Annotated in this window: 45 protein-coding genes and 1 tRNA gene (2 of these 46 cut by a window edge); 31 read left to right on the top strand and 15 right to left on the bottom strand. The window is 61.9% G+C overall.

Annotated elements, in window-relative coordinates; all coding sequences use genetic code 11:
* The 11 genes from bamB to LMG28727_RS14940 form a co-directional block, all read left to right on the top strand.
* Positions 1–766 carry the 3' portion of an outer membrane protein assembly factor BamB gene (gene bamB, locus LMG28727_RS14990; protein ID WP_201643117.1) on the top strand. The gene continues 380 nt to the left of window position 1, outside the view, so the window shows 766 of its 1,146 coding nt (coding positions 381–1,146); the start codon falls outside the window, past its left edge; its stop codon occupies positions 764–766.
* A 456-nt stretch (positions 767–1,222) separates the two neighbouring features.
* Positions 1,223–2,560, top strand: coding sequence for a ribosome biogenesis GTPase Der (gene der / locus LMG28727_RS14985; RefSeq protein WP_201643116.1), 1,338 nt, complete (start codon positions 1,223–1,225; stop codon positions 2,558–2,560).
* Between the two features lie 143 nt (positions 2,561–2,703).
* A complete protein-coding gene (hfq, locus tag LMG28727_RS14980) occupies positions 2,704–2,940 on the top strand; it encodes an RNA chaperone Hfq (RefSeq protein ID WP_006051315.1) in 237 nt (78 codons plus the stop codon).
* Positions 2,941–2,997: 57 nt separating this feature from the next.
* Entirely contained in the window at positions 2,998–4,182 is a 1,185-nt protein-coding gene (gene hflX, locus LMG28727_RS14975; protein ID WP_201643115.1) for a GTPase HflX, read from the top strand.
* A gap of 49 nt (positions 4,183–4,231) precedes the next feature.
* Complete coding sequence (gene hflK, locus LMG28727_RS14970; RefSeq protein WP_201643114.1) at positions 4,232–5,617, top strand: FtsH protease activity modulator HflK; 1,386 nt, start codon at positions 4,232–4,234, stop codon at positions 5,615–5,617.
* Positions 5,618–5,629: 12 nt separating this feature from the next.
* The gene (hflC, locus tag LMG28727_RS14965; protein ID WP_201643113.1) at positions 5,630–6,532 is read left to right on the top strand and encodes a protease modulator HflC; all 903 of its coding nucleotides are present in this window, start codon (positions 5,630–5,632) and stop codon (positions 6,530–6,532) included.
* A gap of 44 nt (positions 6,533–6,576) precedes the next feature.
* Complete coding sequence (locus tag LMG28727_RS14960; protein WP_074764336.1) at positions 6,577–6,768, top strand: DUF2065 domain-containing protein; 192 nt, start codon at positions 6,577–6,579, stop codon at positions 6,766–6,768.
* Positions 6,769–6,984: 216 nt separating this feature from the next.
* A complete protein-coding gene (locus LMG28727_RS14955; protein ID WP_201643112.1) occupies positions 6,985–8,136 on the top strand; it encodes an ATP phosphoribosyltransferase regulatory subunit in 1,152 nt (383 codons plus the stop codon).
* 224 nt (positions 8,137–8,360) lie between these two features.
* Positions 8,361–9,707 (top strand): adenylosuccinate synthase, encoded by a 1,347-nt coding sequence (locus tag LMG28727_RS14950; RefSeq protein WP_201643111.1) that lies wholly within the window; start codon positions 8,361–8,363, stop codon positions 9,705–9,707.
* Positions 9,708–9,710: 3 nt separating this feature from the next.
* A complete protein-coding gene (locus tag LMG28727_RS14945) occupies positions 9,711–10,301 on the top strand; it encodes a phosphoribosyltransferase (RefSeq protein ID WP_201643110.1) in 591 nt (196 codons plus the stop codon).
* 296 nt (positions 10,302–10,597) lie between these two features.
* A complete protein-coding gene (locus LMG28727_RS14940; protein WP_201643109.1) occupies positions 10,598–12,484 on the top strand; it encodes a potassium transporter Kup in 1,887 nt (628 codons plus the stop codon).
* A gap of 141 nt (positions 12,485–12,625) precedes the next feature.
* On the opposite strand, the gene LMG28727_RS14935 is transcribed toward LMG28727_RS14940, so the two are convergent.
* Positions 12,626–14,980 carry a Tex family protein gene (locus LMG28727_RS14935; RefSeq protein WP_201643108.1) on the bottom strand — a complete coding sequence of 785 codons (2,355 nt, stop codon included), beginning with the start codon at positions 14,978–14,980 and terminating at the stop codon, positions 12,626–12,628.
* 409 nt (positions 14,981–15,389) lie between these two features.
* Between LMG28727_RS14935 and LMG28727_RS14930 the strand changes: the two genes are divergently transcribed.
* The 3 genes from LMG28727_RS14930 to LMG28727_RS14920 all read left to right on the top strand — a co-directional run bounded on the left by LMG28727_RS14930 (position 15,390) and on the right by LMG28727_RS14920 (position 18,985).
* Positions 15,390–16,313: a hypothetical protein gene (locus tag LMG28727_RS14930; protein ID WP_236591906.1), complete on the top strand. Its 924-nt coding sequence runs from the start codon at positions 15,390–15,392 to the stop codon at positions 16,311–16,313.
* 127 nt (positions 16,314–16,440) lie between these two features.
* Entirely contained in the window at positions 16,441–16,659 is a 219-nt protein-coding gene (locus LMG28727_RS14925; protein WP_074764318.1) for a DUF465 domain-containing protein, read from the top strand.
* Between the two features lie 64 nt (positions 16,660–16,723).
* Positions 16,724–18,985, top strand: coding sequence for an ATP-dependent DNA helicase (locus tag LMG28727_RS14920; RefSeq protein ID WP_201643107.1), 2,262 nt, complete (start codon positions 16,724–16,726; stop codon positions 18,983–18,985).
* Positions 18,986–19,178: 193 nt separating this feature from the next.
* On the opposite strand, the gene LMG28727_RS34185 is transcribed toward LMG28727_RS14920, so the two are convergent.
* Together LMG28727_RS34185 and LMG28727_RS14910 are read right to left on the bottom strand one after the other, a co-directional pair.
* Positions 19,179–19,457, bottom strand: a complete 279-nt coding sequence (locus LMG28727_RS34185; RefSeq protein WP_236591904.1) for a hypothetical protein — start codon at positions 19,455–19,457, stop codon at positions 19,179–19,181.
* A gap of 244 nt (positions 19,458–19,701) precedes the next feature.
* On the bottom strand, positions 19,702–20,943 hold the full coding sequence (locus tag LMG28727_RS14910) for a cupin domain-containing protein (protein ID WP_201643105.1): 1,242 nt from the start codon (positions 20,941–20,943) through the stop codon (positions 19,702–19,704).
* Between the two features lie 32 nt (positions 20,944–20,975).
* On the opposite strand from LMG28727_RS14910, the gene LMG28727_RS14905 reads away from it, so the two are divergent.
* The gene (locus tag LMG28727_RS14905; RefSeq protein ID WP_201643104.1) at positions 20,976–21,515 is read left to right on the top strand and encodes an FKBP-type peptidyl-prolyl cis-trans isomerase; all 540 of its coding nucleotides are present in this window, start codon (positions 20,976–20,978) and stop codon (positions 21,513–21,515) included.
* On the opposite strand, the gene LMG28727_RS14900 is transcribed toward LMG28727_RS14905, so the two are convergent.
* The 4 genes from LMG28727_RS14900 to LMG28727_RS14885 form a co-directional block, all read right to left on the bottom strand.
* Positions 21,495–22,850: a hypothetical protein gene (locus tag LMG28727_RS14900; protein ID WP_201643103.1), complete on the bottom strand. Its 1,356-nt coding sequence runs from the start codon at positions 22,848–22,850 to the stop codon at positions 21,495–21,497. The two genes, LMG28727_RS14905 and LMG28727_RS14900, sit on opposite strands and share 21 nt — an antisense overlap.
* Positions 22,837–25,518 carry a DNA mismatch repair protein MutS gene (gene mutS, locus LMG28727_RS14895; RefSeq protein WP_201643102.1) on the bottom strand — a complete coding sequence of 894 codons (2,682 nt, stop codon included), beginning with the start codon at positions 25,516–25,518 and terminating at the stop codon, positions 22,837–22,839. The genes LMG28727_RS14900 and mutS overlap by 14 nt, the downstream gene beginning before the upstream one ends.
* Positions 25,519–25,677: 159 nt before the next feature.
* Positions 25,678–26,976: a lysophospholipid transporter LplT gene (lplT, locus tag LMG28727_RS14890; RefSeq protein WP_201643101.1), complete on the bottom strand. Its 1,299-nt coding sequence runs from the start codon at positions 26,974–26,976 to the stop codon at positions 25,678–25,680.
* 262 nt (positions 26,977–27,238) lie between these two features.
* Complete coding sequence (locus tag LMG28727_RS14885) at positions 27,239–28,042, bottom strand: inositol monophosphatase family protein (RefSeq protein WP_201643100.1); 804 nt, start codon at positions 28,040–28,042, stop codon at positions 27,239–27,241.
* A 464-nt stretch (positions 28,043–28,506) separates the two neighbouring features.
* Here LMG28727_RS14885 and LMG28727_RS14880 point away from each other — a divergent pair, with 464 nt between their 5' ends.
* Together LMG28727_RS14880 and cysE are read left to right on the top strand one after the other, a co-directional pair.
* Positions 28,507–29,346, top strand: a complete 840-nt coding sequence (locus tag LMG28727_RS14880; RefSeq protein WP_201643099.1) for an RNA methyltransferase — start codon at positions 28,507–28,509, stop codon at positions 29,344–29,346.
* Positions 29,347–29,537: 191 nt separating this feature from the next.
* A complete protein-coding gene (gene cysE, locus LMG28727_RS14875) occupies positions 29,538–30,371 on the top strand; it encodes a serine O-acetyltransferase (protein ID WP_201643098.1) in 834 nt (277 codons plus the stop codon).
* Positions 30,372–30,429: 58 nt separating this feature from the next.
* On the opposite strand, the gene LMG28727_RS14870 is transcribed toward cysE, so the two are convergent.
* The 4 genes from LMG28727_RS14870 to LMG28727_RS14855 all read right to left on the bottom strand — a co-directional run bounded on the left by LMG28727_RS14870 (position 30,430) and on the right by LMG28727_RS14855 (position 33,494).
* Positions 30,430–31,227 carry a UDP-2,3-diacylglucosamine diphosphatase gene (locus LMG28727_RS14870; protein WP_201643097.1) on the bottom strand — a complete coding sequence of 266 codons (798 nt, stop codon included), beginning with the start codon at positions 31,225–31,227 and terminating at the stop codon, positions 30,430–30,432.
* Positions 31,228–31,274: 47 nt separating this feature from the next.
* Positions 31,275–31,769 (bottom strand): peptidylprolyl isomerase, encoded by a 495-nt coding sequence (locus LMG28727_RS14865; protein WP_074764298.1) that lies wholly within the window; start codon positions 31,767–31,769, stop codon positions 31,275–31,277.
* A gap of 198 nt (positions 31,770–31,967) precedes the next feature.
* Positions 31,968–32,549, bottom strand: a complete 582-nt coding sequence (locus LMG28727_RS14860) for a peptidylprolyl isomerase (protein ID WP_201643096.1) — start codon at positions 32,547–32,549, stop codon at positions 31,968–31,970.
* 123 nt (positions 32,550–32,672) lie between these two features.
* Complete coding sequence (locus LMG28727_RS14855) at positions 32,673–33,494, bottom strand: tetratricopeptide repeat protein (RefSeq protein ID WP_201643095.1); 822 nt, start codon at positions 33,492–33,494, stop codon at positions 32,673–32,675.
* A gap of 236 nt (positions 33,495–33,730) precedes the next feature.
* Here LMG28727_RS14855 and cysS point away from each other — a divergent pair, with 236 nt between their 5' ends.
* The 7 genes from cysS (at position 33,731) to LMG28727_RS34550 (ending at position 41,174) form a co-directional block, all read left to right on the top strand.
* On the top strand, positions 33,731–35,128 hold the full coding sequence (cysS, locus tag LMG28727_RS14850) for a cysteine--tRNA ligase (protein WP_201643094.1): 1,398 nt from the start codon (positions 33,731–33,733) through the stop codon (positions 35,126–35,128).
* A gap of 47 nt (positions 35,129–35,175) precedes the next feature.
* Positions 35,176–36,225 carry an endonuclease III domain-containing protein gene (locus LMG28727_RS14845; protein WP_201643093.1) on the top strand — a complete coding sequence of 350 codons (1,050 nt, stop codon included), beginning with the start codon at positions 35,176–35,178 and terminating at the stop codon, positions 36,223–36,225.
* A 126-nt stretch (positions 36,226–36,351) separates the two neighbouring features.
* Positions 36,352–37,323 carry an acetyl-CoA carboxylase carboxyltransferase subunit alpha gene (locus LMG28727_RS14840; protein WP_201643092.1) on the top strand — a complete coding sequence of 324 codons (972 nt, stop codon included), beginning with the start codon at positions 36,352–36,354 and terminating at the stop codon, positions 37,321–37,323.
* 47 nt (positions 37,324–37,370) lie between these two features.
* Positions 37,371–38,849 (top strand): tRNA lysidine(34) synthetase TilS, encoded by a 1,479-nt coding sequence (gene tilS, locus LMG28727_RS14835; protein WP_201643091.1) that lies wholly within the window; start codon positions 37,371–37,373, stop codon positions 38,847–38,849.
* Positions 38,850–39,237: 388 nt separating this feature from the next.
* The gene (locus tag LMG28727_RS14830) at positions 39,238–40,488 is read left to right on the top strand and encodes an aspartate kinase (protein WP_201643090.1); all 1,251 of its coding nucleotides are present in this window, start codon (positions 39,238–39,240) and stop codon (positions 40,486–40,488) included.
* Between the two features lie 180 nt (positions 40,489–40,668).
* Positions 40,669–40,762: transfer RNA gene (locus LMG28727_RS14825), tRNA-Ser, on the top strand.
* Positions 40,763–41,048: 286 nt separating this feature from the next.
* A complete protein-coding gene (locus LMG28727_RS34550) occupies positions 41,049–41,174 on the top strand; it encodes a hypothetical protein (RefSeq protein WP_268960487.1) in 126 nt (41 codons plus the stop codon).
* A gap of 373 nt (positions 41,175–41,547) precedes the next feature.
* Here LMG28727_RS34550 and LMG28727_RS14820 read toward each other — a convergent pair whose 3' ends face one another.
* The 3 genes from LMG28727_RS14820 to LMG28727_RS14810 all read right to left on the bottom strand — a co-directional run bounded on the left by LMG28727_RS14820 (position 41,548) and on the right by LMG28727_RS14810 (position 46,625).
* Positions 41,548–42,732: a porin gene (locus LMG28727_RS14820; RefSeq protein ID WP_201643089.1), complete on the bottom strand. Its 1,185-nt coding sequence runs from the start codon at positions 42,730–42,732 to the stop codon at positions 41,548–41,550.
* Positions 42,733–42,895: 163 nt separating this feature from the next.
* Positions 42,896–45,316 carry a glycoside hydrolase family 31 protein gene (locus LMG28727_RS14815; RefSeq protein WP_201643088.1) on the bottom strand — a complete coding sequence of 807 codons (2,421 nt, stop codon included), beginning with the start codon at positions 45,314–45,316 and terminating at the stop codon, positions 42,896–42,898.
* A gap of 19 nt (positions 45,317–45,335) precedes the next feature.
* Positions 45,336–46,625 (bottom strand): MFS transporter, encoded by a 1,290-nt coding sequence (locus LMG28727_RS14810; protein ID WP_201643087.1) that lies wholly within the window; start codon positions 46,623–46,625, stop codon positions 45,336–45,338.
* A 735-nt stretch (positions 46,626–47,360) separates the two neighbouring features.
* Here LMG28727_RS14810 and LMG28727_RS14805 point away from each other — a divergent pair.
* The 6 genes from LMG28727_RS14805 to LMG28727_RS14780 all read left to right on the top strand — a co-directional run bounded on the left by LMG28727_RS14805 (position 47,361) and on the right by LMG28727_RS14780 (position 54,872).
* On the top strand, positions 47,361–47,708 hold the full coding sequence (locus LMG28727_RS14805) for a hypothetical protein (protein ID WP_201643086.1): 348 nt from the start codon (positions 47,361–47,363) through the stop codon (positions 47,706–47,708).
* A gap of 716 nt (positions 47,709–48,424) precedes the next feature.
* Entirely contained in the window at positions 48,425–50,248 is a 1,824-nt protein-coding gene (locus LMG28727_RS14800) for an extracellular solute-binding protein (RefSeq protein WP_407945850.1), read from the top strand.
* 40 nt (positions 50,249–50,288) lie between these two features.
* Positions 50,289–51,326: a microcin C ABC transporter permease YejB gene (locus tag LMG28727_RS14795; protein WP_201643084.1), complete on the top strand. Its 1,038-nt coding sequence runs from the start codon at positions 50,289–50,291 to the stop codon at positions 51,324–51,326.
* Entirely contained in the window at positions 51,326–52,432 is a 1,107-nt protein-coding gene (locus LMG28727_RS14790) for an ABC transporter permease (protein WP_201643083.1), read from the top strand. The genes LMG28727_RS14795 and LMG28727_RS14790 overlap by 1 nt, the downstream gene beginning before the upstream one ends.
* Positions 52,429–54,069 (top strand): ABC transporter ATP-binding protein, encoded by a 1,641-nt coding sequence (locus tag LMG28727_RS14785; RefSeq protein ID WP_201643082.1) that lies wholly within the window; start codon positions 52,429–52,431, stop codon positions 54,067–54,069. The genes LMG28727_RS14790 and LMG28727_RS14785 overlap by 4 nt, the downstream gene beginning before the upstream one ends.
* Before the next feature lie 137 nt (positions 54,070–54,206).
* The gene (locus LMG28727_RS14780) at positions 54,207–54,872 is read left to right on the top strand and encodes a C40 family peptidase (RefSeq protein ID WP_201643081.1); all 666 of its coding nucleotides are present in this window, start codon (positions 54,207–54,209) and stop codon (positions 54,870–54,872) included.
* Positions 54,873–55,048: 176 nt separating this feature from the next.
* Here LMG28727_RS14780 and LMG28727_RS14775 read toward each other — a convergent pair whose 3' ends face one another.
* Positions 55,049–55,996, bottom strand: a complete 948-nt coding sequence (locus LMG28727_RS14775) for a patatin-like phospholipase family protein (RefSeq protein ID WP_201643080.1) — start codon at positions 55,994–55,996, stop codon at positions 55,049–55,051.
* Positions 55,997–56,478: 482 nt separating this feature from the next.
* Between LMG28727_RS14775 and gltX the strand changes: the two genes are divergently transcribed.
* On the top strand, positions 56,479–57,671 hold the 5' portion of the coding sequence (gene gltX / locus LMG28727_RS14770; protein WP_201643079.1) for a glutamate--tRNA ligase. 217 nt of this gene lie beyond the right edge of the window; the window shows 1,193 of its 1,410 coding nt (coding positions 1–1,193); it begins with the start codon at positions 56,479–56,481; its stop codon lies beyond the right edge, outside the window.

Genomic DNA, 57,671 nt, shown 5'->3' with positions numbered 1-57,671 from the left:
GCAACTGTGGACCGCAAAGGCGCCGGGCGAGATCATTTCGCCGCCGCTGGTCGGTAATGGTCTGGTTGTCGTGCGTACGGTCGACGGTCAGATCGTTGCGTTCAATGCGCTAACGGGCGAACAGCGGTGGAACTATCGCAACCGCGCGGTGCCGCTCAATCTGCGCGTGTCGTCGGGCATGACGTTCGCAGGCGACGCAGCCGTGCTGGCTGGTTTCCCGGGTGGCGCGTTTGCCGCGATCAACCTGCAAACGGGCGACAACTACTGGCAAACGCCGGTGTCGTATCCGAAGGGCGTCACGGAAGTGGAGCGCATCAACGACGTAACGGGGCCGCCTACGCTGATCGGCTCGCAAACTTGCGCGGTGACATTCCAAGGTCAGATTGGCTGTTTCGACGCGAATTCGGGCCGTGCATTGTGGGAAAAAGCGTTCTCGAGCGCGAGTGGTCTCGCGCAGGACGACCATCTCGTGGTGGCGGCTGATGACTGGTCGGTTGTTTCGGCATTCGACGCCAACAACGGTACGCAATTGTGGAAGAGCGACAAGCTGAAGAATCGCGAACTCGGCGTTCCGTTCCTGCTGGGACGTGCCGCTGTGCTGGGCGACTATCAGGGCTTCGTGCACTTCCTGTCGACCGATGACGGCGCGCTCGTGGCGCGCATGAAGACCGACGGCAGCGCGATTTCGTCGGCTCCGGTGCTGGCCGGCGACACACTCGTCGTGCAAACGCGCGACGGTGGTTTGTACGGTTTCCGCCCGCGTTAATCACGCAGGTCAATCGCTGTCAGGCGCGCAGGCCGGCTTTGCCGGCCGCGCGCATTTTTGCTGGTTTTGGTTTTGAGTTGAGTTTTTGTCGAGTTTTCGTAGTCAAGCAGAGCAAAGTGTAAAAAATTTCCGCCGGACTGGCTGGTCCGGCAAGTCGGATCAGGAACGGCCCACGTGGCCACCGGTGGCTGCTTGCGGCGCCACCGTCGACGGCACGCAGAGAATCTGCAATCGAACTGGCGTGCGATCCGTCGAGCAAGAAAGACTGAATCTGGCGGCCCATTGGCGCCGCCCATACAGCCAAACCCCCGTCCGCCTGGTTGCGCATAATGACAGCGCATCCGGGGCCGGCCGAATTCGTGATAATTTTCGTCAAACGCTGCCGTGTAGCGGCCGCATGGCGTCGCTACGCGGTCGGTCGATTTCGATCCCGCGTTTCACCGTGAACAACATCTGATGAAACCCGTTATTGCCCTCGTTGGGCGCCCCAATGTGGGGAAATCCACACTCTTCAACCGTCTCACGCGCTCGCGTGATGCGCTGGTTGCCGACTTGCCCGGTCTGACGCGCGATCGCCATTACGGCGAAGGGCGCGCCGGCGACAGGCCATACCTGGTCGTCGATACCGGCGGTTTCGAGCCAGTCGCCAAAGACGGCATCCTGCATGAGATGGCGCGTCAAACCCGCCAGGCGGTCGAGGAATCGGACATCGTCGTGTTCATCGTCGACGGTCGTAACGGTCTCGCGCCGCAGGACAAGTCGATCGCCGATTACCTGCGCAAGGTCGGCCGGCCGATCTTCCTCGTCGTCAACAAGGCGGAGGGCATGAAGTACTCGAACGTCGCCGCCGACTTCTACGAACTCGGTCTCGGCGACCCGCGCGCCATTTCGGCGGCGCACGGCGACGGCGTCACGGAAATGATCAACGAGGCGCTCGGCGTCGCATATGCCGGTCAACCGGAAGAAAGCGACGAAGAGAAAGAAACGCGCGGTGTGAAGATCGCGATTGTCGGTCGTCCGAACGTTGGTAAGTCGACGCTGATTAACGCGCTGGTCGGCGAAGAGCGCGTGATCGCGTTCGACATGCCGGGCACCACGCGCGATTCGATCTACGTCGACTTCGAACGTCAAGGCAAGCCGTACACGCTGATCGATACGGCGGGTCTGCGTCGTCGCGGCAAGGTGTTCGAAGCGATCGAGAAATTCTCGGTGGTGAAGACGCTGCAATCGATCTCCGACGCGAACGTCGTGATCCTGCTCCTCGACGCACGCCAGGACATCTCGGAACAGGACGCGCACATTGCCGGCTTCGTGGTGGAGCAGGGCCGCGCACTGGTGGTTGGCGTGAACAAATGGGACGGTCTCGATCCGCATGTGCGCGACCGCACCAAAGCCGACCTCGAGCGCAAACTAAAATTTCTCGACTTCGCCAAGTTCCATTTCATTTCCGCACAGGAAAAAACCGGAATTGGTCCGCTGATGCGTTCGGTCGACGACGCGTACGCCGCGGCAATGGCCAAGCTGCCGACGCCGAAGCTGACGCGCGCGCTGATCGATGCAGTCGAGTTCCAGCAGCCGCGCCGACGTGGTCCCGTGCGCCCGAAACTGCGTTATGCGCACCAGGGCGGACAGAATCCGCCGGTCATCGTGATTCACGGCAATGCGCTTGATGCGATCACCGAAACGTATAAACGCTACCTCGAAAATCGCTTCCGGGAAACTTTCAAGCTGGCAGGGACTCCATTGCGCATAGAGTTCAGATCGTCGACGAACCCTTACGCGGATAAAGGCTGAAACCCGCGTGTGTGCTGGGTTTGGCCGCCTGGCCAGTGCCCTCGCGCAAAAACGAAAATCGGCTATAGTGTAGCGGTTGACGGCGGATCTCTTTTTCCTTCGTCGTCAATTCAGTCAACCTGCAAAAAAATACGGAGTTTGCTATGAGCAACAAAGGGCAATTGTTACAAGACCCGTTTTTGAACGCACTGCGTAAAGAGCATGTGCCGGTGTCGATCTACCTGGTCAACGGCATCAAGCTTCAAGGGAACATCGAATCGTTCGACCAGTACGTCGTGTTGCTCCGGAATACGGTCACCCAGATGGTCTACAAGCACGCAATCTCGACAGTCGTGCCAGCCCGTCCGGTGAATTTCCACCCGGATTCTGAACAGTCCTAAACCCTGTCGCGGCCGGCGTAGCGTCGCCCGTTGGCGATTACTCCCGGCCGCCTTATCTTGATACCCTCCAATTTGATTAATGCAGCGCTTGTCGGCATCGACTTCGGTAAGATCGATTTCGAAGCCAGCCTGGAAGAACTGAGCCTGCTCGCGCAAAGCGCGGGCGCAAATCCATTAGTTACCCTCACCGGACGCCGGTCCAGTCCCGACGCGAAGATGTTCGTCGGCAGCGGCAAGGCCGAAGAGCTGCGTCTCGCGTGTGAGGCGAACGACATCGAACTCGTCATTTTCAATCACGCTCTGGCACCTGCGCAGCAGCGCAATCTGGAGCAGGCGCTTAATCGCCGCGTGATCGATCGCACCAGTCTTATCCTCGATATTTTTGCGCAACGCGCCCGCAGCCATGAAGGCAAGCTGCAGGTGGAGCTCGCGCAGTTGCAATATCTGTCGACCCGGCTGATTCGTGCGTGGACTCACCTTGAGCGTCAGAAAGGCGGTATCGGTCTGCGTGGTCCGGGTGAAACGCAGCTTGAAACCGACCGCCGTTTGATCGGCGAGCGCATCAAGGCGCTCAAGACGCGACTTGAAAAGCTGCGTCGTCAACACGGCACCCAGCGTCGCGCGCGCAGCCGTAATCAGACGATGTCGGTGTCGCTGGTCGGCTATACCAACGCGGGTAAATCCACGCTGTTCAACGCGCTGACCAAAGCTCAGGCGTACGCAGCCGACCAACTGTTCGCTACCCTGGACACCACGTCACGCCGCGTTTATCTCGGTGACGAAGCGGGGCAGGTGGTGGTGTCCGATACCGTCGGTTTCATCCGCGAATTGCCTCACCAGCTGGTCGCGGCATTCCGCGCCACGCTCGAAGAAACGATTCACGCCGACCTGCTGTTGCATGTGGTCGATGCGTCGAGCGCCGTGCGTCTCGATCAGATCGATCAGGTGAACGAGGTGTTGCATGCGATCGGTGCGGACACGATCCGGCAGGTGCTGGTGTTCAACAAGATCGACGCGGTGCCTGAGTTGGCGGCCCGTGGGGACGCGGTTGAGCGTGATGAATATGGTAATATTTCGCGCGTCTTTTTGAGCGCGCGCACCGGGCAAGGGCTGGATACATTGCGCGCTGCCATCGCTGAAATCGCTACTGCCGAACCGCTTGCCAACGTGCTGATCGAGCCGCTGGAAGAAGACCGGACGGCACCGCGCGACGACCGCAAGGTCCCAGAACTCGGGCACTGACCCGTTCCAATTGCACTGACCCGCTGTCTACTCTGGTGAACGAACACAGGTGAACGATTACAACGAGCGGAGTATCTGGCTGCGCATGCGCGCCATGCTGTCACTAAACGATCCGCGCTGGGGCCGGGGCGATGGCAATGGTGACCGGCAACGGCCGAACGATCCCAAGCGCCCACCCAAAGACGGTGAAGGTCCGCCCGATCTCGACGAGATGTGGCGTGATTTCAATCGTCGTCTGAGCCGGATTTTCGGTCGCAAGGGCGGTGGTACGGGCGGCGGCAGGCCGGATAACGGGCGTGGCGCACGCATCGGCGTAGGCATCGTGATTGGCGTGCTGATCGCGATCTATCTCGGCAGCGGCGTGTTCGTCGTGCAGGATGGCCAGGCCGCAGTCGTGATGCAGTTCGGCAAGTATCGCTACACCGCGGGCGAGGGTGTGCACTGGCGCTTGCCGTATCCGTTCGAAGCGCATGAAGTCGTCAATATCAACCAGATCCGGCAGGTGGAGATCGGCCGCAATAACGTCGTGCGTCTCGCGAATGTGAAAGACGCGTCGATGCTTACGCACAATGCCGACATCGTCGACGTACGTTTCGCAGTGCAATACCAGGTGCGCAAGCCGACGGACTATCTGTTCCGCAGTGTCGATCCCGATCAAAGCGTGGTGCAGGCTGCCCAGGCGGCAGTGCGCAGCATCGTCGGCACGCGCAGTACCAGTGAAATTCTCGGTCAGGATCGCGAAGCAATCCGTCAGCAGTTGATGGAAGCGATCCAGCAGACGCTCGACGCAGACCAGAGCGGCCTCGCCGTGACCGGTGTGACCATGCAGAGTGTGCAGGTGCCCGATCAGGTGCAAGCCGCGTTCGACGACGCCGCCAAAGTCCAGCAGGAAAACGAACGCGCAAAGCACGACGCGCAGGCCTATGTTGCGGATCTGTTGCCGCAAGCCCAAGCCGACGTGGCGCGCCAGATCGCAGAGGCGAAAACGTACAGTGACAAGACCGTGGCTCAGGCGCAAGGCGACGCTGAGCGTTTCAATCAGGTCTACGAGCAGTACTCGAAAGCGCCCGCTGTGGTCCGCACGCGCATGTACATGGAAACCATGGAGCACATCTACTCGACCGCGACCAAGGTGTTCGTCGACAACAAGAACGGCAATAACGTGATGTACCTGCCGCTCGACAAACTGGTCGAACAGAATCGTCAGCGGCTTGCGGAAGCAGGCGTGGGCGCGTCAGGCGCTGTCGCTGCTGCTGCACCGCAAGCGGCGAGTGGGGCAGCGGCTCCGGCGGCTTCCGATAACGCTGCTGCGGCTGCACCGGGTGTGGCGGCTTCCGCGCCTGCCGTGGCGGCCAGTCAGCCAGCCGCAAGCGGCGATTCGCTGCGTTCACGCGACGCCTTCCGCAATCGCATGCGCGAAGACGACGTTCAATAAGGGGCGCACAACATGAACAAGATCATTGCGCTCGTCGTGGCTATCGTCATCGTGCTGTTTGCGGCGTCGTCGACGGTATTTGTCGTCGATCAGCGGCACATGGCGGTGTTGTCGTCACGTGGCGACTCGCCTTCCACGTTGCTCGGGCCCGGGTTGCACGTCAAACTGCCGCCGCCGCTGCAAACCGTCACGCTGGTCGATAACCGCATCCAGTCGCTCGACGCGCCGGACGAAGACCACTACGTCACGTCGGACAAAACCGAGTTGCTGGTCAACCCGGTGGTCCGATTCCGTGTTACCGATCCGCTGAAGCTGCTCGCTGAAACCAAGGGTGATATTCAAAGCTTGCCTGACCGGCTGGCGCTGCTGTCACGCACGGCTTTGGGCGACGCGTTCGGCAAGTTCACGCTGTCCGACGCACTGGCCAGGCAGCAAGCCGTCGCGGACGAAGCGCGCAACGCGATGGACAAGGCGGCAGCGTCGTTGGGCGTGTCGGTTGTCGGCATGCAATTGACGCGCGTCGACTTCCCGGCGGCGATGACCGATTCGGTCTTCAAGCGGATGATTGCCGAGCGCAACCAGGTTGCCGCTGACGAACGCGCAAAGGGCGCGGCCGAGGCCGACCAGATCAAGGCCGATGCAACCGCGAAGCAGCAGCAGATCCTCGCGGACGGCTATCGTCAGGCGCAGAGCATTCGCGGCGACGGCGATGCAAAGGCAGCGGCCATCGCGGCCGACGCGTTCGGCAAAGACCCGCAGTTCTACCAGTTTTATCAAAGCATGCAGGCGTACCGGAACACCTTCAAGCCAGGCGACGTGGTTGTCGTCGACTCGAATAACGAGTTCTTCCGCTTCATGCGTAGTCCGACCGGTGGCTCTGCCCCGGACGCTCCCGCGGTCCCGCGCAAACACTGATAACCGGAAACGCCGCGGCATTCGCATCGCGGCCTCTTCATCGCATGGATATAGCCGGCTCGTTACTGCTCGCGATCGCATTGATGCTGATTATCGAGGGGATGTTCCCCTTCGTTTTTCCGGCGGCCTGGCGCGACACGTTCCGTAAAATAGCGGAACGTCCCGCGCATCAGATCCGCATTGGCGGATTGATCGTGATGGCACTTGGGCTGATTCTGCTGTTTATCGTGACCTGACGAGGCCGGCTGGCATGCCACGGTGCTCGCGGGCGGCTCTGTCCGCCGGTCGGAACGTCGAGCGTATTGAATACGCTTGCCGCGACGTTCGCATGAGATGCGAAGCGCGTCTGAACGAACGTCTGCAATAGCCGCCAGAATCGAGCCGCCACCCGCCATTAGAAATTCACTCGCCGGCGCCCCAGCCGCCGCGCTCAACGTCGTAGGACTGTATCGATGTCGACCTGGTTACTTCCCGAAAATATCGCCGACGTGCTGCCGTCGGAAGCCCGCAAGATCGAAGAATTGCGGCGCCGTTTGCTGGACCGTTTCCGCTCGTATGGCTACGAGATGGTGATGCCGCCGCTGCTCGAATACCTCGAGTCGCTGCTGAGCGGTGGTGGTCACGATCTGAATCTGCGCACCTTCAAGCTCGTCGATCAGATGTCTGGCCGCACGCTCGGTCTGCGCGCCGACATGACGCCGCAGGTCGCGCGTATCGATGCGCATTTGCTGAACCGTCAGGGCGTGACGCGTCTTTGCTATGCCGGCAACGTCGCGCACACGCGTCCGCGCGGCTTGCACGCCACGCGCGAGCAGATCCAGATTGGCGCGGAAATCTATGGTCACGCGGGCCTCGAAGCGGACCTGGAAATCCAGCAACTGATGCTCGACGCGCTGCGTCTGGCCGGTCTCGCGAAGGTGCGTCTCGACCTGTGCCACGCGGGCGTGCTCGCGGCCTTGATCGAAGCCGAACCGGCAGCAGCCGACCTCGGTCAGTCGCTGTATGACGCGCTGGCGGGCAAGGACGTGCCGCGTCTCGCGGAGCTTACTGCCGGACTCACCCCGGTCATCCGCGACGCGTTGCGCGCGCTGCCTTCGCTCTATGGCGACGCATCGGTGCTCGAAGATGCCCGCGCCCGCCTGCCGAACACGCCGGCCATCGCCCGTGCACTCGACGACCTCGCGTTCCTCGCGAGCCAGGTCGACGGCGCCGAAGTGATGATCGACCTCGCCGACCTGCGCGGCTATGCTTACCACAGCGGCGTGATGTTCTCGGCGTATGTCGACGGCGTGCCGAATGCGGTGGCGCGCGGCGGCCGTTATGACCACGTTGGTCAGGCTTACGGCAGGGCTCGTGCAGCAACCGGTTTTTCGCTGGATCTGCGTGAAGTGGCGCGTATTTCGCCGATCGAAGCGCGCAGCAGCGCGATTCTCGCGCCGTGGCAGCACGACGACGCGTTGCGTGTCAGCGTGGCCGCCTTGCGCGATGCCGGTGAAGTGGTGATCCAGGCATTGCCTGGCCACGAGCACAGCCTCGATGAATTCGCATTCGACCGCGTGTTGGTCGAGCGCAACGGTGCATGGGTCGTCGAACCGCGCTCCTGAGCGCGTTCCGGTCGACCCGCGAGGGACTTTCCCTGGCACCTGTCACAGGGCGACGAAGGTGTCATCAATGTGTCGCCGAAGTCTCGCAGGACCCGGCGCGGCCAACTGCCGCGCCATCCTTTTCATACCCACCATAACGTGCATACCGTTGAGCGGAAACGGAAAAATTCGGAAGGTTCCGCGAACATAGGTAGAATACGTTTTTAACCAGCTTACGAAACAACATGTCTGCCAGCGCAGTGAATGTGAACCCCGGACGTAACGTCGTCGTCGTGGGAACCCAATGGGGTGATGAAGGCAAGGGCAAGATCGTCGACTGGCTGACGGACCACGCCCAAGGCGTCGTTCGCTTCCAGGGCGGTCACAATGCCGGTCACACGCTTATCATCGGTGGCAAGAAAACCATCTTGCGTCTGATTCCGTCGGGCATCATGCATCCGGGCGTCGCGTGCTATATCGGCAATGGTGTCGTGTTGTCGCCGGAAGCGCTGTTCAAGGAAATCGGCGAGCTCGAAGCCGCCGGTGTCGATGTTCAGAACCGCCTCTTCATTTCCGAAGCCACCACGCTGATCCTGCCGTACCACATTGCCATCGACCAGGGCCGCGAAGCGCGCCGTGGCGCGGGCAAAATCGGTACGACCGGCCGTGGCATCGGCCCGGCCTACGAAGACAAGGTCGCACGCCGCGGTCTGCGCGTGCAGGACCTGTTCGAGCCGGAATCTTTCGCTGCACGTCTGCGCGAAAACCTCGATTACCACAACTTCGTGCTCACGCAATACCTGGGCGTCGCCGCGGTTGACTTCCAGCAAACGCTGGACACGATGCTCAGCTACGCCGACCGTCTGAAGCCGATGGTCACCGACGTGTCGCGCCGTCTGTACGACGCGAACGCGGCGGGCAGCAACCTGCTGTTCGAAGGCGCGCAAGGCACGCTGCTCGACATCGACCACGGCACGTATCCGTACGTCACGTCGAGCAACTGCGTGGCGGGTGCGGCAACGGCGGGCGCGGGCGTGGGTCCGCAAAAGCTGAACTACATTCTCGGCATCACGAAGGCGTACTGCACGCGCGTCGGTTCGGGCCCGTTCCCGAGCGAACTGTACGACGCCGACAACGCTGCGCGTCAGGAACCGATCGGCCTGGAACTGGCCACCGTCGGTAAGGAATTTGGCTCGGTCACCGGCCGTCCGCGTCGCACGGGCTGGCTCGACGTCGCTGCACTGCGTCGCTCGATCCAGATCAACGGTGTGTCGGGTCTGTGCATGACCAAGCTCGACGTGCTCGATGGTCTCGAAGAAGTGAAGCTGTGTGTCGGCTACACGGTCGACGGTCAGAGCATCGATCTGCTGCCGCGCGGTTCGTCGGAAGTCGCGCGTTGCGTGCCGGTGTACGAAACCTTCCCGGGCTGGAAGGAAAGCACCGTCGGCATCAAGGAATGGGACAAGCTGCCGGCCAATGCGCGTGCGTATCTGTCGCGTGTGCAGGAAGTTGCGGGCATTCCGATCGACATGGTGTCGACCGGTCCGGATCGTGACGAGACCATTCTTCTTCGTCATCCGTTCAAGGTTTAAGCCATGGTTCAAGGTGTACCCATGATCGCGATGAAAGATCCGCGTAATGATGAGAAAAACCTGTGGGTCGGTTGGGACGAGTATCACCGTCTGATCGAACTGCTGGCGTTGGGCGTGCATGAATCGGGCTGGAAGTTCGACCAGATTCTGTGTCTTGCGCGCGGTGGCCTGCGTGTCGGCGATCAGCTCTCGCGTATTTACGACCTGCCGTTGGCGATTCTCGCCACGAGTTCGTACCGCGAAGCGGCCGGTACGGAGCAGGGCGAACTCGACATCGCGCAATACATCACGATGACGCGCGGCGAGTTGCACGGCAACGTGCTGCTGGTCGACGACCTGGTCGATTCGGGCGTCACGTTGGCGCGCGTTCAGCAGCATCTGAAAGACCGCTATCCGGCCATCACGGCGGTGCGTTCGGCGGTGCTCTGGTACAAGGGCTGCTCGAAGGTGAAGCCCGACTACCACGTGCAGTATCTGCCGACCAATCCGTGGATTCACCAGCCGTTCGAGGAGTGGGACACGGTTCGTCCGCATAACCTCGGCGCGTGGATCAAGCGTGGTATCGCGCAGGCGCAGGAGTCGTCGGGAGAGTGATGCTGATGTCGACGCTTTACACATCGCGTCGTATTCATCGCAGTGCCCGTGAAACGGAGCCCGAATGGGCTCCGTTTTTTTATGCGCGCCGCTTGTGTGCTGGTTGTCAAGATGCTTCGCAATTGCGCCAACACCGGTGAGAGCGATCCAGGCCAGCCAGCAGACGCGCCCAAATCGCAGTGCTACACTGCGCGGACTATCCACGTGGCTTATCCACAACAAGCCGGGCGGCGTCAGACGGGCAGTTTAGAATGGCGGTCGTTTTTTCCGCTCAGGGAACAGATCTCCTCGCGTCTATGACAGATAACAATCACGTGCACAAACAGCCACTGCCTTCCCTCGCGATTGCCGCGATCGGAGTGGTCTTCGGCGATATCGGCACGAGCCCGTTGTATTCGCTGAAAGAGGCTTTCAGCCCGTCTCATGGCATTCCGCTAACTGATCAATCCATTCTCGGCGTGATCTCGCTGCTGTTCTGGGCGATCGTGATCGTGGTCGGCGTCAAGTACGTGCTGTTCGTGATGCGCGCGGACAACAATGGCGAGGGCGGCGTGCTCGCACTGATGGCATTGGCGCTGCGTTCGCTGGAACCCAAGTCGAAGTTTGCCGGCCTGCTGGTGATGCTCGGCATCTTCGGCGCCTGCATGTTTTATGGTGACGCGGTGATCACACCCGCCATCTCCGTGATCTCGGCGGTTGAAGGGCTGGAGATCGCCGCGCCGAATCTGTCGCACCTGGTACTGCCGCTGACGATCGTCATCCTGATCCTGCTGTTCTGGATTCAGCGGCACGGCACGGCGATGGTCGGCCGCCTGTTCGGTCCGATCATGGTGCTGTGGTTCGTGGTGCTCGCGGTGCTCGGCTTGTGGCACATCGTGCAGTCGCCGATCGTGATCCGCGCACTAAACCCGTATTACGCGTACACCTTCATGGCCGCACACGTGCTGCAGGCTTACGTGGTGCTCGGCTCGGTCGTGCTGGTGCTGACCGGCGCCGAAGCGCTGTACGCCGACATGGGCCACTTTGGCGCCAAGCCGATCCGGATGGCGTGGTACATCCTTGTGATGCCGTCGCTGGTGCTGAACTATTTCGGGCAGGGCGCGCTGCTGATGCACGACCCGAAGGCCATCGAAAATCCTTTCTTCCTGCTTGCCCCTGACTGGGCATTGCTGCCGCTAGTCGTGCTGTCGACGGTAGCGACGGTGATCGCGTCGCAAGCGGTGATTTCCGGCGCGTATTCGCTAACGAGCCAGGCCATCCAGCTCGGCTATGTGCCGCGTATGAAAATCCTGCACACGTCGGAACTGGCGATCGGGCAGATCTATGTGCCGGTAGTGAACTGGATGCTGCTGTTCATCATTCTGTGCATCGTGATCGCGTTCAAGAGCTCCGACAATCTCGCCGCCGCGTACGGTATCGCGGTAACGGCCACGATGGTGATTACCACGATTCTCGCGTGCGTCGTGATGGTGAACGTATGGAACTGGAACAAGCTGGCAGTGGCGTTGATCATCGGCGTGTTCATGACAGTCGATCTGGGCTTTTTCGGCGCCAATCTGCTCAAGGTCGAGGAGGGCGGCTGGCTGCCGCTCGGTATCGGCGCGCTACTGTTTTTCCTGTTGATGACCTGGTTCAAGGGCCGCATGATCGTCAAGGAGCGCACGGCTGCCGACGGTATTCCGCTGATGCCGTTCCTGCAGGGACTGCTCGCGCATCCGCCGCATCGTGTGTCGGGTACGGCGATCTATCTGACGGGTAGCGATTCGCTGGTGCCGGTGAGCCTGCTGCACAACCTGAAGCACAACAAGGTGCTGCATGAGCGCACCATCTTCCTGACCTTCGTGACGCGCGATATTCCCTACGTGAACGATGCCGAGCGCGTGACGGTGAAGGATATCGAAGGTGGTTTGTATCTCGTGAAGGCGGCTTACGGATTCAACGAAACGCCGGACGTGAAGGCCGTGCTGCTCGAAGTGGGCCGTACCCACGACATGACGTTCGAGTTGATGGACACATCGTTCTTCCTCGCCCGCGAAACAGTCGTGCCGACACAATTGCCAGGCATGTCGGTATGGCGCGAACGGGTGTTCGCGTGGATGCATCAGAATGCCGCGAAGCCGACGGACTTCTTCAGCATTCCGGCGAACCGGGTGGTGGAGTTGGGGACGAAGATCGAGATCTGACGGTGTCGCCGAAGCGCTGACCAACAAAAAGCCCACGCTAATGCGTGGGCTTTTTGTTGGGTCTCGTGACCATGCAACTCAGGCGACCAGAGGTTGAAGTCGGCGCGTGAGCCAATCACGCACCGACCTCGCGAACCCGGCTTACTTCTGCTTGAGTTTTGCAAACGCCGCGGCCATCGCGCCACCGGCTTCCGGCTCCCGCGAACGCTGCTGCTGACCACCACGATTGCCGCCGCCACCCGAGCGTCCGGCGGAGCCGCTGCGATCCTGCTGCGCGCCACCGCCGCTGCGTGCGCCGGCTGCACCGACTTCGTCGTCCATCCGCATGGTCAAAGCAATCCGTTGACGCTTCACGTCGACTTCGAGCACCTTCACCTTGACGATCTGGCCGGCCTTGACCACTTCATGCGGGTCCTTGATGAACTTCGTGGACATGGCCGACACGTGCACCAGACCATCCTGATGCACGCCGATGTCGATGAACGCGCCAAATGCCGCGACGTTGGTGACCACGCCTTCGAGCACCATGCCCGGCGTCAGATCGCTCACTTTTTCGACGCCCTCGCGGAACGTCGCCGTCTTGAACTCGGGGCGCGGATCGCGACCCGGCTTTTCGAGTTCGAGCAGAATGTCGCGCACGGTCGGCAGGCCGAAACGGTCGTCGACAAATTCAGCCGGCGACAGACCGCGCAGCGCTTCACGATTGCCGAGCACGTCGCCGACATGCTTGCTGATCTTCGCGAGCATCCGTTCGACGACCGGATACGCTTCCGGGTGGACCGACGAGCGGTCGAGCGGATTCTCGCCGTTGTTGATACGCAGAAAGCCGGCTGCCTGCTCGAAGGTTTTGTCGCCGAGACGCGGTACCTTGCGCAGATGTTCGCGCGACGGGAACGGGCCGTTCGCATCGCGATAATCGACGATGTTGCGCGCGAGCGTCGCGTTCAGACCCGACACGCGCGCGAGCAATGCGACCGACGCGGTATTCGCGTCGACGCCCACCGCGTTCACGCAGTCTTCGACCACCGCGTCGAGCGAGCGGGCCAGTTCGCGCTGATTCACGTCGTGCTGATACTGGCCGACGCCGATCGCCTTCGGCTCGATCTTCACCAGTTCGGCGAGCGGGTCCTGCAGGCGACGCGCAATCGACACCGCGCCACGCAGCGACACGTCCATGTCGGGGAATTCCTTCGCCGCGAGTTCGGACGCCGAGTAGACCGACGCGCCCGCTTCTGACACGACGATCTTCTGCAACTTGAATTCCGGGTGACGCGCGATCAGTTCGCTCGCGAGTTTGTCCGTTTCGCGCGATGCCGTGCCGTTACCGATACTGATCAACTCGGCCTGCGTCTGCGCGCAGATGCGCGCGAGTTTCGCGATCGAGCCGTCCCAGTCGCGGCGCGGCTCGTGCGGATAGATCACGTCGGTGGCGAGCACCTTGCCGGTCCGGTCGACCACGGCCACCTTCACGCCGGTGCGCATGCCCGGATCGAGGCCGATCACGGCCTTCGGACCGGCGGGCGCCGCCAGCAGCAAATCCTTCAGATTGCGCGCAAACACGCGAATCGCCTCGTGTTCGGCTTCGTCGCGCAGATTGGTCAGCAGTTCGTTTTCGATATGCGGCTGGACCTTCACGCGCCAGCACCAGCGGCACACGTCGGACAGCCACTTGTCGGCGGGACGATTCTGATTGGCGATGCCGAAATGGCGCGCGATCAGCGCTTCACCCGGATGCGGCACCTGCGCGTCAAGCTCCTCGCCGAGGCCGAGCTTGACCATCAGCACGCCCGCATTGCGCCCGCGGAACAGCGCCAGCGCGCGATGCGACGGCACGGTGCGGATGGTTTCCGCGTAGTCGTAGTAGTCGCGGAATTTTTCTTCTTCGGCCGTTTCCTTGCCCTCGACCACTTTCGACGACACGAGGCCCTGGTTGAACAGGTAATCGCGCAGCTTGCCGAGCAGATCGGCTGTTTCGCCGAACTGCTCGGAGAGAATGTCGCGCGCGCCGTCGAGCGCGGCCTTGACGTCGGCGACACCCTTTTCGGCGTCCACGTAGGCGGCGGCTTCGGCTTGCGGATCGAGCAGCGGATTGCCGAGCAGCGCGTCGGCAAGCGGCTGCAAACCGGCCTCACGGGCGATCTGCGCGCGCGTGCGGCGCTTCGGCTTATACGGGAGATACAGGTCTTCCAGCACCTGCTTGCTGTCGGCACCTTCGATCGCGGCGCGTAGCTCGTCGGTGAGCTTGCCCTGTTCGTCGATGCTCGAAATGATCGACGCGCGCCGGTCTTCCAGCTCGCGCAGATACAGCAGGCGTTCCTCGAGATTGCGCAGTTGCGTGTCGTCGAGATTGTCGGTCACTTCCTTACGGTAGCGGGCGATGAACGGAACAGTCGCTCCTTCGTCGAGTAGTTGCACCGCGGCCGCGACCTGGCGCGGCTGGACGGACAGTTCGGCGGCGATGCGCTGTACGATCTTGAGTGCTACGGTTTCCGTCATAAGGTCTTGGTGTTCCTGCGGACTCGGTCAGGGGCCGCGCTAACGGCTCGGGAGGTACATGTGCACATCGGCACGTAAAGCACGTGGCGCACATGAAGCATATGAAGCACGTTAGGCACGTCGGGGCACGAGGGCACGCCGGGCGTGCGCGCTGCGACCAGGTGGCTAGAGCGGGGCATTTTGCCATAAATGCCAAAGGGCTCAACCGCAGGGTGATAGAATTTCGGGCATGTTCCGTTGACCCTCTACGACGTTGCCAACCTCCTTGTCCCTCAACCATCTGGGCTCCCGCTTGGTCTCTCGCCTGTCATCGCGTCGGTCACTTCGCTGGTCGCATCTTTCGTCGCTTTTTTCGTCTTTCAGGCTGTCAGGCGGCGCGTCGTGTCTGCTCGCTCCGGTCCCTGAGCGAATGTCCAGCCGGATGATCGTCGCATCGTGCGCGGCGTGTGTGATGGCCGCGGCATTGGCGTTCTCCGGGACGGCGGCCGCCCAGACACCGGCGGCCATCGGTGCGTCGGCAGCGGTCGCTGCATCGGCTGCCAGAACCGACACAATCGACAATACGGCGGGTGAAAGCACCAGCACCGCCACCAGCGCGAGCGACGCAGCCGCGCGCGACCAGTCGTTCGACGAACGGCAACGCGTGCTCAACCAGCGCAGCGACGAAAACAACTACACGTACGCGGTTGCGCAGCACAACTGCTACAGCCGTTTCTTCGTCAATCATTGTCTGAACAGGGCGCGCGACAGCATGCGCGCGGTGCAGGCGGACATCCGCAAGGAGCAGCTCGCGCTCGACGGCGAACAGCGTGTGCAACGCGCCCGTGACCGTGACCAGCGGGCCGCGCTCCGGCGTGCGCAGGACGAAGCGAACGCGCCGCAACGTGCCGCTGAAGACGCGCGTAACGAGCAGGCCTATCAGGACAAGCAGCGTCAGCACCAGCTCGATCAGACGCAGCGTGCCGCCGAGGCGCCGCAACGTGCGGCCAACGCGCAGGCCTACGAAGACAAGCAGCGCCAGCACGCGCTCGATCAGGCGCAGCGTGGCATCAGCCCGTCGCAGGCCGCAGCCAATCAGCAGGCGTACGACCAGAAACAGGGTGACTTCCAGACCAAGCTGGAACAGGCGCGTCAGCAGGGCGCGCAAAAGGCTCAGGAACGCACCGAGAAGCAGGAAAGCTTCGAGAGGAAGCAGGCCACTGCAGCGCAGCACAAGGCTGACGTGGAAGCGCGTCAGAAGCAGGCGGCAGACAAGGCCGAACAGAAGCGTCAGGACGAGTTGAAGCAGCAGCAACTCGACGAGCAGCAAAAACAGCAACAGCAGCAACAGTAATTGTGCTGTAGTGAGCCCTGGCGGGTTCTGCCCAGGGCCGTAGTCGCCGTAACGCGTTTTAAGCCGGACAGCAACCTCAGGCACGAGCTGCACACGCAGCCCGTGCCGTAGACGAGAGGAGGCGAGCATGCGCGATCAACACCACGTCATCACCGCGGACACACTGCGCGACCGCATTCTGCAACTGGAATCGGAGCACAGTGGGCTCGACCGGTTGATCGACAAAATGTCGGACGAGCCCGGCATCGACGACTTCGAGTTGCAGCGCCTGAAAAAGCGCAAACTCAAGGTCAAAGACACCATCATCTTGCTGCAATTGCAGCTCGAACCGGACGCGCGCGCCTGAGTTCGCGGCCTGGCGGGCGCCGGGCGCGCATCGCGCGAGCCGGACTTTGCAGGAAACGCTTGCCTTGAATTCACCGCTTGAAACTTCTTCCCGCACCCCGTCGGGTGACGACACTCCTGCTGGCGGCGCGCTGGCCTCGCGGCCTGCCGTGTCCTCGTTGAGCGCGTCGCTGAATCCGCGGCGCGTTGCCGAACTGGACGAGATCTTCGCCGACAACGGTTTGCTGGCCCGTCAGATCGACGGCTATCGCTCGCGGGCATCGCAGATCGAAATGTCGCGCGCGGTTGCCGCGGCGATGGAAGCGTCGGGCCGGGCGATGCCCGAACCCGCGATGTTCGAGGCGCAAAAGCGCCCGGCGCGGCGTTTGCAGTCGCAAGCTCCCGATGCAGCAGCCGACGCGGCTGACCCCGCCGAATCGAACGGACTCGACGGCAGTGAAAACACGCTGATCGTCGAAGCGGGCACCGGCACCGGCAAGACTTATGCGTACCTCGTGCCAGCCATGTTGTGGGGCGGCAAGGTGATCGTCTCCACCGGCACGAAGCACTTGCAGGACCAGCTTTTTCAGCGCGACATTCCGACCGTGCGCGACGCGCTCGCGGTGCCGGTGTCGGTGGCGATGCTCAAGGGGCGTGCCAATTACCTGTGCCACTACTACCTGCAGCGCACCGCGGACAACGGCCGTCTGCCGTCGCGCCAGGAGACCTCGTATCTGCAGGACATCGTCCGGTTCGCGAAGATCACGCGTACCGGCGACAAGGCCGAACTTGCGAGCGTGCCGGAGACGGCGGCAGTGTGGTCGATGGTGACATCGACGCGTGAAAACTGTCTGGGTCAGGAGTGCCCGCACTACAAGGAATGCTTCGTCATGCAGGCACGCCGCGAGGCGCAGCAGGCCGATATCGTGGTGGTCAATCACCACCTGTTTTTCGCGGACATCATGCTGCGCGACACAGGCATGGCTGAGTTGCTGCCTACCGCGAACACCGTCATCTTCGACGAAGCGCATCAGTTGCCCGAAACCGCGACGCTGTTTTTCGGCGAAACGCTGTCCACCACACAGTTTCTCGAACTCGCCCGCGATTCGGTCGCTGAAGGCTTGAGCCACGCGCGTGAAACGATCGACTGGGTCAAACTCGGCGCCACGCTCGAGCGCGCAGCGCGCGACGTGCGGCTCGCGTTCAAGGAAGATTCGGTGCGCCTGTCGATCGGCCAGTTACCCGACGATCATCCGCTTTTCCCTGCGCTTGAAACGCTCGAAACCGAACTCGACGCGTTGGCCTCCGCGCTCGCGGGGCAGGCGGAGCGCGCCGAATCGCTCGGCGCCTGTCTGCGACGCGCTCGCGAATTGCAGGGCGTGCTCGCCGGCTGGACGACACCGCCCACCGAGGCCGAGCGCAACGCCGCTGAGACCTCTCAAACCGCTTCGTCCGACGGCAAATCGGAACGCGCCGATCCAAACGAAAAGGTGCGCTGGATCGAAGTTTTCTCGCATACGGTGCAGTTGCACGAAACGCCGCTGTCAGTCGCGCCGATTTTCGCGAAGCAGCGCGCCGGCGTACCGCGCGCGTGGATCTTCACGTCGGCGACGTTGTCCGTGCGCGGCGACTTCACGCACTACGCAGCGCAGATGGGCCTGAACGCGAAGCGCTCGATGACGTTGCCGAGCCCGTTCGACTATCCGACGCAGGGTCTGCTCTATGTGCCGCGAAATTTGCCGCAGCCCTCATCACCGATGTTCACCGATGCCGTATTCGATGCCGCGTTGCCCGCCATCGAAGCGTCGGGCGGCGGCGTGTTCATGTTGTGCACGACCCTGCGCGCAGTAGACCGCATCTCGTCCAAACTGCGCGACGTGATCGACTCGCGCGGCTGGGACTATCCGTTGCTGGTGCAGGGCGATGCGAGCCGTACCGAGTTGCTCGACCGGTTCCGTTCATACGGCAATGCGATTCTGGTGGGCAGTCAGAGCTTCTGGGAAGGGGTGGACGTGCGTGGCGATGCGCTGTCGCTGGTGGTGATCGACAAGCTGCCGTTCGCGCCGCCTGACGACCCGGTTCTATCCGCGCGTCTGGACGCGCTGACCAAGAAGGGCTTGAGCCCGTTCGCGGTTCATCAGTTGCCCCAAGCCGTGATTACGCTGAAGCAGGGCGCAGGTCGTCTGATTCGCGCTGAAACCGATCGCGGCGTGCTGATGATCTGCGACACGCGTCTTGTCGACAAACCGTATGGACGCCGAATCTGGCAAAGTCTGCCGCCATTCAAGCGCACGCGTGAAATCGAAGTGGTGCGTGAATTTTTCGAAGAGAACGCGACGCCGGCTTGATATGCCAATTGATTGAATGCGTCGTGAATGATGCTGTAAAAAGCGACGCTCATAAAATCACGCCGTTGTAAAAACGGCGCTTAAATGACAAAACGCCACGAATGTGAATTCGTGGCGTTTTGCTTTACTGCCCGGGAAATCGTAACGATTTCCCGATGCAGTTTTCGCCCAGAGGCGAACCCTATGCGACAGCTTACTGGCTTGCGCCCGAAGCCGGAGCAGCCGAAGCAGCAGCGCCTGCGTCCGAAGCAGCAGCGCCTGCGTCCGATGCAGCAGCCGTAGCCGAAGCAGCAGCATCGCTCGCCGAAGCAGCAGCATCCGAAGCAGCAGCGCCAGCGTCCGAAGCAGCAGCTGCAGGTGCCGAAGCGGCAGCTGCGTCGCTAGCCGGTGCAGCGGCTTGATCGTTGCTCTTGTTGCATGCAGCCAGTGCCACAGCTGCCAACAGGGATGCTACGAGGAGGGATTTCTTCATGATCACGTCCTTTTATGGTTTAAAGGTAAGCAACAGCGCAAAATAAAACCGGTAATGTGCTCCAACACCGACCTGGGCCGCTGGTGGAGACGCTCTTATGACGAGCAGGAATCTTCCCTACGGCTTGGGCGGAAATTATATGCACTTTCGTACTGACAGTCGATAAATCCGGGGTCAATACGTTGTCTTTCTCATACAAAATTTCACTGTACGGTATAGCAGGTGAGCAGAGTTACGCAAACCGTCACGCAAGCTCGCCCACTTCTATCCAGCCCGCACAATACCACTCGTGTAGCAGTGCTGTCACCGACGAATCGTGTGATAGTGTTACAAAGCGTTTCGCACTCATTGACCGGTGATTTGCGAGGTCAACCAGCCACTTTTTCGCGCCATCGAATGTCATTTCTTCTCCATTTACGAAGAAAAAACGGCGGTTGTACAACAAATTAGTCTTGCGGTCCAGCCGGATGCCGGACTTCGATGCCTGACTGATGAAACGCGCCTCATTGAGCGGCTTTTGCGGGGGATCAAAGACGACACTCGGCTTGGGTTCGCTGAGGTACGTGCCAAGGAACGACGCAATATCCTGCTCTTTCCATTTGATCTGAGCAAGGATCGCACCCACTCGCTCGACGAGCGCCGTGGGCAGCTCTGCCGGACGGCTCACGGCAGGCTGTTGGGGATCGCGATAAAGCGCACCGGTGGGGCCGGCAGACTCGCCGCGCTCGGCCAGATGGTAGAGGAACTGCGCGGTCAACTCGTGGGTCGACGGTGCACGAAAACCGATCGAGCATGTCATGCATTCGCCTTCGGCGATGCCGTCGTGGGCAATATGCGGCGGCAGATAAAGCATGTCGCCCGGCTCGAGAACCCATTCCTCTTCAGCCTGGAAATTCTGTAAAACTTTCAAAGGAAGACCGGGCTGCAGGGTCAGATCTTTCTGCGCACTGATGCGCCAGCGACGCTTGCCTTTTACTTGCAAAAGAAACACATCGTAGGAATCGAAGTGCGGGCCGACGCCGCCGCCGTCGCTTGCATACGAAATCATCAGGTCGTCGAGGCGCGCGTCCGGCACGAAGCGGAAGCGGTCCAGCAACGCCCGCGCACGATCGTCGTAAAGGTCGACGCCTTGCACGAGCAGCGTCCATGCGCGCTGCTTCACGGACGGCAGTTCGTCGGGCGCGAACGGACCCTGTTCGAGTTGCCACTTGTTGCGGAAATGCGTGATCAGACGTGCTTCGACTTCGTCCTGATCGGCCAGCTCGAAAAATTCGTCGCGCGACAACGGCGCTTCGACGTTCGGAATGGCCTGGCGGATCAGCAATGGCTTCTTTTGCCAGTACCGGCGCATGAATTGCGACGGCGACAGATTGCCGAGCAACGGGGTCGGCGTGTCAGGCGACGGAGGGAGAACCGGCGTGGAAGCCGGTGATGAATTCCGTGCCGAAGCTGCATCGGCCGGGTGGTCAGTGGGCCGCTTGGGCATCGTATAATGTGAGCTGTATTCTGGAGAATCGAATGAAAATCGCAAAGAACACCGTCGTGTCGGTCGCTTATAAGCTATCGGATGCGCAGGGCAATCTGATTGAAGAAAGCGACGAGCCGATGGTCTATCTGCACGGCGGCTATGATGGCACGTTCCCCAAGATCGAGGAAGAGCTCGACGGCCACGAGGCCGGCTTCGAGACTTCGATCCAGCTTGAACCGCAAGACGCGTTCGGCGAGTACGACCCCGATCTGGTGAAGATCGAGCCGCGTGATCGCTTCCCGGAACCGCTCGAAGTCGGTATGCAATTCGAGGGCACGCCGGAAGAAGGCGACGAAGATCTCGATTCGCTCGTCTACGTGGTCACCGACGTGGCGGAAGACAAAGTGGTGCTGGACGGCAACCACCCGCTCGCCGGTATGGCGCTGCGTTTTGCACTGACCGTGAAAGACGTGCGTCCCGCGACCGAAGACGAAATCCAGCACGAACATGCACATGGCGCCGACGGCCTTGAAGTCCTCGACGAAGACGACGAGGAAGACGACAGCCAGTCAGGGCCCACGCTGCACTGAACTTGCCGGAATGCCGGGCACGCTGGACGCGGCGCCCGGCATGTAGGGCAGCGTAGCCGAGGCGGGCACGGTCGAGATGGCTGGCCCATAATCGCCGCCACCCTGATCAGCGGGTATGCGTAGTTGCTGATCTTGCGGGCTCGGCTGCGAAGCGCCAGGTGTCTGCAGCAATGGCGGCAATTCCGAGGCCGGCCCGAGTGCCGGTGCTGCAGGCATCGAAGCCGCTGGTTGGTCGTGCGGCAACACAGGTTGTACGGTGGGCATCGGCAATTGCTTCGGCACATCGCGCAGGCTCACGCGGAATGGCGGTTTCCGGCCCGCACTCACGTCAAACTGAACCCACTGGTTAAGTCGATCATGCGGCGCTAACGCGACCCGCGTCAGATTGGTGACCAGCATTCCCTTATCATTGCGCAGCGGCTGATCGATCACGAAGCCGCCGTTCGCACGTTCGTCGTCGCAATGAACCACCAGCACCGGTCCGTGGAAAATCTCCGCGAGTTTGACCAGGCTTCGTTTGAATTCCAGAAAGCCGTCACGGCGCGAGTTGTGCGCAAAGCGCAGCCACGCGAAGCGGTCGGGCCGCTCGTAACGTTCCGGGTCGGGGTCGCCTTGAATGAAGATGACGATCGCGCGCGCGTCGCGCCGTTTTGCATATTCGCCCGCGTGCTCCAGCCAGAATGCATTGGCGATCACGCGGTCTTCGAATTCGCCATTGCGGCCGCCCGCAGTCAGATAGTGATTGTTGGGGCTCGGCGCGTTCAGCCCGACAAATACCGTATCGCCCACTAGCCAGCGCACGTTCTCACGATAAGGACGAAAGCGTGAGACTTCGCTTTCCCGCGTTAGCGCAATGGGGTTCTGGCCCATCGACGTGGCGTCCGCGAAAATGGTTTGACGTAACTGGTCGAGCCGTTCGACCGGATCGAAGCTGCCCGCCTCGGGGGTGCCGCAATCGACCCAGTCATGCTGTCCGGGAATGAAGAAAAGGGCAGCACGCGAGGCCTCGAGCAACGCATGGCGTCGCTCATAAAGCCCGTCGCGGCAGGCTTCTTTCGCACCTTTCAGATTGCCGTTGTAGACGATGAACGCGATGTCGCGTTCACGATTGATCGCTTCGATCAGCCGCTGCGTGGCGGGTTCGTCTGCGGGGCTGCGCAACGTGTCGCCGAGCACCGCGAAGGAGAAATGTGCCGTGTCAGCGTAGGCCGGGGCGGCGTAGCAGGCTGACAGACCCGCCAGCGCCGCCGCCAGACCATGCATGAATGCGAAGCCTAGCGCCGCGCGAAATGGGCGCGGGCGCGGCGGGACACTGTGTGCGTCAATGATCCGCATCCGGCGCGGCGGCCAGTTCGTGCAGTTCGTACAGCAGGTCGAGTGCTTCGCGCGGGCGCAGATCGTTGGGATCGATGCCCCGCAATCGCTCGACGAGTTCCTGCATGGATGGCGGCACAGCTTGCGCTGTGGCGTCGCGCTCATCGTCTGCGTCTTCGACCAGCATCGGCGCGGGCGACGCAAACAGGTCGAGTTGCGGTGCGGGTTGAGCGGCGGATTGCTGTTCCAGATGCGCGAGATGCTTACGCGCCGCGCGGATCACCGCGTTCGGCACGCCGGCGAGTTGGGCGACCTGCAAGCCGTAACTCTGATTAGCGGGGCCTTCGTTGACCGCGTGCAGGAACACGATGCCGTGCCCGTGTTCGACGGCGGACAGATGCACATTGGCTGCCTGCGGGAACTCTGCTGGCAGTTGCGTCAGTTCGAAGTAATGGGTGGCAAACAGCGTATGGCAGCCGTTGTGCGACAGCAGGTGTCGTGCAATTGCCCAGGCCAGCGCCAGCCCGTCGAACGTCGACGTGCCACGGCCAATTTCATCCATCAATACGAGACTTTGCGGCGTCGCGTCGTTCAGGATCGCCGCGGCCTCGGTCATCTCCACCATGAAAGTCGAACGGCCGCCGGCCAGATCGTCCGCAGCGCCGATTCGCGTGAAGATGCGGTCGATCGGTCCGAACGTTGCACGCCGCGCCGGCACATAGCTGCCCACGTAGGCCAGCAATGCGATCAACGCGGTTTGTCGCATGAAAGTCGATTTACCGCCCATGTTCGGGCCGGTGATCAGCAGCAGTTTGCGCTCGGGCGTGAGTGTGCAGTCGTTGGCGATGAACTGTTCGACTTGCGCCTCGACCACCGGGTGCCGGCCCTGTTCGATCTCGATACCCGTGTCGGGGGAGAACGAAGGAGCGACCCAATCCAATGCGCGGGCGCGTTCGGCAAAGGCGGCCAGCAGATCGAGTTCGGCAAGCGCCGACGCAACACGCTGACAATCCGGAATAAAAGGCAGCAGCGCCTGCAGCAACGTGTCGTACAACGAGCGCTCGCGGGCCAGTGCGCGTTCCTGCGCGGACAGCGCCTTGTCTTCGAACGTTTTCAGTTCCGGCGTGATGTAGCGCTCGGCGTTCTTCAGCGTCTGGCGGCGGCGATAGTCGTCGGGCACCTTGTCGGTCTGGCCACGCGTGACTTCGATATAGAAGCCGTGCACCTTGTTGTACTCGACACGCAGATTGTTAATGCCGGTGCGCGCACGTTCGCGTGTTTCGAGGTCGATCAGGAACTGCCCGCAGTTCTCCGAAATATCGCGTAGTTCGTCGAGATCCGCATCGTAGCCTCGCGCGATCACGCCACCGTCGCGCACCATCGCGGCCGGTTCCTGCGCAATGGCGCGCGTGAGCAATTCGACGCAGGCCTCTGGCGGTTCCATCGACGCATCGATACGCGCGAGCGAATCTGCGGTCGACGAAACAGCGGCGATTTGTGCGCGCAGTTCGGGCAGCGCAATGAACGTGTCGCGCAGGCTGGACAGATCGCGCGGACGTGCCGACAGCAGTGCGAGACGCCCGGTGATCCGCTCGATGTCGGAGATTTGCCGCAGCGAGCCGCGCAATGCGTCGACGCTTGCCGTGGGCGGCGCATCGAGCAACGCGCCGATTGCCTGCTGACGCGCCTGCGCTACCGCAGATTCGCGCGGCGGATGATGCAGCCAGTGGCGCAGCAAACGGCTGCCCATGGTCGTGCAGCAGGTGTCGAGCAATGAACACAGCGTGGGCGACTCAGTGCCGCGCAGCGTTTCGGTGAGTTCGAGATTGCGGCGCGTGGCGGGGTCGAGGCCGATATATTCGGATTCGTATTCGACTTTCAGGCTGCGCACATGGCGCAATTGCTGACCCTGCGTCGCGGCGGCATACAACAGCAACGCGCCGGCCGCGCCGCACGCGCAGGTCAGCGAATGGGCGCCAAAGCCGTCGAGGCCCGCCACTTCGAGCTGGTCGCACAAACGCTGGGTGCCCGAGGTGATATCGAAATGCCAGGTGGGCACACGGGTGAGGGCGCCGGCGTTGACGGGCGGCGTCCATCCGGCCGATTCCGCGAGCGTGTCGGCAACCAGCACTTCGGCAGGACGAATTCGTTCGAGTGCTGCGGCGACCTGGTCGGGCGCCACTTCGGCGAGGCGCAACGCGCCGCTCGCGAGGTTCAGCCACGCGAGGCCGACGCTAGTCGCCACGCCGCGGCGGTTGTGCGCGACGCACAGGGACAGCAGGTACACATCGTTTTTATCGGACAGCAGCGCGGCGTCGGTCAGCGTGCCCGGTGTGACGACGCGGACCACCTTGCGTTCGACTGGTCCTTTCGACGTAGCCGGATCGCCGATCTGTTCGCAAATCGCGATCGACTCGCCAAGCTTCACCAGTTTGGCCAGATACTGTTCAGCCGCGTGATGCGGCACGCCCGCCATCTTGATCGGATTGCCGCCCGACGCGCCGCGTTGCGTGAGCGTCAGGTCGAGCAGACGCGCGGCTTTTTCCGCGTCGTCGAAAAAGAGTTCATAGAAGTCGCCCATCCGGTAGAACACCAGCGTGCCCGGATGCTCCGCTTTGATGCGCAGGTACTGCTGCATCATGGGAGTGTGTTGTGCGACGTCGTTGGCCGCTGCGGTTTGAATGCCCATCCTTGGTGTTCTCTTGCGTAAGCTGTTCAGGGCGTGAGTTTAACCCGCCAGCGTGTCGAACGGACCCTGGCCGGACGGCCAATCCGTGAAGCAGGCCTCACGTACTCGCGTCGCGTCTCGCGTTCGTGCAATTGAAGCCAATTCGCCTCGCCTGCAGGATTATTCCTCCACCATTGCCCGCATATCCACCGTACGCTCGTTCACTGCGCTGCGTCGTTTTGCGAGCCACATCATGAACGTAATGAAACTGCCGAACACCACAATGATCCACTGCGCCGGCATTTTCGCGGTGAGCAGCAACGCATAGACGCCGAGCATCAGCAGCACGGCCAGATTCTGATTGAAATTCTGCACCGCGATCGAGTGCCCCGCAGACAGCAGCGTTGCGCCACGATGCTGAAGAATCGCGTTCATCGGCACAATGAAAAAGCCCGACAGCGCGCCGAGCAGGATCATCAGCGGATAGGCAAGCAGGATGTAGAGCGGAGCGACGAACGAGCCGATGCGAATGCCCGCGCCTGGCGGGAAAAGGTCCTTGTTGTAGAAGGCCACTGCGATTGCCACGAGGCCCATGAGAATGCCGACCGGCAGCACGCGCAGCGATTTGCGCAACGGAATCAGCGCGGCGGCGGCTGCCGCGCCTACGGCAATGCCCAGGCCTGTCACGCCTTGCATGACCGCCGCTTTCGACAGCGATAGCCCGAGATTCACGTTGGCCCATTTGAGCACCAGCAATTGCAGCGTAACAGCGCCGCCCCACAACAGCGTTGTGACCCACAGCGCGATCTGCGCGAGTTTGTCGGCCCACAGCACGTTGAAGCAATGATAAAAGTCGCCGATCAGTTTCTTTGGTTCGTTTAGCCGGCTTTCATAACGTGCGCCGGTGTCGGGAATGAACATGTTGATCGCGGCGGCGATCGCGTACGTGATCATCACGGCGAACATCGCGAGGTCGGCGGCGGAGCGGATCAGCGGGAGATGTGCGTGCGAGACAAATTTGTCGGCGAATGTGCTGATCAGCGCACCGCCGACCATCGTGCCGACAATCGTCGATAAAACCGTCGCCGATTCGAGCCACGCGTTCGCCTTGACGAGTTTTTCGGCGGGCAACAGTTCGGTCAGGATGCCGTACTTGGCCGGCGAATACGCGGCGGCGCCGAAGCCGACCACGCCGTAGGCAATCATCGGATGAACGCCGGCGATCATCATCAGGCAACCGCTTGCCTTCAGCGCATTCGAGATGAACATCACGTGGCGCTTTTGCATCGAGTCGGCGAACGCGCCGACGAAGGGTGCAAGCAGCACATAGGAAACGGTGAAGAAAATTTGCAGCAGCGGGGTGACCCAGGCGGCCGAACGGATCACTGAGAGCAGCGCGATGGCGGCGATCAGCAGTGCATTGTCCGCGAGCGACGAAATGAATTGCGCCGCAATGATTGTGTAGAAGCCTTTTTTCATGAAGCGGATCGGAAGCTGCACGCCGGTCTGGCTGCAAGCAGGGCGCAGAAAAAACGCGCGAAATGCAGCCGGTGGATCAACACGTCGCAATGTGTCGCCACGCACCGGCGCGGCATCTGGCTTTGTAGCACGAACGCCCGCGCGATGCAGGCCTGCAAACGAAAAAGCGGCCTAAGCCGCTTTTTACGTGTCATTTCATCCGCCGGGTGCGAGCGCCGAACCTGAATGAGGAACGGCACGACGGCAAGCGGCTCGGTAAGACTTAGTCAGCCTGCTGACGGGTGCGGCTGTAGCGCGACAGGACGGGAATCATCTGCGCGTAAATCTTCGGGTTGCCCGCGACGATTTCGCCGATGTGCAGGAAGTCCGAGTCACCCGTGTAGTTGCCAACGAGACCACCGGCTTCGGTGATCAGCAGGCTGCCCGCAGCGACGTCCCACGCATTCAGACCCTGTTCGAAGAAACCGTCCATGCGGCCGGCGGCGACGTTCGCCAGATCGAGTGCGGCAGCGCCCGGACGACGCAGGCCCGCGCAGGCTTCGGTCATTTCGGCGAACTGGCGGCCGTACGCTTCGAGGCCGTCCTTTTCGCGGAACGGGAAGCCGGTGCCGATCAGGCCATCGGCCAGGCGGTCACGCTTGGCCACGCGGATGCGGCGATCGTTCAGGAACGCGCCACGGCCGCGCGAAGCGGTGAACAGGTCGTTGCGGGTCGGATCGTAGACCACGGCTTGCGTCACGATGCCCTTGTGGGCGAGCGCGATCGACACGCAGTAGTACGGGAAGCCGTGAATGAAGTTGGTGGTGCCGTCGAGCGGATCGATGATCCACTGGTATTCGGACTCGTTGTCCGACTTGCCGGATTCTTCGGCGAGGATCGCGTGATCGGGGTAGGCGGTCTTCAGCGTGTCGATGATCGCCGCTTCAGACGCTTTGTCGACCTCCGTGACGAAATCGTTGTGCTGTTTCTTGCTGACCTGGATCAGATCGAGGTCGAGCGACGCGCGGTTGATGATCTGGGCTGCGCGGCGCGCGGCCTTCACAGCGATATTGAGCATGGGATGCATGAGACGGATCCTTGTGCCGGGGCAGCACGGCTGCTGGCCGGTAAATGTGCAAACGAGCGCGCTACACCTGCGCTAACTGGGCGCCCCGAAGAGGCGCGGAAACAGCACGGAACGCCCGCCCGGTAAAGAACCGGTGCGCATTCCGCCGACGGAGACGAATTGGATAAGAACGAGACGCCCGGCTTGGAGTGAAAGCAAACCGGACGCGAATATTGGTATTTTACCTGACTCCGGGCGACGTGGCAGCGTTCGCACGGTGCAGCGGTCGATCGGGCCGGGGGCGGCCTGCGGCAGGGACAGCAGCGTACGTGTCGCCGGAGCAGGAGGCGATGTGCAAACTTGCGCGCGTCGTGCGCGTTTGCGTTGCTATTACGTCCCGCCCGGCCGCCTCAGACCTGCGCAAAATTCTGAACCGGTAGAGGGTTGGCGCTACCATATGCGTCTTTAGCTTGCAGGACTTCATCGTGGACCACCCGCACAATTCCTCCGATCCAGACGTCGCCGACGTGCGCGGCGGCTTCACGTCGACCCGCTTCGTGCTCGTCGAGCCGAGTCATCCAGGTAATGTCGGCGCGGCGGCGCGGGCGCTGAAAACCATGGGTTTTTCGCGGCTCGTGCTGGTGTCGCCGCGCGTGCCGCACGTCCAGAGCGATCCCGAAGCGATCGCGATGGCTGCTGGCGCTGACGACGTACTGGCCTCCGCGCACGTGGTCCCAACGCTCGCCGACGCGCTGATCGGCGTGCATTGGTCGATCGCGCTGACCGCGCGTCTGCGTGAATACGGGCCGCCGCAGTGGACCCCGCGTGCCGCCGCCAGCGTCGCGCACGAGCAGGCCGTGCATGGCGAGATCGCGCTGGTGTTCGGCAACGAGCGCACGGGTTTGTCGAATGAAGATGTCGAGCGATGCAGCGCGCTCGCGCATATTCCGGCCAATCCCGCATACAGTTCGCTGAATCTCGCGCAGGCCGTGCAGGTGCTGGCGTACGAGTTGCGCACACGGTATCTGTCGGCGGATGATCTGACGCCCGTCGCATCGGCCGCCGCTTCAGCGGGCGCAGCAGGACCAGGCGAACCGGCAGGTCCGCGCGCGGCAAGCGACGACATCGAGAGCATGTTCACGCACCTTGAAAGCGCGCTAGTCGCGCTGGAGTTTCTCGACCCTGCCAACCCGAAGAAGCTGATGTCGCGTTTGCGGCGGCTGTTCGCGCGTTCCGGTCTGGAGCGTGAGGAAGTGAATATCGTGCGCGGAATCGCCAAGCACATTCTGCTGAAGGCGAAGCACACGGACGGCGGCACGTCCTGAGCCCACCCGCATTCTTCTGACGACCTTGCCGGCAGCGTGGGCTTCCGGCAGGCTTCGCACAATCGCCCTACAATCCTCGAAACGTTATAAGTAAAGCTGCTGCTGTGCTATGCGGCAGCGATGCCGTCGCGCGAGGCCCATCTGGCCTGACCCGCGGGCGGTTTTTCCCACGACACAATCCAGACCCTGCCATGTTCACGAGACTTCGCGAAGATATCGCCACGATCCGCGAGCGCGACCCCGCCGCTCGCAGCGCATGGGAAGTCATCACGTGTTATCCCGGTCTGCATGCGCTCGTGCTGCACCGGCTCGCGCATGCGTGCTGGCAGGCAAAGCGACGCTGGCTCGCGCGTTTCGTTTCGCAGATGGCGCGCTTCATGACCGGCATTGAAATCCATCCGGGCGCGACGCTCGGGCGGCGTGTGTTCATCGATCACGGCATGGGTGTGGTGATCGGCGAAACCGCGCAGATCGGCGACGACTGCACGATCTACCAGGGCGTGACGCTCGGCGGCACGTCGCTCACGCGCGGCGCAAAACGGCATCCCACGCTGGAGCGCGGCGTGATTGTGGGCGCGGGCGCGAAGGTGCTCGGCGGCTTCACGATTGGCGCGGAAGCGAAGATCGGTTCGAACGCCGTAGTGACCAAGCCTGTGCCCGCACGCGGCACGGCGGTGGGCAATCCGGCGCGGATCATTGTGCCGGCGGCCTCGGCAGTGGCCGCGGCCAGCGCCAGCGTCAATTCAACCGGCACGCCTTGCGACGCGAAACGTTCGGCGGAAAGCAGCGCGTTCTGCGCGTATGGCATTACGCCGAATGCCGACGACCCGGTGTCGCTGGCCATTCACGGTTTGATCGATCATGCCGCCACGCAATCCAGGCGTATCGATGCGGTCGTCGACGCGCTCGAGCGGCTGGGCACGAGCCTCGAAGGTCTGCCAGGCGCGGACGCGGCGTTGCTCGATCTGCGGCGTTTGTCGGCAGCCATTGCGGGGAAGGTGGAAGGGGCGGTGGCGGAGCGTTAAGCGTGCTGCCTGTGCGTCGATTGGCATCGTGAATTGCCGTCGACGCTCTAATGCATCGTCACGTCAGCGGCAAAGCCCGAATCCCTTCGGCGTCGATGCGCAAATAGCCGCCTCGCGGCTCACCATGATCGAGATCCCAATCCGGCAGAACCCAGCGCGTGCCGCCCGGCTCGCGGTGCCGCGCGGGTAGATGCGTGTGCCCGTGAATGATCGTCGCCACTTTCGATGCCTTGAATAGCGCGGCGACCGCCTTCGGCGTCACATCGTATTTCATCGAAACGGGCCGCATGCGGCCTTGCTCGCTATTCGAGCGCATGTTCTCCGCCAGCTTTCTGCGCCAGCGGAACGGTGACGCCAGAAACAGCGTTTGCGCCAGACGGTTGCGTGCAAAACGCCGGAAGATCTGATAGCCGCGATCGGCAGTACACAGGCCGTCGCCATGCGCGAGCGCAATGCGGGTACCGAACGCAGTGATCACGAACGGGTCGGGCAGCCAGATCGCACCCGCCGCTTTCGTGAAGCGTTTGCCGAGCAGAAAGTCGCGATTGCCATGCATGATGTAGAGCGCAATGCCGCGCTCCGACAACGTATGCAGCAGCGCCGCGATACGCGCGACGAACGGCTCGACGAGCATGTCGTCGCCGACCCAGTATTCGAACAGATCGCCGAGGATGAAAACCGAGTCAGCCTGGTCGGCGGTGACGCGAATGAAGTGTTCGAACGCGGCGACCGTGTGCGGGATCGCCTCGCTCAAATGAATGTCGGACAGGAAAAAAAACGGGCGTGCGGCGTGCGGGCGTTTGCCCTCGCCAGGCACGCCCGCGGCGACGCTTCGCAGCGGCCTTTCTTGCAGCATTGAAGGTGCCTGATATCAGTTCAAACGGGTTGGGCTGATGGCGACAGTCAGTCGACGATCACAGCCTTTTCGATCACGACGTCGTCAGCCGGCACGTCCTGATGGAAGCCCTTCGAACCCGTCTTGACCTTCTTGATTTTCTCGACGATGTCCAGACCTTCGACGACCTTGCCGAACACGGCGTAGCCCCAGCCTTGCGGCGTCGGCGACGAGTGGTTCAGGAAGTCGTTGTCGTTCACGTTGATGAAGAATTGCGCGGTAGCCGAATGCGGGTCGTTGGTGCGAGCCATCGCGACCGAGCCGTTGACGTTCTTCAGGCCATTGTTCGCTTCGTTGGTGATCGGCTCAGCCGTCGGCTTCTGCTTCATGCCGGGCTCGAAGCCGCCGCCCTGAATCATGAAGCCGTCGATCACGCGGTGAAACACCGTGTTGTCGTAGTGACCGGCCTTCACGTAGTTCAGGAAGTTCTCAACCGACTTCGGCGCTTTTTCAGCGTCCAGTTCGAGTTTGATGACGCCGTGATTTGTGTGCAGTTCAACCATGATGGAATCCTTTGATGAACGGGGTGGGTAAAAAGCGCGGCGAGTCGTCATGATGCGACGGCAGACCGCGCGGGGCGTGGATTTTGCGCTCGCGCACCGTCAGGCGCGCGGCGTTTTATGCAGTTTCGGGTAGCGCGATTTGCGCCTGTATCAGCGGTGCGCATTCGCGTTCGCCTGCTTGCCGCTTTATTTGTCAGCTTACTTGCCGACCACCGTGGCCGACTCGATCACGATCGGCTTTTGCGGCACGTCGCTCATCGGGCCGCGCGTGGTGGTGGGCGTGCCTTCAATCTTCTTCACGACATCCATGCCGCTCGTGACCTTGCCGAACACCGCATAGCCGTTGCCGTCCGGATTCGGATAGTCGAGGCCGCTGTTGTCCACCGTGTTGATGAAGAACTGCGCAGTGGCCGAATTCGGATCGCTGGTGCGCGCCATCGCGAGCGTGCCGGTTGCGTTCTTCAGACCGTTGCGGCTTTCAAGCGGAATCGGCGCGCGCGTCGGCTTCTCGGCGAAGCTTTGCGTGTAGCCGCCGCCCTGAATCATGAAGCCCGGAATCACGCGATGAAAAATCGTGCCGCTGTACTGGCCGGACTTCACGTAGTCGAGGAAATTGGCAACCGTCTTCGGCGCTTTCTCAGGATACAACTCGACGCGAATGTCGCCTTCCGATGTCTTGAGGAGGACGGACGGGTGAGCGGCTTGCGAACCGGACTGGGCAAATGCGGGTGCGTTTGCGATCAGGGCGGCGCTGCCGAGCGCCAACATCAACCATTTCATGAAGATCCTCAGGGGTGGAGAAAACAGGGTGCTGACATCGTGATGACCATGCGTGGATCGAAAGTAACAAGCGTGCGGGCTGGACGTGCGTCATGACAGTAACGAGCGTGAGCCGTGCGTGCTTCAGTTCGACGGTGCCATGTACGGCGGCATGGCAAGCGAGCCGTTCGCGCCGCCGAACTGGAAGCTCGGCGTCTGGATCATGTTCATGGGCGCGCGCGCGGCCGGTTCTGACGCAGGTGCCGTGGCCCTCTCTGCAGCGGGTACGCGCGACGGGGAGACGATCTTCTGGATGTCCGCGATACGTTGCGTGGTCGTGGCACTCGCCTTGCCGAGGCTCTGCGCGCGCCGATACGCCTGGTCGGCCATGCGCAGATATACGTCGCCGAGATTTTCGAACGCGAGACCGTAGCCTGGGTTGACCTTGATCGCTGTTTCGAGCGCGGCGCGTGCTTCGGTAAAGTGTCCCTGCTTCGCGTACAGCGCGGCGAGATTGTTATACGGCTCGGGCAACTCCGGGTACATCTGCGTGAGTTCGACGAATGCGGCAATCGCTTCGTCGTCGCGATTCAGGTGAGCGAGGACTGTGCCGCGCTTGAATCTTGCCTGAGCGTCGCGAGGATTCGACGCGATGCGTTCATCGAGCTGTGTGAGCGCGGCTTCCCAATTTTTCTGCGAGATCGCAGCGTCGATGTCCGGCGTGTTGTCGCGCGTGGCAGGGCCTTGCGGCATGACCGCGGCCTTCTGCGCATAGGCGCCAGCCACCGGCAGTGCCACGAGGGCAACGGCCATGGCGACACGCAACGCCAGCGTGCGCGCCGCAGCATGAGCAACACGAGGGGCAACACGGGGAGAAGCACCGCGCGTGACGCTGCGGGCAACACCGCTGAAGGCCGTCGCGGCGAGGGTCGCAGCGCTGCGCGCGCGGCCGCTGGAAGGTTTCATAGGCTCAGGTCTGGATGTTATACTCCGACCCATTCTAACAAAAGGTCTGCGCGTTCCGTCGAACCGCAAACTGTCTTTTCGCCACTCGTGGTCGTCTCCGCCTTGATCGCAGCCTGACCGCCGCACTAGCTGCACCGGTTTTGCTGCATGCAACGCACCCGCTGTCCTGTTGTGATCAGCGGGGCGGCGCGCATGAAACACATTGCGGATTTCTTTCGGCCCACGCACCGTTCTCTATGGAATCACTGCGCATCTACAACACGCTCGCGCGTGACAAGCAAACTTTCGTGCCGCTGCAAGAGGGTGTTGTGCGGATGTACGTCTGCGGGATGACCGTGTACGACTATTGTCACGTCGGTCATGCGCGGGTGATGGTCGTGTTCGACATCGTGCAGCGCTGGTTGCGCACGCTCGGCTACGACGTGACCTACGTGCGCAACATTACCGATATCGACGACAAGATCATCCGTCGCGCCGTCGAGAACGGGGAGACGATCAAGTCGCTCACCGACCGCTTTATCAACGCGTTGCATGAAGATGCGGACGCGCTTGGCATCGAGCGGCCCGACATCGAGCCGCGCGCCACCGACTTCATTCCTCAGATGCTCGGCATGATCGAGACGCTGGAGTCGAACGGCTACGCATACCAGGCAAGCGACGGCGACGTCAACTACGCGGTGCGCAAGTTTGCGGGCTACGGCAAGCTGTCGGGCAAGTCGCTCGAAGATCTGCGCGCGGGCGAACGCGTTGCCGCGAACGACGCGAAGCAGGACCCGCTCGACTTCGTGCTGTGGAAAAAAGCCAAGCCCGAAGAACCGGCCGATACGGGCTGGGAGTCGAAGTACGGTCGCGGCCGTCCGGGCTGGCATATCGAATGTTCGGCCATGGGCTGCTCATTGCTCGGCGAACATTTCGACATTCACGGCGGCGGTCAGGACCTGCAGTTTCCGCACCACGAAAACGAAATTGCGCAAAGTGAAGCCGCTACCGGTCAAACCTTCGTCAATTACTGGATGCACAACGGCTACGTACAGATCGACAATGAGAAGATGTCGAAGTCGTTGAACAATTTCTTTACGATTCGTGAAGTATTGGCGCAGTACGATGCCGAGGTCGTGCGCTTTTTCATCGCACGCGCGCATTACCGCTCGCCGTTGAATTACAGCGACGTGCATATCGACGACGCTCGCAATGCACTCGCGCGTCTGTACACGGCGTTGAAAGACGTGACGCCGGACGCTGTGGAACTCGACTGGAACGAAGCGCACGCGCAACGTTTCCAGGCAGCGATGAATGACGACTTCAACACGCCGGTTGCAGTATCCGTGCTGTTCGAGTTGGCGACAGAAGTGAACCGCACGCGCGACCCCGCGCTGGCCCGTCAGTTGCGCTTGCTGGGCGCAGTGATCGGACTGCTCGGCCGCGAGCCGCGTGCGTACCTGCAGCAGGCCGCGGGCAGCGCAGCACAAGGCGCGCTCGAGCCCGCCGCGATCGAAGCGAAGATCGCAGCGCGCGTGGCCGCGAAGCAGGCGAAAGACTATGCGGCAGCAGACCGGATCCGGGCCGAATTGCTCGAGGCCGGCGTTGCACTTGAAGACAAACCCGGCGGGTTGACCGAGTGGCGGCGCGTGTGAGCGCACCTCGCAATTCCCTTTGATCGACTCGCCAGGCAGGAGGCAGGATGGCAACGGCCACGAAGACGCCGGCTAAACGAGCCACGTCTCAAACAAACGCGGCTGGCGCGGCAAAGTCGACACGAACGTCGGCTCGCAGCGGCAGCGGCGCGGTAAAGAAAGCATCGTCGAAAACTGCCGGGGTGGCGGCCAAGACCGCAGCGGGCGTAGCGAAGAAGGCAGCCTTCAAGAGCACCGCGAAGCGCGCGCTCAACGGCTCGTCGGCGCACGCGCCTGTGGCGAAGCGCGTCAAGGCGTCGCGCGCGAAAGCCAACGGCGTCCTGTCTGCGGAACTGGCCGGCGACTTGCAGGAGTTGGCGCGTGACGGGCAGGGCGAAGTCGTGCGCAAGACGCGCGCGTCGGCGAGTGCGGGCGGCGAAGGCTCGAACGCAAGCGAGGTCGCGGTGCCGGTGCAGATTGGCGGCCTCACGCCTGAAGTCACGCGTCCTGATTACTGGGACAAAGCGTGCGCGGACCTCGTCAAGCGCGACCGTATCCTGAAGAAGCTGATTCCGAAATTCGGCCCCGTGCATCTGCTGAGCCGTGGCGATCCGTTCGTCACGCTGGCGCGCTCGGTGGTCGGGCAGCAGATTTCGGTCGCGTCCGCACAGGCCGTGTGGGCGAAGGTCGAGGCCGCGTGTCCGAAGCTCGTGCCGCAGCAGTTCATCAAGCTCGGTCAGGAAAAGCTCACCGCGTGCGGCCTGTCCAAGCGCAAGGCCGAATACGTGCTCGACCTTGCGGAGCATTTCGTGTCCGGCGCGTTGCACGTCGGTAAATGGACGTCGATGGAAGACGAGGCGGTGATCGCCGAACTCACGCAGATTCGCGGCATTGGCCGCTGGACCGCGGAGATGTTCCTGATCTTCAATCTGTCGCGCCCCGACGTTCTGCCGCTCGACGACCTCGGCCTGATCCGCGCGATCAGCGTCAACTATTTCAGCGGTGAACCCGTGACGCGCAGCGAAGCGCGTGAGGTGGCCGCGAACTGGGAGCCGTGGCGCACCGTCGCGACCTGGTATATGTGGCGTAGTCTTGATCCGTTGCCGGTCGACTACTGAAATAAAGAGAAAACGATTCCATTGCAAAAACTATCGATTTTTTGAGTTCGATAGTTGAGAAATGGTTTTGACATCGGCGAGCGCGGTTAGAATACGCGCTGCCGGTAAGTCCAAGGATTCCAACCAATGAAGACCACCTTTCTGGATTTCGAACAGCCGATCGCTGAACTCGAAGCGAAGATCGAAGAATTGCGCTTCGTGCAGGACGATTCGGCCGTCGATATTTCGGAAGAGATCGAGCGGCTGTCCAAGAAGAGCCAACAGCTCACCAAAGATCTGTACGCGAATCTCTCGCCGTGGCAGGTTTCGCAAATCGCCCGTCATCCGCAACGCCCGTACACGTTCGACTACGTGAGCGAGCTGTTCACCGATTTCCACGAACTGCATGGCGACCGCAACTATGCGGACGACCTGTCGATCGTCGGCGGCCTCGCGCGTTTCAACGGCCAGGCCTGTATGGTGATCGGCCATCAGAAGGGCCGCGACACGAAGGAGCGCGCGTTGCGCAACTTCGGCATGCCGCGTCCGGAAGGCTATCGCAAGGCCGAGCGTCTGATGCGTCTCGCTGAAAAATTCAGCCTGCCGATCTTCACGTTCATCGACACGCCGGGCGCTTATCCCGGCATCGGCGCGGAAGAGCGCGGGCAGTCGGAAGCGATCGGCCGCAATCTGTACGTGATGGCCGAGCTGAAGACGCCGCTGATCGCGACGATCATCGGTGAAGGCGGCTCGGGCGGCGCGCTCGCCATTGCTGTCGGCGACAGCGTGCTGATGCTGCAATTCTCGACCTATTCGGTGATTTCGCCGGAAGGCTGCGCGTCGATTCTGTGGAAGAGCGCCGCAAAAGCGCCGGAAGCCGCGGAAGCGCTCGGCCTGACCGCGCATCGGCTGAAGGCGTTGGGGCTGATCGACAAGATCGTCAACGAGCCACTCGGCGGCGCGCATCGCGATCCGAAGGGCATGGCGGCAATGTTGCGCCGTGCGCTCGCCGACTCGCTGCGCCAGTTCCAGGGCATGAGCATCAACGACCTGCGTCAACGCCGTTTCGAACGGTTGATGTCGTACGGCAAGTTCAAGGAAACGACGCCGGGTGCGTAAGCCCGCGCGCGTTCTCTTTCGTCCATCGCGTTTCACGCGCTAGCGACGTGACCCCTCCCGCAGAATCGCCCGCCGAGCGCCTCGTTATCGAGGCGCTCGGCTTGGCGCTGTCCGCTGTTTCCGTGCATGAGCGCATTGCGGTGGCGTTCAGTGGCGGCGTCGATTCGAGCGTGTTGCTCGATGCGGCAGTCAGGGTCGTGGGGGCGCCGCGTTGCGTCGCGCTGCATGTGCATCATGGCCTGAGTCCTTATGCCGATGCGTGGCTCGCGCACTGTCACGCGTTTGCACACGAGCGTGGGGTCGAGTTCGAGGCCGAGCGCGTCGACGTGTCGCGCGCGGCGGGTGTGAGCGTCGAGGCGGCGGCGCGCGACGCGCGTTATCGCGCGTTGGATGCGATGTGTTCGGCGCGTGGCATTCGCACGCTTTGGCTCGCGCAACACGCGGACGATCAGGCGGAAACCGTGCTGTTGCAATTACTGCGCGGAGCGGGGCTCGCAGGGCTGGCGGCCATGGCGCCGGCGTTTTTGCCGGCGGGCTCGGCTGCAATGCGGGTCAGGCCGTTGCTTCACGTGCTGCGCGGGCAATTGGAGCAGTACGCGAGTGAACGCAATCTGAGCTGGATCGATGATGAATCGAATGCGGACACACGCTATGCGCGCAACGCGCTGCGCCATGAAGTGACACCGGCGTTAGCGGTCCACTTTCCCGGTTTCCGCGACGCGCTAGCGCGCACGGCCGCGCACGCGGCGTCGGCGCAGCGTTTGCTCGATGAGCTCGCGCGTCTCGACATGGAAGCTGTGTCGACAGACGCAGGACGCGCGTTGGCGCACGACGCGTTGCTCGCGCTCGATGACGATCGTGCGCTCAATCTGCTGCGTTACTGGATACGTTCGACGGGGCTCGTCGCCGCGTCGAGCGCGCGTTTGACCGACGCATTGCGGCAATTGCGCGAAGTGGCGGCGACGGGGGAAGGGCATCGTCTGCGGGTCGATCACGCGGGACAGGCGTTGCGCAGTTATCGCGGCCTGGTGTATTGGGAAGCGGGCGACAGCAGCGAGTGCACCGACGAAACCGTGCGCGCTGCGCGAGAAGTCAGCGAGCTTGCATGGCAGGGAGAATCGGTGTGGCGCTTGCCGCAATGGCGCGGAACGTTTGTGTTTGCACCGGCAAATCCGATTGCAGGCGATGAAAGCGATGCAAGTGTCTGTCCCGATGACACGCTCGACCACGACACGATCCCGGTCAGCGTTCTGAAGCGAGCAGGGCTGAGCGCGCGATCGCGTAGCGGCGGCGAGCGGATGCGTACCTCGGTTTCCTCCGACGCGCCGAGCCGCACGTTGAAGAATCTCTTCCAGGAGCGGGCTATTCCTGCGTGGAAGCGCGACGTGCCGCTGCTTTATATCGGCGATGAGTTGCTGTTCGTGCCCTGGCTCGGCGTGAACCAGGCGGCTGCCGCATCCGGTGCGGCAGAGCCGGGCGAATCACGCGTAAAAATCCTTTGGCGCGAAGATCTGCTGATCGCCTGACCGCGCGGTTGGCCATGTCGCCCGAGTTGCCGCCCAAACCGTAAAAAAGGGCGCAAAGCGGCGTGAAATAAGCGTTTGCAGCCACGATTCCGTGCATTTCAATGACCCTTCCGGCTTGTCTTTTTTCGCTCGATCGGGTACGTTAACTTGTTTGCCCGACCCGATTTTTCCAATCGCTTTTGTCGCTGTCGCCGGTTTGCGAGCGTGATCCGTCGTTTCCCCGTTGAGCCATTAGCGATCATTTCCGGGCAAATCCGCGCGTGCTGCACGCGTGCTGCATTTACGCCGCCACACATTTTGCCGTCGTTCACAAGACGTTGCGCTTCTGTGCTTTTGTGCGGTCGTCACCAGCGCGCCAGCGCGGTTTCTCTTCCAGTTCAGAACGACAATGGCACTCATCGTACATAAATACGGCGGCACCTCGATGGGCTCGGTCGAGCGCATCAAGAACGTCGCCAAGCGCGTCGCGAAATGGCACAAGGCTGGCCACAAGATGGTCGTCGTGCCGTCGGCGATGTCCGGCGAAACCAACCGCCTGCTCGGTCTCGCGAAAGAAATCAACTCCCAGCCGAGCCCGCGTGAACTCGACATGATCGCCGCCACGGGCGAGCAGGTCAGCTCGGGTTTGCTGGCCATGGCGCTGCAGGACGCCGGTGTCGACGCGGTCAGCTACGCTGGCTGGCAAGTGCCGGTCAAAACGGATAGCGCGTTCACGAAAGCGCGCATCAGCGAAATCGACGGCGAGCGCGTGCTGCGCGATCTCGACGCGGGCAAGGTGGTGGTGATCACCGGCTTCCAGGGCATCGACCCTGACGGCCACATCACCACGCTCGGCCGCGGCGGTTCCGATACGTCGGCGGTCGCAATCGCGGCCGCGCTGAAAGCCGATGAGTGTCTGATTTACACCGACGTCGACGGCGTATACACGACCGACCCGCGCGTGGTCGAAGAGGCTCGCCGTCTCGATCGCGTGACGTTCGAAGAAATGCTGGAAATGGCCAGCCTGGGTTCGAAGGTGCTGCAGATCCGCTCGGTGGAATTCGCCGGCAAATATCAGGTCAAGACGCGCGTGCTGTCGAGCCTGACCGATCCGCTCATCCCGCTCGACACTGAAATGAAGTCGGGCACCCTGATTACTTTTGAAGAAGACGAGACCATGGAAAAAGCAGTCATCTCGGGCATCGCGTTCCAGCGCGACGAAGCTCGTATCGCCGTGATGGGTGTGCCCGACAAGCCGGGCATCGCGTATCAGATTCTCGGCCCGGTGGCGGACGCGAATATCGACGTCGACATGATCATCCAGAACCAGAGCGTCGAAGGCAAAACGGCGTTCACGTTCACGGTTGGCCGCGGCGATTACCAGCGCGCCATGGACATCCTGACGAACCAGGTGCAAGGTCACGTGCAGGCCGAAAAGGTGCTGGGCGATCCGAAGGTGTCGAAGGTTTCCGTAGTCGGCGTCGGCATGCGTTCGCATGTGGGTATCGCTAGCACGATGTTCCGCACGCTGTCGGAAGAGGGCATCAACATCCAGATGATCTCGACTTCCGAAATCAAGATTTCGGTGCTGATCGACGAGAAGTATATGGAGCTCGCGGTACGCGCGCTGCATAAGGCTTTCGAACTGGATCACGCGTAATTTTGCTGAACCACGGGGCGCTCCACAGCGCCCCGTTTGTCTTGTAGTGGCAATGTGAACAAATTGCGTCGCCACTGACAAAATTGGCACAAAAAGTGTTCGTTAGACATTGACCTTCGCAGTTTGGCCCGCTATTATCTTGGCTTCGTTGCACTGACTCCCTGTGCAACAGAAAGTTTGGGAGACGTGGCCGAGAGGTCGAAGGCACTCCCCTGCTAAGGGAGCATCTGGGCCAAAACCTGGATCGAGGGTTCGAATCCCTCCGTCTCCGCCAGAAGTGGTAGAGAGAACCCCGCAGAGTCTAGGCTCTGCGGGGTTTTTGTTTTTGTCGGCCATTTCGGTCTATCAATTAGCGCATCGCGGGCAGAGTTGTGTAACTGCCTCTGGCGGTTTTTCTTGTTGCGAAAGAAGAGCGCAGCGTGAAGATAGCGGCCTTCAGACACTCTCGTCGAACTCACTGAATCGATCTTCAGCTTGCGGAAAAATGTGGCTCTCGACGTCGCAGCCCGCTCTGCTGTCAAAGCCGCGCCGCATGAGCGCGGCAACACACCAGTCACTGTTTGAGCATCGCGCTCAACAATCATGACCAATGGCGCTATCTGCGGCAATCGATGTTTGGCGGCGCATGCATAGCCTATCTGAAGACGCGAGATCTCGCGACCAACGAACAGCGCGCGCAGATCTAACCCAGGCTCACAATCACCGGCCACGCAGGCGTGCAGCAGGACAAATGGATTCCGGATGGCGAGGCCGGTTGCGCGGAGTTTCATCGCCTGCGCACGAGCCATCCGAAAATCTTCGATGACTTGCACCACGCAGGGCCGTCCTGCGATCCGCAAATGGGCGGCGTCTGACCTTGATGGCGCAAGTCGACATGACCGCCGCAGCAGGTCCCGCCGCTCCTTCAAACTGATTGTCCCGAGCCAGATGAGTAGAGATGCGTTCGGATATCCACCGCTCAAAAGAAACGGCGCGACCTTGCAAACGGACTAGACACAAGCTCCCTTCTGCACGATCGCGCCGCATCGCTTCCAGCATCACACGTCAATCAAAAGTCAATCAGAACGCGTGCCGCAGACCCACCATGCCGACAAACTGCGACGGTCCGGAAGACGGCGTCGTATTTTGCGAGTCGCCCACGACGGCGACTGCGTCGATGATGCTCGTTGCACCGTCCGCGACGATCAGCGTTTTGCCGCTAGCGTGCTGATACGCCTGCAGCGCATACAGCGTGGTACGCGCGGACAGGTTGTACGTCTGCTCGAGCGAAATCTGGTGATAGTGCGCGGGATCGCTGATCCCATTCGTCTTGCTCGACTGCGTGAAGCTGTAGCCGCCGCCGACGGTCACACTCTGCGTGATCCGGTACGTCGAAATCGCGCCGAACGTGTTGAAGACCGCCTTGTCGTGGAACATTGAACCGTTACCCGGCGCGTACTGCACGTTCGAGTAGTTGAGGCCGACCATCAGATCGTGCCAGGTATAACGTCCTGCTGCCGCGAATAACTGCGCGCTGCGTGCGCTCGCATAACCGCTGTTGACCGGCGAGTTGATCGCGAACGTGCCGAGCGCGCCGCTCGTCGCGATGTCCTTCAACTTCACGTAGCCAGCCGCGATCGAGAACGGCAGATAGTCGTAGCGCAGTGCCGCGCTGAATTGACCGCCGGCGGCGATGCTGCCCGGTACGCCGCCAAGTGCGTATTGCGCGCTGGCCTGCAGACCTGCAATGGTCGGCGACAGATAGGTAATCGAATTATTGAAGCGCAGCGTCGTGTCGAGTGCATCGAGATCGCCAGGGTGCGCGCCGGTCGCGCCGGTGAGCACGCCAGTCGGTCCGAGCCCGCCGACCATCTGGAAGTAAGGCGTGTACTGGCGGCCGAGCGTCACGGTACCGTAGCGGTCGTTGCTCAGTCCGACGTAGGCTTGCCGGTTGAACATGTAGCCCGCGCTACTTTGCGCGCCGGTCAGCGAGTTAAAACCGCTTTCGAGCCGGAAGATCGCCTTCGTGCCGCCACCGAGATCTTCCGAGCCGAGCAAGCCGAACTTGCTCGCCTGCAGGTTGCCCTGGCTCATGTAGACGTTCGAGCTTCCGTGCTGGTTGCTGGCATAGGTGAGCGCATTGTCGACGACGCCGTACAGCGTGACGCTGCTTTGCGCCGATGCACTGGTCGATAATGCGGCGCCCGCGAGCGGCAGGCAGCAGAGGGCGAGCGCGCGGGTCCGCGCGCGCTGGATTGTATTCATGATGGTCGTGTCTCCAGACTCGATGGATGGCCTGATCCCGCAATGAACGCCCATTGAATGTTCAACGGGCGTTCATTGCTTTTTCAGGCGGATATGTTTTGTGGTTTAGTGCGTCGCCACGCGTCGCCACTACCGCCACTACCTTCTGGCGTTTCGTGATGCGTTAGTGCGGCAGCGCAATCGTCAGGCAGCGCCAGCCGTCGGCTGTGTGATCTGCCGAAAGCGTGCCGTTCGCGCAGACGATCGCCCGCGTCTCGTGCATCGGCACGAACACGCGGACCTGTGCCTGCGGCTGCTGCATCCAGCCTTCCCGTTCGACCGACACCGTCAATGCGTTCGCGTCGCCAGTGAGCGTGACGTTCCAGTGGCCTTGCTCGCCATTGCGCCACGCCTGGCTTTCGCCGTCGTCCTCGACGCAGGTGCCCTGCGCCGCGCCCACGCCGGCGGGGGGTGCCGCGATGAACGCGCGCTCGTCGGCGGGACGGCCAAAGTGCTGTTCCGCGAAGTTCAGCGGCACCACGCTGCCTTCGCGCAGCAGGAACACGGGCCGCTCGAACGGAGCCGGCAACGTCACCGTCTGGGCGCCGTCGAACGCTTCGCCGCTCCAGTACGACACCCAGCGCGAGCCGGCCGGCAGATACACGTCGCGGGTCGATTGACCCGCGTCGACCACCGGCGCGACCAGCATCGACGAACCCAGCATCATGTCGTCGCTGTCGACGAGACAGCGCGGGTCGTGCGGAAACTCCGCAAACATCGGCCGCAACACGGGTTCATAGGCGCTGTGCGATTGCCACAGCAACTCGTACAGATACGGGATCAACCGGTAGCGCAGCTTGATCAGATCGGCCACCTGCTGCGTGACCTCCGGGTACATCCACGGTTCGTTGACGGTGCCGTCGTCGTTCCACGAGTGAATGCTGAAGCGCGGCAGGAAGATGCCAAACGCGACCCAGCGCGCGAACAGTTCCGGACCCGGCGCCGGCCCCGAGAAGCCGCCAATGTCATGGCCGCTATTCGACACGCCCGACATCGCGAGCCCGAGGCCCATTTTCAGATTGAAGCGCAGCGTTTCCCACGACGTGTAGTTGTCGCCGGACCACGTCTGCACGTAGCGGTGCATGCCGACGCCGCCCGAGCGCGACACGAGGAACGGCCGTTTGTCCGGCGAGTGTTCGCTCTGCGCGCTGTGCGACGCCTGCATCATCAGATGGGTTTGCAGCACCTTCGCCTGGAGGGCGGGGAACGCGTTGCCGAAGCCGTGCGCGATGGCGTCCGGTGACCAGATCTCGAATTCGTTGTTGTCGTTCCAGGTTGCCGCGATGCCGTACTTCAGCAACGCGTCTTTCACGCGTGCTTTCCACCAGTTGATGGTGTCAGGATTCGTGAAGTCCAGATACGCGCCCACTTCGTCCCAGTACTGAACCCATGCCGGGTCGCCGTGTTTCGATTCGATCAGCAGGCCGGCTTTCGCGACCTCTTCGAATGCCGGATGATCCTGCAGCAGGCAAGGCTTGATGTTCGCGCACAGACGCACGCCGTGATCGAGATAGCTTTGCACGAAGCCCTCGATGTCCGGAAACTTCTCGTGATTCCAGTTGAACACGTAACGCTTCGGACCAATCGACGTATAGCCTGACGACAGGTGGAACGAATCGCACAGCATGTCGTGCTCGCGGCACTTGTCGATGAACTCGCCCATGCGGTGCTGCGCATCGGGCGCGTCGGTGTAGCTCATCGTCGAGCCGGAATAACCCAGGCCCCACTTCGGCATCCAGGCCGGGCGCCCGGTGAGCCACGTGAAGCGGCGCACCGCATTCAGCGGCGTGCCAGCCGACGCGATGAAGTAGTAATCGAGATCGCCATGTTCGGCGACGAAATGCCGGTAGTGACCGTGGTAGTTGTCCAGCTCCCGGCCCATGTCGAAACGGCAATCGGCGAGCGTGTCGTAGAACAGGCCGAAGCCCGTCGACGCCTGCGGCTGCCACGTGACGTAGAACGGGATGTGTTTGTAGAGCGGATCGGTTGTGCGCGCGCTGTAACCCATCGCGTCGATATTGCGCATCTCGTAGCTCTGATGCGCGCGGTCCAGCGAACCCGCGCGCTCGCCGAGACCGACATACATCTCATCGTTGCGGCGCTCGATGTAGTGATACGCGCGCTGGTCCCACCAGCCAAAGTTGTACGCCTGCGTTTTGCGGTCGCTCATCACACGATGCCATGTGCCGTCGTGCAGGATGTCCCACGCGCAGAAGCCGCCTGCGAGCGTCACCGTCAGGCGCACGCGCGCCGTTTTGATCACGACCTGACCGGCTTGATTCGACACGCTGAACGGCGGCGGCACGAAGCCGCTCATGTCGCGGCGCTCACGTCCTTCGAGCGCGACGTCTTCCGCGCCTGGCGCAATCGCCCAGCTGCGCGGGCCATGCGTCTCGCCGTCCGGCAGCACCAGCACGCGGATGATGTCCTCGGCAAGGACGAACAGTTCGATCCGGCAATTTTCCTGCGCGGTCAGAACGAGGTGGTTGTCGACATGGGACGACAACGCAAAACGTGGCGGGTATTTCAGATTCAATGAACGCATGATGGGTCTTCGAATGAGGTCACGCAGGGAAGCTTGCGCCATGGTTGGCGACCTGACGCGGGCGGCCGTCGGGCGGCACGCCGCGCATCAGGATGATCAGCAGCGTCGCGCCGATGATGTCGAAAGCGCCGAGGGCGCCGAATAGCGGTGTGTAGCCGATCGAGTCGGCCAGCGCGCCGACCGTCAGCGAGAAGCCGAGGCCGCCGATCCACGCGGCCATGCCCGCAAAACCGGCCACGGTGCCGACTTCGCTCGGGTCGAATACGTCGGCGGCGAGGGTGTTCACGAGCGCCGAAATCATCTGGTGCGCGAAGCCGCCGACGCAGAACAGCGCAATGGCCTGATACGGCGAGGCGACGAGGCCGATGCAGGCCGGTCCGAGCATCATCAGCGCGCCGAGCACGACGCCGGAGATACGTGAGCGGACCAGCGGCATACGGAAGTGTTTCATCAGGAACGGCGACAGATAGCCACCGAACAGGCCACCCAGGTCGGCGGCGAGAAAGGGCAGCCACGCGAACAGCGCGATCTGCTTCAGATCCATGTGACGCTGTGTGGCGAGATAAAGCGGAATCCAGAAGCTGAATGTCTGCCACGCTGGTTCGGCGAAAAAGCGCGCTTGCGCAATCGCCCAGAAGCGGCGTGTGCGCAGTACTTCGCGGATGCTGCGGCGGCGCGGAGCGGCCGGCGCCTGTCCGCTCGTAATTGCTTCACGCTCAGCGTTGCCGATCAGCTTGTGCTCGGCCGGCGAGCGGTACAGCAGATACCATGCGGCCGCCCACACGAAGCCGAGCGCGCCGGTCACCGCAAAGGCGCTCTGCCAGCCGTAGCGCAGCGACAGGAACACGACCAGCGGCGGCGCGAGCAGTGAACCGAGCGAGGTGCCCGCATTGAAGTAGCCGACGGCCACCGATTTCTCGCGGTCGGGAAACCATTCGGCGACCACTTTCATGCCGGCCGGAATGGCGACCGCTTCGCTCAAACCCATCAGCCCGCGCAACGCGGCCAGCGACAGCCAGCCGCTCGCAAAGCCGTGGAAGATGCCGGTCATCGACCATAGGCAGGCGAACAGCGCGAAACCCAGACGCAGGCCGATCAGGTCGATGATCACGCCGCACACCGGTTGCATCACCGTGTAGCCAATCTGGAACGCACCGACCACATACGAATACTGCTGCGTGCTCATGTGCAGCAGCGTCATCAACTGCGGCGCCATGACGCCCAGCGAGTTGCGCGACAGATAGTTGACGATGGTGCCCGCGCATACGAGCGCGATGATCCACCAGCGTAGTCCAGCGATTGTTTTCAAAATCGGTCTCCGTAGCCCATGGATCCGCCGGTTCGATGGTTCCGGAGCGGACATGCGCGAATTCGAACATTTTCAGATTTTCAGTGTCGGTCATCGTATCACTTGAAGGTGCGCTATACACTAGGGAAAACCATATGTAATCACGGCTTATCGCCTATTTTATGGGCGAAAATCATTAAGTTGGCTTAACGTTCGGCTTGGTCATCTGATGACGGCGTGCGTGAAATTTTCGTTGAAATGTTCTTTCGAAAACCAAATGTTCGTTTTTTAGGTTCGTGAACCGAGCGGCGTTCATGTGTGAACGGTCGCCGCGCGGACGCGCATGAGCCAATGCGGCGGCGCCCGCGTAACAGCGGCGTTCTGATGGGCGACAGAGAAGTCTGCGGATAGTCAGCCAGATGATTCGAAATCCTACGGATTCCTGCCGGGTGGTCGGCGCGCTCGACGTTCAGGTGTGACCGACAAGTGGGCACCGGCTGCGCGGCGCGATGGCCCCAAGGTAAGCAGAGGTTCCCGTGTCGACACGCGACTCGCGAAGCAGGGCGGCGCGTCGAACCCGCAACACGCTCGGTTACAATCCCGCTGCTTTTTCGCAGAAACCTTGTCCAATGTAACCAGAAGTAACCCAGTGGGCGGGCGCGCGATGTTATGCATCAGTTATTACAAAGTTGAAATACGCGGAGGGATCCCTTGCGCTATATTTCGGCCACAACACGTTCTTCCAAAGGGTGATCGATGAAGTCCGCTCGTCTTGTTTCACTGCTTATCGGGGTTTTGACGTTGGGTGCAGCAGGCGCTGCCATGGCCTCGGGCCTCAATGTCGGGGTCAATATCGGCATTCCCGCGCCGGTCTACGTCGCTCCCGCACCGGTCTACGCACCGCCTCCGCCGCCTCCGCCGCCCGTCATTTATCAACCGGCTCCGGTGTATTACGGCGGCCCGTCGATCGTGATCGGCTGGCATGGCGACCGCTACTGGGACGGCCGTCGCTACTGGGGCCGCGACGACTGGTATCGTCATCATCCTCCGGGTCACGCCGACTACGGCCGCGACCACTACGACAATCATCGTGGCTGGCACTAAGCTGTAGCGCGTGAGCGCTTCACACCGGGCCCACGCGTCAGCAATGAAGAAACCGCCTTTAAACAGGCGGTTTTTTTTATTTGATCGCGCGCAATGCGGTTGGATGGTTGACCGGCGACGGACATCATGCCGTCCGCTACCGCACTGAGTCCGCTATCCACGTGCACGGTTTAGGCCGTCGCCGTCGCCGCCAGGGCCGACAGCAAAAACGCTGCGGTATCTCGCCGACCTGTTCAGTTGTCACATTGCGCGTGAGCGGCGCCTTCTGCTCGACGAAATCGAGCGGGCTTCCGAAGCCGTCAATGCCGCTCGCGGAGACGCTCTGATCGGTCCCGCCGCATGCCGTTCACGCGCACGCCTTTCGCGCCGGGCGACGCCGCGAGATAACGCACGCTCGCTTGGCGCGACGCCTGTGCAAGCCCCGTTGCTCGCGAACCTGCACGTGAAGATTGCGTGTCATGACCGCGCGGAGAGAGTAGCTTTATTCGGTAGAATTCTCTCACCTCGAATCTGGCCCACTGACCAACAAGGCTCTCATGACATCTGGCTCGCGACGGGAGCAAACGCCTCGTGCACTTGAATGCAGCGTGATTCACAGACCCTCGCGTGTTGGTCAGGCGGTGACGCCGCATAGTTTGCGGTCATGGAGTTCGTTGCGCTCAATCTACTCATTGCGCTCATTGCGCCGTGCCTGTGCTTCGTTGCTGGCCGGCGTGATGGCCGTGGCCGCGTTGCTCGCAGCGCCGCACGCATATGCGGTCTATGCCATTGCGCAATACGGTGAGCCGAAATACCCGGCGGATTTCAAGCACTTCGACTACGTCAATCCGGATGCGCCCAAAGGCGGCACGCTGGTGCTGGCCAATCCCAGCCGTCTGACGAGCTTCGATAAATTCAACCCGTTCACGTTGCGCGGCAATACGGCGCCAGGCGTGGATCTGATGTTTGAAAGTCTGACGACCGGCAGCAGTGATGAGGTGGCGTCCGCGTATGGACTGCTCGCCGACGACATCCAGATCGCGCCGGACGGCTTGTCGGTCACGTTCCACATCAACCCGAAAGCACGTTTTTCAAATGGCGATCCGGTCACCGCCGACGACGTCAAGTTCTCTCTCGACACGTTGAAGAGCCCCCAGGCCGCACCGCAATTCGCGTCGATCTTCGGCGAGATCACGCGTGCCGTGGTGGTCGATCCCAGCACGATCCGCTTCGAGTTCCATCAGCGCAATCGCGAGCTGCCGCTGCTCGCAGGCGGCATGCCGGTGTTCTCGCGCAAATGGGGATTGAAGCCTGACGGCAGCCGTATTCCGTTCGACCAGCTGGCGTTCGAAAAGCCGATTGCCAGCGGTCCCTATCTGATCGACAGCTACGATAACGGCCGCACGATTACCTTCCGCCGCGACCCGAACTACTGGGGCGCGACGTTGCCGGTGCGGGTCGGCACCGACAACTTCGATCACATCGTCTACAAGCTGTATTCGGATGCCACCGCGCGCCTCGAAGCCTTCAAGGCGGGCGAGTATGACGCGCTGGTCGAATATGTGGCGCGCAACTGGGTGCGCCGCGATGTCGGCAAGAGGTTCGACAGCGGCGAGCTGATCAAGCGCGAATTTCCGCAACATAACGGCACCGGCATGCAGGGCTTCGTGCTGAACGTGCGGCGACCGTTATTCCAGGATGTGCGCGTGCGTAAGGCGCTCGATCTTGCGCTCGACTTCGAGTGGCTGAACCGGCAGTTGTTCTTCAATCAATACACGCGCATCGACAGTTTCTTTGCAAACACGCATTTGCAGGCCAAGGGTCTGCCTTCGCCGGGCGAGCTTGCGTTGCTGGAGCCGTGGCGCTCGCAACTCGACCCGGCGGTCTTCGGGCCGCCGCCGAAGCAGCCCGATACCGATCCGCCCGGTTCGTTGCGCGCCAATCTGCTGCAGGCACGGGCGCTGTTGCAGGCTGCGGGCTGGACCTATCGCGCCGGCGCATTGCGTAACGCGAAAGGCGAGCCGTTCCAGTTCGAGATTCTCGACGACTCCGGTTCGGCGGCGTCGATGGAGCCGATCGTTGCGACCTATATCCGTAATTTGCAGAAGCTCGGCATTACCGCAACGTTTCGCGTATCGGATTTCGCGGTCTACCAGAAGCGCCTGGACGCATTCGATTTCGACGTCACCACGATCCGCATGCCCGACGTGCAGGTGCCGGGCTCTGAGCAGATCGAACGTTTTGGCAGCAAGGCCGCGGATACTCAAGGGTCGGACAACGCCATCGGCGTGAAGTCGCCCGTTGTTGATGCCGTGCTCAACGCGCTCGTGCACGCGCAGACGCGCGAGCAACTGGTCGACGCGACGCATGCGCTCGACCGTCTGCTGATGCATGGCTACTATGTCGTGCCGCAGTGGTACAGCGGCACGCACCGGGTGGCGTTCAGGCGCGGCCTCGCGTGGCCAAAAACATTGCCCCTGTACTATGGCGCGGAAGGCTGGATCACCTCGACGTGGTGGCAGGAGCCGCCGCACCAGCAGCCTCCGGCGCCGTCGCACTGACGCGTCATTCATTCACCGCCTTCGCACCGGAACGCCGCTTATGTGGAGCTACATCGTCAAACGTCTGCTGCTGATGATTCCGACCTTGCTCGGCGTCTTGACGCTGACATTCGTCGTGATCCAGTTCGTGCCCGGTGGCCCGGTCGAACAGATGCAGCATGAGTTGCGCAAGGGCGCGGAGGGCGGCGCGCCGTTCGGTCTGCGCGCGCATAGCGGCGTCGACGCGCAGCAGATCGCGCAGCTCAAACAGCTATATGGCTTCGACAAGCCGCCGCTCGAACGCTACGTGTTGATGCTCAAGCGTTTCTCTACCTTCGATCTCGGGCAGAGCTATTTCCGCCATCAAAGCGTGTGGTCGTTGATCGTGTCGAAGCTGCCCGTGTCGATCAGCATCGGCCTGTGGACTTTCTTTCTGACGTATCTGATATCGGTGCCGTTAGGGATAGCGAAGGCGGTGCGCAACGGCTCGCGCTTCGATCTCGCCACGAGTCTCGTCGTGCTGATCGGCTATGCCATTCCTGGCTTCGTGCTGGGCGTGCTGCTGCTCGTGCTGTTCGGCGGCGGTTCGTTCCTGCAGCTGTTTCCGCTGCGCAATCTCACGTCGGATAACTGGGCGCAGTTGAGTCTCGGCGGCAAGATCGTCGATTATCTGTGGCACATCACGTTGCCGATTACGGCGTCGGTGGTCGGCAGTTTCGCGGTCGTCACGATGCTGACCAAAAACGCGTTCCTCGACGAGATCCGCAAACAATACGTGCTGACCGCGCGCGCGAAAGGTCTGTCCGAACGACGTGTGCTGTGGAAGCACGTGTTTCGCAATGCATTGCTGCCGTTGATCGTCGGTTTTCCGGCTGCGTTTATCGGTGCATTCTTCACCGGCAGTCTGCTGATCGAAACGCTGTTTTCGCTCGACGGGCTCGGGCTGCTGTCGTATGAGTCCGTCGTCAGGCGTGACTATCCGGTCGTGCTCGGCACGCTGTATCTGTTCACGCTGATCGGTCTCGCGACCAAGCTGATCTCCGACCTCTGTTATGTGTGGGTCGATCCCCGCATCCAATTCGAACAACTGGAGCGCTGATGAATCGAGCCCGCCTTTCCGCCGATGCATCGGCGCGCACCGAACCGGCTCGCGCGTTCGTTTCGCCGTCGCCCGCGCGGCGCGTGTGGCAGCGTTTTCGCCAGCAGCGTCTGGGGTACTGGAGTCTGATCGTGTTCGTCGTCGCGTTCGCGGCGAGTCTCGCCGGACCGCTGTGGTCGAACGATAAACCGCTGGTGGTGCGCTACGACGGCCAGTTCTATTTCCCGCTGTTCAAGACCTACGCGGAGACTACCTTCGGCGGCGATTTTCCGACGCCAGCCGATTATCTCGACCCGTACGTGAAGCATCGTTTCGACGCGCCGGGCAATTTCGCCGTGTATCCGCCAAACCGCTATTACTACGACACGCTGAATTACTTCTCGAAGGCGCCCAACCCGGCGCCGCCGTCGCGCGATAACTGGCTCGGCACCGACGACCGCGGCCGCGATCTGTTCGCGAGGCTGCTTTACGGCTTCCGGGTGTCGGTGGAGTTCGGGCTCGTGCTGACGTTGATCGGCACGGTGCTGGGCATTGCGGCGGGCGCGGTGCAGGGATATTTCGGCGGACGCACCGATATAGTCGGCCAGCGCCTGATCGAAATCTGGAGTGCGATGCCCGAGCTTTATCTGCTGATCATCTTCTCGTCGATCTTCGAACCGGGTTTCATTCTGCTGATCGTGCTGCTGTCGCTGTTCGGCTGGATCGGTTTGTCCGACTACGTGCGTGCGGAATTTTTGCGCAATCGTCATCAGGACTATGTGCGCGCGGCGCGGGCGATGGGTCTGTCGAACTGGCAGATCATGTGGCGCCACGTGCTGCCGAACAGTCTGACGCCGGTGATCACGTTCCTGCCGTTCCGGATGAGCGGGGCGATTCTCGCGCTGACGAGCCTCGACTTTCTCGGCCTTGGGGTGCCGTCGCCGACGCCGAGCCTCGGTGAATTGCTCGCGCAAGGCAAGGCGAATCTCGACGCGTGGTGGATCTCGCTGTCCACCTTCGGCGTGCTGGTTGCGATGTTGCTGCTGCTGACCTTCATGGGCGATGCGCTGCGTAACGCGCTCGATACCCGGATCGCCGATGCGATGCGCGCCGGAGGCAATCAATGAGCGCGACGTTGCAGCACAACGCAGCGCGGGTTGGCGCGTCTTCGACACCATTGCTCGAGCTCGAGCGCCTGCATGTGACGTTCGGCGACACGGTCGCGGTGAACGACGTCACCCTCGCGATCCAGCGCGGCGAGCGCGTCGCGCTGGTGGGGGAGTCGGGGTCGGGCAAAAGCGTGACCGCGCTGTCGATCCTGCGGCTGTTGAGCGACGCGCACATCAGCGGTTCGATCCGTTTTGACGGTCAGGACTTGCTGGCCAGGACCGAACGCGAGATGCGCGGCCTGCGCGGCTCCGACATCGCAATGATTTTTCAGGAGCCGATGACCGCGCTCAATCCGCTCTACACGGTCGGCGACCAGATCGCGGAGACCATCGTCGTGCATGACGGCGTGTCGGCGAACGAGGCGCGCAAACGGGCGGTCGCGTTGCTCGGGCGCACGGGCATCGCCGAGCCGGGCAAGCGCGTGAACAGCTATCCGCATCAACTGTCGGGTGGCCAGCGGCAGCGCGCGATGATTGCCATGGCGCTGGCATGCCGTCCGCGTTTGCTGCTCGCCGACGAACCGACCACCGCGCTCGACGTGACCATTCGCGCGCAGATCGTCGAGTTGCTGCTGGAGCTGCAACGCGACGAAGCGGAAAAGCGCGGGATGGCCGTGCTGCTGATCACGCACGATCTGAACCTGGTCCGCCATTTCGCGCAACGCGTCGCGGTGATGGAAAAGGGCGTGCTGGTTGAAAGCGGGACGGTCGAGCAGGTATTCGAGTCGCCGCAGCATCCATACACACAGCGGCTGCTGGCGAGCCGTCCGGAACGCACGGTCGTGCCGGTGCTGCCAATTTCACCCGTGCTGCTCGAAGCGCGCGACGTCTCGGTCGATTTCAAAACGAAGCTGCCGGGCTTCGACGGCTGGTTTCGCTCGGGACGCTTTCGTGCGGTCGCCGACGCGAATATCTCGGTGCGCCAGGGTGAGACGCTGGGGATCGTCGGCGAATCGGGATCGGGCAAGTCGACGCTTGCGATGGCACTGCTCGGTCTGCAACGTACCGCGCACGGAGAGATCGAGTTTCAGGGGCGGGCGCTCGGCAGCTATCGCGGCGCGGAACAGACCACCTTACGGTCGAATATGCAGGTTGTCTTTCAAGATCCGTTCAGTTCGCTTTCACCGCGCCAGACCGTCGAGCGGATCGTCGGGGAAGGGCTTGCGTTGCACCGTCCGCAAATGACGCCGCAGGCGCGGCGCGACAAGGTGATGTCGGTGCTGCGCGAGGTCGGTATCGACCGCACGGCGCTGTATCGTTATCCGCACGAATTTTCGGGCGGCCAGCGGCAGCGGATTGCGATTGCACGCGCGCTGGTATTGGAGCCGCGCATTCTGATCCTCGATGAACCGACCAGCGCGCTCGACGTTTCAATTCAACAGCAAGTGCTGAAATTGCTCGCCGGGTTGCAACAGAAGTACAACCTTGGCTTCATTTTTATTAGTCATGATCTGGCCGTGATCGGGGCGATGGCGCACCGCGTCGCAGTGATGCAAAACGGTTCGATCGTCGAAAGTGGCGACGTTGAGAAAATTTTTGCGACGCCGTCGCATCCTTACACGCGAAAGCTGCTGAAAGCAGCGCTTGATCATTGATTTTTCACCCTTTCACCAATTGGGTGCGTATCTCGATTGAATTTTTCTATTTGTTTTGACACATGAATACCTACTGGTTAGTATCGACCAAACTTTTTTCCGTATCCCACTGATTTCTAGGCAAAAACTACCGACCAATGCAGCACAGAAACCTAACCCAGGCTTGTACGCGCGTCGTCGCCGGGATGTTCATTGGCGTCTTGATGGCAGCAACTCCCGGCGCGTTCGCCGACGAAGTAAGCAGTTTCAATCAGAATGCCTCATACTCGACCTCTACCGGGTCGAATCCTTTGTCCCTCTCCAACTCGCAACCGGCCGCGGCTGATAGCGGCAGCGGCGCCAAATCGTTCCTTTCCGGCATGGCTGGAAAAGCGGGCGACGTGGTGGTCGGCGCGCTGAACATGATCGGCGTTCGCTACCGTTGGGGCGGAAATACACCTGATTCAGGGCTCGATTGCAGCGGGTTCGTCCGCTACGTGTTCCAGGACACGCTCGGTATGGCGCTGCCGCGCCGTGCTGAAGAAATGAGCCGTGTCGGCGAGAAAGTTCGCGTCAGCGACCTGAAGCCGGGCGATCTGGTGTTCTTCAACACGATGCGCCGCACGTTCTCGCACGTTGGCATCTATATCGGCGACAACAAATTCGTGCATTCGCCGTCCACGGGCAGCACGATTCGCGTGGACGACATGGACGACGGCTACTGGGAAAAGCGTTTTACGGGTGCTCGCCGGATCGAGACGTCGTATCAGGAAGGCGAAGATCTGCGCAAACGCGTGAACGCGACGATTGGCGGCAATAATTAATCCAACCTGAATCGCTCTTCTGCGGTTTCGAGTGTCAAAAAAAGCCTGCTTCGAACGAAGCAGGCTTTTTTGCGTTTGGGCGGTCCAGCGAAGGATTGCAGGAAGTTGGGGCGCCCCCGGACGCCTGAACGACTTATCGAGGCGCCGGCGTCATATCAATGCGCGTTTGCGTCGTCTCACGCCGCAGCGCGACTCGCAGCCAGCTTGCGCTGCAACTCCGGCATCATCTTCGCGACCGCTTCCTCACCAGCCAGAATCGCGGCGTTGCGTTGCGAGAAATCACTGCCGCTCATGGCCGCGAGATTCGGGCGGATCACCACGTCTGCGTATTTGTCGAGTTCATAGGCCTTGATCGTCTGGCCCATGATCGTGAACGTCTGCATCAGCACGTCGAACGAGCTCGAGGTCAGGCCGGTTTCCGGGCGCTGCGAAATATCCACGGCGATCACGAAATCCGCGCCCATCTTGCGCGCGAACGATGCCGGCACCGGACTCACCAGGCCGCCGTCGACATACTCGTGGCCGCCAATCTTCACCGGCTCGAAAATCGACGGCACGCTGCACGATGCGCGCACGGCGATGCCCGTGTTGCCGCGCTGGAACAGGATCGGCTGACCGGTGTTCAGGTCGGTCGCGACCACGCCGAGTGGCTTGACCATCTTTTCGATCGGACGGTTGTTCAACGTCGTGTTCAGGTAGTTCTGCAGCGCGACCCCTTGCAGGAAGCCTCGCGTGCGGAACGGCATTGCCCAGTCGCTGATCGACGCTTCGTCCATGGTCAACGCGAGCTTGTTCAGCGCGAAGCCGTTCATGCCCGATGCGTACAGTGCGGCGACTACCGAGCCCGCGCTGGTGCCTGCCACCAGGTCGACCTGAATATTGCGTGCTTCGAGCGCCTTGATCACGCCGATGTGTGCGAAGCCGCGCGCGGCGCCACCGCCGAGCGCGAGCGCGACGCGGACCGGCCGCCCGGTTTTTTCGACGGGCGGCGGGTTGATGGTGGGCGTGGCGGCGATCGGCGTGTTATCGGTTCTGCCGCCGGTGGTGGTGCAGGCGGCGAGCACAGCGGAAGCGGCTGCCAATGAAAAATTGCGGCGGGCGAGGCGGGGCGATGACGGTTTCAACGAGTTCTCCAGCAACGGCGCGGACGACGCAATTGGCGTCGCCACGGGCCGCGATCAGGCTGCTAATCAGACGGACAGGTGTTTTCCACGCCGAGGATCTGACTCTTGCCGCAGCGCGCGCACATCATAAATCAAAGGCCTGGGCGCGCGGCGGCGCGGTAATGAAACGTTGCAGAGGAAGGCTTCGGATGGCGTTCCGGAGCGGTTCGCGGGTGGAAGTGGGCGGCGAGCGCTGCATTTCCTGCGGCGTGGTCCACGCTGCAGGAAACCAGCCGTTCAGCCTCGTCACCCGCGCTCCGAACGCCGGCCCAGGCCGTTCGGCCGAGCCTGGCAACGCGCGTGCGGAAGGTATAATTCGGCTCTCGCATTTAATTCCTTCGTGTCCGTGCATGGCGTTGTCTGCCGCATGGGCGCGTTCCGCTGCCGCGCCTCACGGTTGATGTCTGCCGGGGCGCCGGCGCCTGTCTTCCGAGTAACCGCTAATGACCACCTCCGTTCGTACCCGCTTTGCACCGAGTCCCACCGGCTTCATCCACCTGGGCAACATTCGCTCCGCGCTTTATCCGTGGGCGTTCGCGCGCAAGATGAAAGGGACCTTCGTGCTGCGGATCGAGGACACCGACGTCGAGCGCTCCACCAGCGAATCCGTCGACGCCATTCTCGAAGGCATGGACTGGCTCGGCCTCGATTTCGACGAAGGCCCGTTCTATCAGATGCAGCGCATGGACCGTTACCGCGAAGTGCTCAAGCAGATGCAGGACGCGGGTCTCGTGTACCCCTGCTACATGTCGACAGAAGAACTCGATGCGCTGCGCGACCGCCAGCGCGAAGCCGGTGAAAAGCCGCGCTATGACGGCACGTGGCGCCCGGAGCCCGGCAAAGTGCTGCCGCAGCCGCCCGAAGGTGTGCAGCCCGTGTTGCGCTTCCGCAATCCGCTGACCGGCGTGGTCGCGTGGGACGACGCTGTGAAGGGCCGCATCGAGATTTCGAACGAAGAACTCGACGACCTCGTCATCGCGCGCCCGGACGGTACGCCGACGTACAACTTCTGTGTGGTCGTCGACGATCTGGACATGAAGATCACCCACGTGATTCGCGGCGACGATCACGTGAACAATACGCCACGCCAGATCAATATTCTGCGTGCGCTCGGCGGCGAACCGCCGGTGTATGCGCACCTGCCGACCGTGCTGAACGAGCAGGGCGAGAAGATGAGCAAGCGTCACGGCGCGATGAGCGTGGTGGGGTATCGCGACGCAGGCTATCTGCCCGAAGCGGTGGTCAACTATCTCGCGCGCCTCGGCTGGTCACATGGCGACGCGGAAGTGTTTTCGCGCGAGCAGTTCGTCGAATGGTTCGATCTGGATCATCTTGGCAAGTCGCCGGCCCAGTACGACCACGACAAACTGAACTGGCTGAACGCGCACTACATCAAGGAAGCGGACAACGCGCGCCTCGCTGAACTGGCCCGGCCGTTCTTCGCCGACTTGGGTATCGACGAAGCCGCAATCGCTCGAGGTGCAGATCTGACTGCGGTGGTCGGCTTGCTGAAGGATCGTGCGTCGACTGTGAAGGAGATTGCCGGGAATGCCGCGATGTTCTATAGCGTGCCTGCGCCTGATGCTGAATCGCTCGCGCAACACGTGACGGAGACGGTGCGTCCGGCGCTTGCCGA

Origin of the sequence: Paraburkholderia metrosideri (assembly GCF_904848625.1) — a bacterium.
GTDB classification, from domain to species: Bacteria; Pseudomonadota; Gammaproteobacteria; order Burkholderiales; family Burkholderiaceae; genus Paraburkholderia; species Paraburkholderia metrosideri.
The sequence above is the reverse complement of the archived record's forward strand: the minus strand, read 5'-3'. Positions and strand labels throughout refer to the sequence as shown.

Bases quoted from the DNA above. Each gene is read 5' to 3' on its own strand.
- der (WP_201643116.1), top strand. From the start codon at position 1,223: ATGAAACCCGTTATTGCCCTCGTTGGGCGCCCCAATGTGGGGAAATCC.
- hfq (WP_006051315.1), top strand. From the start codon at position 2,704: ATGAGCAACAAAGGGCAATTGTTACAAGACCCGTTTTTGAACGCACTG.
- hflC (WP_201643113.1), top strand. From the start codon at position 5,630: ATGAACAAGATCATTGCGCTCGTCGTGGCTATCGTCATCGTGCTGTTT.
- LMG28727_RS14960 (WP_074764336.1), top strand. From the start codon at position 6,577: ATGGATATAGCCGGCTCGTTACTGCTCGCGATCGCATTGATGCTGATT.
- LMG28727_RS14955 (WP_201643112.1), top strand. From the start codon at position 6,985: ATGTCGACCTGGTTACTTCCCGAAAATATCGCCGACGTGCTGCCGTCG.
- LMG28727_RS14950 (WP_201643111.1), top strand. From the start codon at position 8,361: ATGTCTGCCAGCGCAGTGAATGTGAACCCCGGACGTAACGTCGTCGTC.
- LMG28727_RS14945 (WP_201643110.1), top strand. From the start codon at position 9,711: ATGGTTCAAGGTGTACCCATGATCGCGATGAAAGATCCGCGTAATGAT.
- LMG28727_RS14940 (WP_201643109.1), top strand. From the start codon at position 10,598: ATGACAGATAACAATCACGTGCACAAACAGCCACTGCCTTCCCTCGCG.
- LMG28727_RS14935 (WP_201643108.1), bottom strand. From the start codon at position 14,980: ATGACGGAAACCGTAGCACTCAAGATCGTACAGCGCATCGCCGCCGAA.
- LMG28727_RS14930 (WP_236591906.1), top strand. From the start codon at position 15,390: ATGTCCAGCCGGATGATCGTCGCATCGTGCGCGGCGTGTGTGATGGCC.
- LMG28727_RS14925 (WP_074764318.1), top strand. From the start codon at position 16,441: ATGCGCGATCAACACCACGTCATCACCGCGGACACACTGCGCGACCGC.
- LMG28727_RS34185 (WP_236591904.1), bottom strand. From the start codon at position 19,457: ATGAAGAAATCCCTCCTCGTAGCATCCCTGTTGGCAGCTGTGGCACTG.
- LMG28727_RS14910 (WP_201643105.1), bottom strand. From the start codon at position 20,943: ATGCCCAAGCGGCCCACTGACCACCCGGCCGATGCAGCTTCGGCACGG.
- LMG28727_RS14905 (WP_201643104.1), top strand. From the start codon at position 20,976: ATGAAAATCGCAAAGAACACCGTCGTGTCGGTCGCTTATAAGCTATCG.
- LMG28727_RS14900 (WP_201643103.1), bottom strand. From the start codon at position 22,850: ATGCGGATCATTGACGCACACAGTGTCCCGCCGCGCCCGCGCCCATTT.
- mutS (WP_201643102.1), bottom strand. From the start codon at position 25,518: ATGGGCATTCAAACCGCAGCGGCCAACGACGTCGCACAACACACTCCC.
- lplT (WP_201643101.1), bottom strand. From the start codon at position 26,976: ATGAAAAAAGGCTTCTACACAATCATTGCGGCGCAATTCATTTCGTCG.
- LMG28727_RS14885 (WP_201643100.1), bottom strand. From the start codon at position 28,042: ATGCATCCCATGCTCAATATCGCTGTGAAGGCCGCGCGCCGCGCAGCC.
- cysE (WP_201643098.1), top strand. From the start codon at position 29,538: ATGTTCACGAGACTTCGCGAAGATATCGCCACGATCCGCGAGCGCGAC.
- LMG28727_RS14870 (WP_201643097.1), bottom strand. From the start codon at position 31,227: ATGCTGCAAGAAAGGCCGCTGCGAAGCGTCGCCGCGGGCGTGCCTGGC.
- LMG28727_RS14865 (WP_074764298.1), bottom strand. From the start codon at position 31,769: ATGGTTGAACTGCACACAAATCACGGCGTCATCAAACTCGAACTGGAC.
- LMG28727_RS14860 (WP_201643096.1), bottom strand. From the start codon at position 32,549: ATGAAATGGTTGATGTTGGCGCTCGGCAGCGCCGCCCTGATCGCAAAC.
- LMG28727_RS14855 (WP_201643095.1), bottom strand. From the start codon at position 33,494: ATGAAACCTTCCAGCGGCCGCGCGCGCAGCGCTGCGACCCTCGCCGCG.
- cysS (WP_201643094.1), top strand. From the start codon at position 33,731: ATGGAATCACTGCGCATCTACAACACGCTCGCGCGTGACAAGCAAACT.
- LMG28727_RS14845 (WP_201643093.1), top strand. From the start codon at position 35,176: ATGGCAACGGCCACGAAGACGCCGGCTAAACGAGCCACGTCTCAAACA.
- LMG28727_RS14840 (WP_201643092.1), top strand. From the start codon at position 36,352: ATGAAGACCACCTTTCTGGATTTCGAACAGCCGATCGCTGAACTCGAA.
- LMG28727_RS14830 (WP_201643090.1), top strand. From the start codon at position 39,238: ATGGCACTCATCGTACATAAATACGGCGGCACCTCGATGGGCTCGGTC.
- LMG28727_RS14820 (WP_201643089.1), bottom strand. From the start codon at position 42,732: ATGAATACAATCCAGCGCGCGCGGACCCGCGCGCTCGCCCTCTGCTGC.
- LMG28727_RS14815 (WP_201643088.1), bottom strand. From the start codon at position 45,316: ATGCGTTCATTGAATCTGAAATACCCGCCACGTTTTGCGTTGTCGTCC.
- LMG28727_RS14805 (WP_201643086.1), top strand. From the start codon at position 47,361: ATGAAGTCCGCTCGTCTTGTTTCACTGCTTATCGGGGTTTTGACGTTG.
- LMG28727_RS14800 (WP_407945850.1), top strand. From the start codon at position 48,425: ATGGCCGTGGCCGCGTTGCTCGCAGCGCCGCACGCATATGCGGTCTAT.
- LMG28727_RS14795 (WP_201643084.1), top strand. From the start codon at position 50,289: ATGTGGAGCTACATCGTCAAACGTCTGCTGCTGATGATTCCGACCTTG.
- LMG28727_RS14790 (WP_201643083.1), top strand. From the start codon at position 51,326: ATGAATCGAGCCCGCCTTTCCGCCGATGCATCGGCGCGCACCGAACCG.
- LMG28727_RS14785 (WP_201643082.1), top strand. From the start codon at position 52,429: ATGAGCGCGACGTTGCAGCACAACGCAGCGCGGGTTGGCGCGTCTTCG.
- LMG28727_RS14780 (WP_201643081.1), top strand. From the start codon at position 54,207: ATGCAGCACAGAAACCTAACCCAGGCTTGTACGCGCGTCGTCGCCGGG.